At 28.7% G+C, this 56,982-nt stretch carries 52 protein-coding genes; 27 read left to right on the forward strand and 25 right to left on the reverse strand.

Going from position 1 to position 56,982, the window contains the following annotated elements:
- On the reverse strand, positions 1 to 477 hold the full coding sequence (locus EPJ72_RS06870) for a transposase (protein ID WP_147731458.1): 477 nt from the start codon (positions 475 to 477) through the stop codon (positions 1 to 3).
- Between the two features lie 168 nt (positions 478 to 645).
- On the opposite strand from EPJ72_RS06870, the gene lpxC reads away from it, so the two are divergent.
- Genes lpxC through hemW form a run of 3 tightly spaced genes read left to right on the forward strand, consistent with a single transcriptional unit; the run spans position 646 to position 3,924 of the window.
- Positions 646 to 1,926, forward strand: coding sequence for a UDP-3-O-acyl-N-acetylglucosamine deacetylase (lpxC, locus tag EPJ72_RS06875; protein WP_147731459.1), 1,281 nt, complete (start codon positions 646 to 648; stop codon positions 1,924 to 1,926).
- A 16-nt stretch (positions 1,927 to 1,942) separates the two neighbouring features.
- Entirely contained in the window at positions 1,943 to 2,797 is an 855-nt protein-coding gene (locus EPJ72_RS06880) for a sigma-70 family RNA polymerase sigma factor (protein ID WP_147731460.1), read from the forward strand.
- Positions 2,797 to 3,924 carry a radical SAM family heme chaperone HemW gene (gene hemW, locus EPJ72_RS06885; RefSeq protein ID WP_147731461.1) on the forward strand — a complete coding sequence of 376 codons (1,128 nt, stop codon included), beginning with the start codon at positions 2,797 to 2,799 and terminating at the stop codon, positions 3,922 to 3,924. Before EPJ72_RS06880 ends, hemW begins: the two co-directional genes overlap by 1 nt.
- Here hemW and EPJ72_RS06890 read toward each other — a convergent pair.
- The 3 genes from EPJ72_RS06890 to EPJ72_RS06900 form a co-directional block, all read right to left on the reverse strand.
- Positions 3,919 to 4,215 carry a Trp family transcriptional regulator gene (locus EPJ72_RS06890; protein ID WP_147731462.1) on the reverse strand — a complete coding sequence of 99 codons (297 nt, stop codon included), beginning with the start codon at positions 4,213 to 4,215 and terminating at the stop codon, positions 3,919 to 3,921. The genes hemW and EPJ72_RS06890 overlap by 6 nt on opposite strands.
- 121 nt (positions 4,216 to 4,336) lie before the next feature.
- Entirely contained in the window at positions 4,337 to 11,266 is a 6,930-nt protein-coding gene (locus EPJ72_RS06895; protein WP_147731463.1) for a PD40 domain-containing protein, read from the reverse strand.
- A gap of 55 nt (positions 11,267 to 11,321) precedes the next feature.
- Entirely contained in the window at positions 11,322 to 11,654 is a 333-nt protein-coding gene (locus tag EPJ72_RS06900; RefSeq protein WP_147731464.1) for an STAS domain-containing protein, read from the reverse strand.
- Between the two features lie 569 nt (positions 11,655 to 12,223).
- On the opposite strand from EPJ72_RS06900, the gene EPJ72_RS13035 reads away from it, so the two are divergent.
- Positions 12,224 to 12,388, forward strand: coding sequence for a hypothetical protein (locus tag EPJ72_RS13035; RefSeq protein ID WP_158636889.1), 165 nt, complete (start codon positions 12,224 to 12,226; stop codon positions 12,386 to 12,388).
- A gap of 1 nt (position 12,389) precedes the next feature.
- Here EPJ72_RS13035 and EPJ72_RS06905 read toward each other — a convergent pair whose 3' ends face one another.
- Genes EPJ72_RS06905 through EPJ72_RS06915 form a run of 3 tightly spaced genes read right to left on the reverse strand, consistent with a single transcriptional unit; the run spans position 12,390 to position 14,834 of the window.
- A complete protein-coding gene (locus EPJ72_RS06905) occupies positions 12,390 to 13,274 on the reverse strand; it encodes a DUF1848 domain-containing protein (RefSeq protein ID WP_147731465.1) in 885 nt (294 codons plus the stop codon).
- A gap of 5 nt (positions 13,275 to 13,279) precedes the next feature.
- Entirely contained in the window at positions 13,280 to 13,807 is a 528-nt protein-coding gene (locus EPJ72_RS06910; protein ID WP_147731466.1) for an NUDIX hydrolase, read from the reverse strand.
- Positions 13,791 to 14,834 (reverse strand): hypothetical protein, encoded by a 1,044-nt coding sequence (locus tag EPJ72_RS06915; protein WP_147731467.1) that lies wholly within the window; start codon positions 14,832 to 14,834, stop codon positions 13,791 to 13,793. Before EPJ72_RS06915 ends, EPJ72_RS06910 begins: the two co-directional genes overlap by 17 nt.
- A 336-nt stretch (positions 14,835 to 15,170) precedes the next feature.
- On the opposite strand from EPJ72_RS06915, the gene EPJ72_RS13455 reads away from it, so the two are divergent.
- The 6 genes from EPJ72_RS13455 to EPJ72_RS06945 all read left to right on the forward strand — a co-directional run bounded on the left by EPJ72_RS13455 (position 15,171) and on the right by EPJ72_RS06945 (position 20,693).
- A complete protein-coding gene (locus tag EPJ72_RS13455; RefSeq protein ID WP_242004950.1) occupies positions 15,171 to 16,100 on the forward strand; it encodes a hypothetical protein in 930 nt (309 codons plus the stop codon).
- Positions 16,101 to 16,183: 83 nt separating this feature from the next.
- The gene (locus EPJ72_RS06925) at positions 16,184 to 16,768 is read left to right on the forward strand and encodes a hypothetical protein (RefSeq protein WP_147731468.1); all 585 of its coding nucleotides are present in this window, start codon (positions 16,184 to 16,186) and stop codon (positions 16,766 to 16,768) included.
- A 74-nt stretch (positions 16,769 to 16,842) separates the two neighbouring features.
- A complete protein-coding gene (locus EPJ72_RS06930) occupies positions 16,843 to 17,415 on the forward strand; it encodes a hypothetical protein (protein WP_147731469.1) in 573 nt (190 codons plus the stop codon).
- A 114-nt stretch (positions 17,416 to 17,529) separates the two neighbouring features.
- Positions 17,530 to 18,099 (forward strand): hypothetical protein, encoded by a 570-nt coding sequence (locus EPJ72_RS06935; protein ID WP_147731470.1) that lies wholly within the window; start codon positions 17,530 to 17,532, stop codon positions 18,097 to 18,099.
- A gap of 35 nt (positions 18,100 to 18,134) precedes the next feature.
- A complete protein-coding gene (locus tag EPJ72_RS06940; RefSeq protein ID WP_242004951.1) occupies positions 18,135 to 18,698 on the forward strand; it encodes a hypothetical protein in 564 nt (187 codons plus the stop codon).
- A 51-nt stretch (positions 18,699 to 18,749) separates the two neighbouring features.
- Positions 18,750 to 20,693 carry a TonB-dependent receptor plug domain-containing protein gene (locus EPJ72_RS06945; RefSeq protein WP_147731471.1) on the forward strand — a complete coding sequence of 648 codons (1,944 nt, stop codon included), beginning with the start codon at positions 18,750 to 18,752 and terminating at the stop codon, positions 20,691 to 20,693.
- A 550-nt stretch (positions 20,694 to 21,243) separates the two neighbouring features.
- Here EPJ72_RS06945 and EPJ72_RS06950 read toward each other — a convergent pair.
- From EPJ72_RS06950 to EPJ72_RS06985, 8 genes are all read right to left on the reverse strand, one after another.
- Positions 21,244 to 21,897 carry an endonuclease III domain-containing protein gene (locus EPJ72_RS06950; RefSeq protein WP_147731472.1) on the reverse strand — a complete coding sequence of 218 codons (654 nt, stop codon included), beginning with the start codon at positions 21,895 to 21,897 and terminating at the stop codon, positions 21,244 to 21,246.
- Between the two features lie 11 nt (positions 21,898 to 21,908).
- On the reverse strand, positions 21,909 to 22,946 hold the full coding sequence (locus tag EPJ72_RS06955) for a PdaC/SigV domain-containing protein (RefSeq protein ID WP_147731473.1): 1,038 nt from the start codon (positions 22,944 to 22,946) through the stop codon (positions 21,909 to 21,911).
- A 100-nt stretch (positions 22,947 to 23,046) separates the two neighbouring features.
- Positions 23,047 to 23,808 carry a triose-phosphate isomerase gene (tpiA, locus tag EPJ72_RS06960; RefSeq protein WP_147731474.1) on the reverse strand — a complete coding sequence of 254 codons (762 nt, stop codon included), beginning with the start codon at positions 23,806 to 23,808 and terminating at the stop codon, positions 23,047 to 23,049.
- Positions 23,809 to 23,849: 41 nt separating this feature from the next.
- A complete protein-coding gene (locus EPJ72_RS06965) occupies positions 23,850 to 24,407 on the reverse strand; it encodes a hydrolase (protein ID WP_147731475.1) in 558 nt (185 codons plus the stop codon).
- 105 nt (positions 24,408 to 24,512) lie between these two features.
- Positions 24,513 to 25,439 (reverse strand): flagellar filament outer layer protein FlaA, encoded by a 927-nt coding sequence (locus EPJ72_RS06970; RefSeq protein ID WP_147731476.1) that lies wholly within the window; start codon positions 25,437 to 25,439, stop codon positions 24,513 to 24,515.
- 215 nt (positions 25,440 to 25,654) lie between these two features.
- Positions 25,655 to 26,905, reverse strand: coding sequence for a cell division protein FtsA (ftsA, locus tag EPJ72_RS06975; protein WP_147731477.1), 1,251 nt, complete (start codon positions 26,903 to 26,905; stop codon positions 25,655 to 25,657).
- A 115-nt stretch (positions 26,906 to 27,020) separates the two neighbouring features.
- Positions 27,021 to 27,527, reverse strand: coding sequence for a hypothetical protein (locus tag EPJ72_RS06980; RefSeq protein ID WP_147731478.1), 507 nt, complete (start codon positions 27,525 to 27,527; stop codon positions 27,021 to 27,023).
- Between the two features lie 5 nt (positions 27,528 to 27,532).
- The gene (locus EPJ72_RS06985; protein ID WP_147731479.1) at positions 27,533 to 28,186 is read right to left on the reverse strand and encodes a hypothetical protein; all 654 of its coding nucleotides are present in this window, start codon (positions 28,184 to 28,186) and stop codon (positions 27,533 to 27,535) included.
- A 271-nt stretch (positions 28,187 to 28,457) separates the two neighbouring features.
- On the opposite strand from EPJ72_RS06985, the gene EPJ72_RS06990 reads away from it, so the two are divergent.
- The 6 genes from EPJ72_RS06990 (at position 28,458) to EPJ72_RS07015 (ending at position 32,596) form a co-directional block, all read left to right on the forward strand.
- Entirely contained in the window at positions 28,458 to 29,138 is a 681-nt protein-coding gene (locus EPJ72_RS06990) for an ATP/GTP-binding protein (RefSeq protein WP_147731480.1), read from the forward strand.
- Between the two features lie 6 nt (positions 29,139 to 29,144).
- Positions 29,145 to 29,903, forward strand: a complete 759-nt coding sequence (locus EPJ72_RS06995; RefSeq protein WP_147731481.1) for a hypothetical protein — start codon at positions 29,145 to 29,147, stop codon at positions 29,901 to 29,903.
- A complete protein-coding gene (gene waaF, locus EPJ72_RS07000; protein ID WP_147731482.1) occupies positions 29,903 to 30,892 on the forward strand; it encodes a lipopolysaccharide heptosyltransferase II in 990 nt (329 codons plus the stop codon). The genes EPJ72_RS06995 and waaF overlap by 1 nt, the downstream gene beginning before the upstream one ends.
- A complete protein-coding gene (locus EPJ72_RS07005) occupies positions 30,882 to 31,709 on the forward strand; it encodes a glycosyltransferase family 2 protein (protein WP_147731483.1) in 828 nt (275 codons plus the stop codon). Before waaF ends, EPJ72_RS07005 begins: the two co-directional genes overlap by 11 nt.
- Before the next feature lie 67 nt (positions 31,710 to 31,776).
- Entirely contained in the window at positions 31,777 to 32,139 is a 363-nt protein-coding gene (locus EPJ72_RS07010; RefSeq protein WP_147731484.1) for a hypothetical protein, read from the forward strand.
- Entirely contained in the window at positions 32,123 to 32,596 is a 474-nt protein-coding gene (locus EPJ72_RS07015; protein ID WP_147731485.1) for a GNAT family N-acetyltransferase, read from the forward strand. Before EPJ72_RS07010 ends, EPJ72_RS07015 begins: the two co-directional genes overlap by 17 nt.
- A 196-nt stretch (positions 32,597 to 32,792) precedes the next feature.
- Here the strand turns inward: EPJ72_RS07015 and EPJ72_RS07020 are convergent, their stop codons facing one another.
- Positions 32,793 to 33,188, reverse strand: coding sequence for a secondary thiamine-phosphate synthase enzyme YjbQ (locus tag EPJ72_RS07020; RefSeq protein WP_147731486.1), 396 nt, complete (start codon positions 33,186 to 33,188; stop codon positions 32,793 to 32,795).
- Between the two features lie 23 nt (positions 33,189 to 33,211).
- On the reverse strand, positions 33,212 to 33,880 hold the full coding sequence (locus EPJ72_RS07025; protein WP_147731487.1) for a hypothetical protein: 669 nt from the start codon (positions 33,878 to 33,880) through the stop codon (positions 33,212 to 33,214).
- Positions 33,881 to 33,957: 77 nt separating this feature from the next.
- Between EPJ72_RS07025 and cdaA the strand changes: the two genes are divergently transcribed.
- From cdaA to EPJ72_RS07045, 4 genes are read left to right on the forward strand one after another with little or no spacing between them, the layout of a single operon-like run.
- On the forward strand, positions 33,958 to 34,743 hold the full coding sequence (cdaA, locus tag EPJ72_RS07030; RefSeq protein ID WP_147731488.1) for a diadenylate cyclase CdaA: 786 nt from the start codon (positions 33,958 to 33,960) through the stop codon (positions 34,741 to 34,743).
- 1 nt (position 34,744) lies between these two features.
- Positions 34,745 to 35,713 (forward strand): CdaR family protein, encoded by a 969-nt coding sequence (locus EPJ72_RS07035; RefSeq protein WP_147731489.1) that lies wholly within the window; start codon positions 34,745 to 34,747, stop codon positions 35,711 to 35,713.
- Entirely contained in the window at positions 35,698 to 36,075 is a 378-nt protein-coding gene (locus EPJ72_RS07040) for a NusG domain II-containing protein (protein ID WP_147731490.1), read from the forward strand. The genes EPJ72_RS07035 and EPJ72_RS07040 overlap by 16 nt, the downstream gene beginning before the upstream one ends.
- A 32-nt stretch (positions 36,076 to 36,107) precedes the next feature.
- Positions 36,108 to 36,617, forward strand: coding sequence for a Gx transporter family protein (locus tag EPJ72_RS07045; protein WP_147731491.1), 510 nt, complete (start codon positions 36,108 to 36,110; stop codon positions 36,615 to 36,617).
- Between the two features lie 360 nt (positions 36,618 to 36,977).
- On the opposite strand, the gene EPJ72_RS07050 is transcribed toward EPJ72_RS07045, so the two are convergent.
- The gene (locus tag EPJ72_RS07050; protein WP_147731492.1) at positions 36,978 to 37,976 is read right to left on the reverse strand and encodes an aldose epimerase family protein; all 999 of its coding nucleotides are present in this window, start codon (positions 37,974 to 37,976) and stop codon (positions 36,978 to 36,980) included.
- Positions 37,977 to 38,138: 162 nt separating this feature from the next.
- On the opposite strand from EPJ72_RS07050, the gene EPJ72_RS07055 reads away from it, so the two are divergent.
- A complete protein-coding gene (locus EPJ72_RS07055) occupies positions 38,139 to 39,830 on the forward strand; it encodes a DNA adenine methylase (RefSeq protein WP_147731493.1) in 1,692 nt (563 codons plus the stop codon).
- Positions 39,831 to 40,296: 466 nt separating this feature from the next.
- Here EPJ72_RS07055 and EPJ72_RS07060 read toward each other — a convergent pair whose 3' ends face one another.
- Together EPJ72_RS07060 and EPJ72_RS07065 are read right to left on the reverse strand one after the other, a co-directional pair.
- Complete coding sequence (locus EPJ72_RS07060) at positions 40,297 to 40,839, reverse strand: epoxyqueuosine reductase QueH (protein ID WP_147731494.1); 543 nt, start codon at positions 40,837 to 40,839, stop codon at positions 40,297 to 40,299.
- A 60-nt stretch (positions 40,840 to 40,899) separates the two neighbouring features.
- The gene (locus tag EPJ72_RS07065; RefSeq protein ID WP_147731495.1) at positions 40,900 to 42,123 is read right to left on the reverse strand and encodes a DUF6175 family protein; all 1,224 of its coding nucleotides are present in this window, start codon (positions 42,121 to 42,123) and stop codon (positions 40,900 to 40,902) included.
- 245 nt (positions 42,124 to 42,368) lie between these two features.
- Between EPJ72_RS07065 and nhaC the strand changes: the two genes are divergently transcribed.
- The 5 genes from nhaC to EPJ72_RS07090 all read left to right on the forward strand — a co-directional run bounded on the left by nhaC (position 42,369) and on the right by EPJ72_RS07090 (position 49,199).
- Positions 42,369 to 43,784 carry a Na+/H+ antiporter NhaC gene (nhaC, locus tag EPJ72_RS07070; protein ID WP_147731496.1) on the forward strand — a complete coding sequence of 472 codons (1,416 nt, stop codon included), beginning with the start codon at positions 42,369 to 42,371 and terminating at the stop codon, positions 43,782 to 43,784.
- Positions 43,785 to 44,018: 234 nt separating this feature from the next.
- On the forward strand, positions 44,019 to 47,108 hold the full coding sequence (locus EPJ72_RS07075) for a type ISP restriction/modification enzyme (protein WP_147731497.1): 3,090 nt from the start codon (positions 44,019 to 44,021) through the stop codon (positions 47,106 to 47,108).
- 143 nt (positions 47,109 to 47,251) lie between these two features.
- On the forward strand, positions 47,252 to 47,461 hold the full coding sequence (locus EPJ72_RS07080; protein ID WP_147731498.1) for a cation transporter: 210 nt from the start codon (positions 47,252 to 47,254) through the stop codon (positions 47,459 to 47,461).
- A 1-nt stretch (position 47,462) separates the two neighbouring features.
- Positions 47,463 to 48,047 (forward strand): Holliday junction branch migration protein RuvA, encoded by a 585-nt coding sequence (gene ruvA, locus EPJ72_RS07085; protein WP_147731499.1) that lies wholly within the window; start codon positions 47,463 to 47,465, stop codon positions 48,045 to 48,047.
- A gap of 15 nt (positions 48,048 to 48,062) precedes the next feature.
- Entirely contained in the window at positions 48,063 to 49,199 is a 1,137-nt protein-coding gene (locus EPJ72_RS07090) for an MFS transporter (protein ID WP_147731500.1), read from the forward strand.
- On the opposite strand, the gene EPJ72_RS07095 is transcribed toward EPJ72_RS07090, so the two are convergent.
- Both EPJ72_RS07095 and EPJ72_RS07100 read right to left on the reverse strand, forming a co-directional pair.
- Positions 49,196 to 50,461, reverse strand: coding sequence for a 3-deoxy-D-manno-octulosonic acid transferase (locus EPJ72_RS07095; RefSeq protein ID WP_147731501.1), 1,266 nt, complete (start codon positions 50,459 to 50,461; stop codon positions 49,196 to 49,198). The genes EPJ72_RS07090 and EPJ72_RS07095 overlap by 4 nt on opposite strands.
- Positions 50,462 to 50,479: 18 nt before the next feature.
- Entirely contained in the window at positions 50,480 to 50,767 is a 288-nt protein-coding gene (locus EPJ72_RS07100; protein ID WP_242004955.1) for a hypothetical protein, read from the reverse strand.
- A 584-nt stretch (positions 50,768 to 51,351) separates the two neighbouring features.
- Between EPJ72_RS07100 and EPJ72_RS07105 the strand changes: the two genes are divergently transcribed.
- Positions 51,352 to 52,386, forward strand: coding sequence for a deoxyguanosinetriphosphate triphosphohydrolase (locus tag EPJ72_RS07105; RefSeq protein WP_147731503.1), 1,035 nt, complete (start codon positions 51,352 to 51,354; stop codon positions 52,384 to 52,386).
- 258 nt (positions 52,387 to 52,644) lie between these two features.
- Here EPJ72_RS07105 and EPJ72_RS07115 read toward each other — a convergent pair whose 3' ends face one another.
- The 3 genes from EPJ72_RS07115 to fusA all read right to left on the reverse strand — a co-directional run bounded on the left by EPJ72_RS07115 (position 52,645) and on the right by fusA (position 56,038).
- The gene (locus EPJ72_RS07115; RefSeq protein ID WP_147731504.1) at positions 52,645 to 53,046 is read right to left on the reverse strand and encodes a hypothetical protein; all 402 of its coding nucleotides are present in this window, start codon (positions 53,044 to 53,046) and stop codon (positions 52,645 to 52,647) included.
- Between the two features lie 3 nt (positions 53,047 to 53,049).
- Positions 53,050 to 53,868: a PTS sugar transporter subunit IIA gene (locus tag EPJ72_RS07120; protein ID WP_013243643.1), complete on the reverse strand. Its 819-nt coding sequence runs from the start codon at positions 53,866 to 53,868 to the stop codon at positions 53,050 to 53,052.
- A 79-nt stretch (positions 53,869 to 53,947) separates the two neighbouring features.
- Positions 53,948 to 56,038 (reverse strand): elongation factor G, encoded by a 2,091-nt coding sequence (fusA, locus tag EPJ72_RS07125; protein ID WP_147731505.1) that lies wholly within the window; start codon positions 56,036 to 56,038, stop codon positions 53,948 to 53,950.
- Positions 56,039 to 56,982: the final 944 nt, after the last annotated feature.

Here is a 56,982-nt window from a genome sequence, read left to right on the forward strand (position 1 = left end):
CTAAGTAAATTGATAAACTGTTTTTCTGCCTAATTTGATATATTTAGTGTCTATTTGAACTATTTTGCCTTCTTTTTGTATTTTAGAGACAAATTTTCGTTTATCATATCGCTTCTTTTTCTTTTTTGTTTTATATCTCCAAAGATTATTTCTTTTTAGTACATTCTCTATAGCTGTAACACCTATCTTAATGCCTTCACGATTTAAATATGCTTTAATATAATGCTTACCTCGATATTCTTTAGTATAGAGTTTAATAATTAAATTAATAGCTTCTTGATTATTAAAGATATTTGGGGAAGTTTTTGGTCTAGTGCTAAAATTGGCGACAGTTCCAGTGTCTTTATATTTTTTAAGCCAAGCATAAAAAGTAGATTTGGGTATTTCTTCTATCTTTAAAAATCTTTTAATATTTTTAGTTTCTAATGCTTCATCCACTATAAATAATTTAAATTCTGTGCTATAATCTTTTTTCATAGTAGCATCCTTTTTATTTGTTTTATGTTCAAAATATTATAACAAGGATACTGCTTTTTTTATACTAAAAAATGTCCAATATCTCATACTCCTAAACAATTTATGTATATAATATATTGATTTTATGTTATTAATATAATATTATATTTGGAGTAGGAAAATTGAATTATGATGAAAAATAATGTATTAATAATAGATGATGAAGAAGATATTTTAAATGCATGCAAAAATGTATTAGAAGATGAAGGATATGATGTTGATATTGCCAAGAGCTATGATGAGGCTTTAAAAACATTTAATGACAAAAAAGTAGATTTAGTATTTTTAGATGTATGGCTTCCTAATGTAGATGGTTTGGATATATTATCAAATATAAAAAATAAATATCCTAATACTAATGTCATTATGATGAGCGGGCATGCTGGGGTGGAAACTGCGGTAAGGGCTACAAAAATGGGTGCTTATGACTTTTTAGAGAAACCTATCAGCATTAGTAAATTATTATCTTCCTGCGATGAAGTATTTAAAAAAGAAAATGCTCAAACTAATAATAATGCTTCAAACAATATAAATACTCATCATCATAAATCTAATAACAAATATAAAGTAAAGCAAAAAACTATTGCTAAAAGTATAGTAATAAGCGGTTTTGCATTAATGGAAGGAAGAAAAACAGCACTTACTTTAGTGCCTGCAGAAGTAAATACCGGCATAGTTTTTGTGGATATTAATACAAACACTCAAATAAAACTAGACCACACCAACATACTTTCAAAAGATAAATCAGGTGCGGTAAACTCTACAGCATTAGTTGCAGGAAACAGATATATAAAAACAACCGAGCATTTCTTGGCAGCACTTCATATGATGGGCATAACAAATTTAATAGTAAAATGCGACGGAGAAGTTCCTAATGTTGATGGTTCTGCTTTGGTATTTTGCGATGCTTTGAAAGAGGCGGGTTTTGTTGAGCAGGATGATTATATAGAGCCTATAGTGATAGATGAAACTCTCACTTATGGAAATGTGAATGATAATGAAACTTATATAATACTTTCTCCATACAATGGTCTTGAGGTGAGTTTGCGTATAGACTTTGCTGGCAGCATTGGAGTTCAGGAGTATACATACAAGTTTGATAATTTTAAGCAGTTTACTGATGAAGTGGGAAGGGCGAGGTCTTTTAACACTATAGATAATATTGATTATGCTCAAAAGATGGGTATGGCTGGAAGCGGAATGATAGGAAGCCATATACTTCTTTGTGATGGAAAGGTAATTAATACAAAACTTCATTTCGATAATGAGTTTGTAAGACATAAGATTTTGGATATAATAGGAGACTTGTATATATTAGGAAGACCTATAATAGGAAAGGTGCAAGCTAATAAATCTTCACATTCATTTAACCATTCTGTTGTACATGATCTTGCTAAGAGATATTTATAAAGGACAGCTAAAATTAATGCCAAATAGTAGAACAAGGACTAATTTAGAAGAAAATAATAATATATCCTTATATTTTGCAGACGCTAAAAGAGAAAAACTTCTCACAAGGGAAGAGGAAATAGAATTAACTCAAAGGCTAAAAAAAGGCGATTCTCAGGCTAGGGCTAAACTTATAAGAAGCAATTTGAGGTTTGTAATAAGCATTGCTAAGCAGTATAAAAACAGCGGTTTGCTTTTAGAAGATTTAATAGGCGAAGGAAATTTAGGGCTTATAATAGCAACTGATAGGTTTGACCCTGATAAAGGATATCATTTTATTTCTTATGCGGTTTATTGGATTAGGCAGAGCATACTAAGGGCTATTAATGAAAAATCAAGACTTATAAGGCTTCCTTTAAATAAGGCTATGGATTTGGTGGATTTGGAGAGGGCTGTTCATCAATGCTGCTATAAAACTGGTCATATGCCTGATGTTGATGATTTGGCTTCTATATTAAAAAAAGAGCCTAGAGAAATTAGAAATATTATGGCTATGAATAATGAATATGTGTCGCTTGAAAAAGATTTTAATATGGACGGCGTTAAAGACAGATTAGTTGATGTAGTTGAAGATAAAAACAGCAAAACTGTAGAAGACATATTATCTGATAAAGAGCTTACTGAAGAGTTAAAAATCGCTATGGAAGAGCTTTCTGATATAGAAAAAGAGATAATCAATGCAAGATACGGTCTTGACCAAGAGAAAAAGACATTAAAAGAGGTTGGAGAGAAGTATTCATTCACCAAAGAACGCATAAGACAGATAGAAAAAAAGGCTCTTAAAAAAATGCACTCCAAAAGATATAACTCTCTTAAAGATTTCTTAAACTAATGTCAGGTCTTTATATACATATACCCTTTTGCACATACAAATGTAGTTACTGTAATTTTTATTCTGTCGTTAATATGAATAATATAGAAATATATAAAAACTACATAGAAGCACTTATATTAGAATTAAAACTAAGAATAAAAGATTATAATGAAGAAATAAATACAATATACTTTGGAGGAGGCACTCCTTCAGTATTTAACGCTAATTTACTAAAATATTTGCTAGACAACATATTAAATATTCTCAAAAATTATCAAGACATAAAACTAATAAAAGAAATAACAATAGAGTCAAACATTAATGATATAAACAGTGAATATATTAATTTTTTAGAAAGTGTAGAGAATATAAGAATATCCCTAGGCCTTCAAACATTCAATGAAAAATCTTTGTCTATTATAAACAGACGCACAGAATTAGGCGAGATAGTTAATGCCCTAACACTCTTAAACGCATCTGCTATAAATAACATTTCTCTTGACTTTATATCGGGACTTCCCCTAAATGATAAGCTTCAAACAAAAAAAGACATTCTAAAAGCATTAGAAATACTCCCCAAAACAAAACATATATCGCTTTACTATTTGGAGCTTACAAAATCATTAGAAGAGAAATGGAGGGATTATCTGCCAAAAGAAGAGGAAAGTGTAGAATATTACAAAATAGCCTCAGACACATTAAGAGATTTGGGCTTTATAAGATACGAAATATCAAATTATGCTATTAATAATTATGAGTCAATACATAATTCAAACTACTGGAAACTAAAAAATTATTTAGGTCTAGGTGCTTCTGCTGTAGGATACTACAACAGCGAAAGATATGAAAATATAAAAAACATAAAAGACTATATTGAATATATTAAACAAAATAAAAAACCTATTAAAGAAACAGAATATATAGATAAAGAAACACAAAAAAAAGAGTTTATATTTCTTTCTTTGAGAACTGTAAAGGGCATAGATATAAATAATTATAATAATATATTTAAAGAAAATTTTATAGACAAATATTCATCAATTATAAAAGACAATAAAATTTATTTCCTTATAACAGATGAATATTTATCTATAAAAGAAAATTATTTTAATTATGCAGATGAGATTAGTTTATTATTTTTATGATTTGTTTAATGATTCTTGAAACTCTTTATTATTCATTAGGTATTTATCAACTATAACCGCCAAAGCACTATCTTGTTTTTTTAACTCCTTAGCTCCTCTTGTAATGGAACAAAGGCTTGCATTTAAGCTTTTTGCTATTTCATATTGAGGCATCTTCCTCCTGATCAGGGTGACTATCCTAAGCCTTTGCTGAATCATATCTTGCTCGTCCTTGGTAAAAAGCTCTGAAAGCAGGCTTTTAATAAACTTCTCATCGTTTTCTGTTGCTAAAATATGTGCTAATAAGTCCATTGATACTCCTATATATTATTAAATATAATATTACTTTTTATGATATTTATATATAGTTAAGTATAGAACAAATATAATTTTTTGCAAGTGTAATTATGTTTTTATCTTAAAAATATGCTTTTTATTTTGGTATGCCAGGAAGTATGTAGTCAAATAAAGTATAGCTTCCCTTAAATAAAGTATTCATATCTGAAGCATTAATAATATTAGGTCTTACAGCATTATTTTTTATATATCTATAAGAATCTATAACGCCATTATTAAAGTTCATATATAAATACTTCATAGCAGTATAATAATCTCCCGATAAATCTGTGCTGTATGTAAACATTAATTTATTATTATTTCTATCTCTTAAATATCTGAATATATCAGCATTTTTAGCAGGAGATAAGAATATATCTTCTTTATTATAAGGCTTATTGTAGTTGGTGTCTATTCCTATATAGTGAGTAAGAGGCACTTTTCTTTTTCCATTAGCATAACCAACAGCTAAACTCTCTAATGATGTGTAAAAATTAGTTTGAGTATTTAATTTAATATTAGCCCTGCCTATATTAATAACGTCCATAGGCACGTACTTTAACTCTCTTATCTTAATAACATCAGCATTCTTAAAGTCATTAAAATAAGCAAAAGGTATAGTAAATAAATTAGGATAAGAGCCTGTAATATAAACAGTCTTCACCCTTGAAGCATTTTTAGAAACACTAGAAGATAGCATTTGAGATTCTAATGTTCTTAATGCTTTTAGTCTTTCATTGGCATTAGGAGCATTCGTAAATGCGGTTAAACTACTTCTCAATTTGTCAATAGATACAAGGGAAGATTTTTTTACTTCATTATCACCCACAACATAGCTGTAAGAAGTGTATTTATCATCTTCATAAGAATAGAATATAAACATAGTATTAGTGTTTTCATTACTAAATATGTTATATGCATTATAAATATTCTTTCTAAAATCGCTCTCAGGCACTCTTATTTTATTTAGAAGTCCGTATATATAGCTTGGCTTATCTTTATAAAGCGAATAAAACAAATTGGCAAATGATGAAATAGTATTAGCTTCAAATATATACTGATTGCCGTAAATATAATCCATAGTTAAGAATATATTAGCTTCATTTGTAGTTTTATTATCTAATATGGTATTTGCAACTGTGAGTATTTGATTTGTATTTGTCATTAGAGTAAGCAAGTTTGTTACTTTATCTAAAGGAGTTTTAGCATATATCAAATCATAAAGCACTGCTATTTCTAATATTTTATTTTTGTTTGTGCCTTTAGTTCTCTGTGCTATATAATTTACATACCTTACATTATTTTCTACAGTCTCCCCTGACTTTAAGAATCTTGACAATGTACGAGGTGTAAAATATTCATCTACTAAATGATAATTTTCATTTGTGTATAGATACATAAAATGCAAAGCTCTTCTAGCACCTTTAACTGCCCCCTCATCTCCGAGTCTTCTATAAACAGGAAGCATCGCCTTCATAAAATAGTAGGCATTAGAATCGCTTATATTACTGTAGGAGGAAGCAAAATATTTATATCCGTCTTCAGATAGATTGTATGCAGTGTTAGTGTCTTTTGCATTATATCTATCTTCTATAAAATAAGCATAATTGTCCATAACCTCATTAGGAGATTGTGAGTAGCTTATAATATTAGAAATCATGCTAACAGAAGACGTTTTTTTGTATGATGAGAGTAAACGGCTTTTGAAATTATAAGTTTCATTTGAAAGAGTGGTCATGCTATTATCTGGCTTTCCGTATACTGTAAATAAATTGTTGTCATAGCCTTTCATGCTCTCTTCCAAAGAATTAGTTACAAGTCTTTGGAAATAATTAGTATAAAACATTATTCTTGAATATGTATTAGAATTGCCTACCACTAATGCTATATTATTAACTTCTTTTAATACTTCTTTATTTTCATCAAAAGTTTTCTTGTCTGCATAAAGTATGTAGAAATTCTTTTTCATCAAGTTTGATATATCAGAAGCTTTAGTGTCTGTAATATCCACAACCAAAGGCACATAGGAGTTAGTTAATAAATCCTCAAAAGGTATAAATCTAAACTTTCTTACTCTGTTAGCAGAGCGGGTGGTGTTATTAGTATATAGATTAGTGCTTTCTTCATTATTATTATTTTCTACATAATTAACCTGCATCACTCTTACATTATTTGAAGAATAGTTGGCATTAACATTATTTGTAAGAAGAGAATTGCTCGCAGAAGAAGATGATGCTGTCATATCTATGTTTTTTCTGTCGCTTCTATTAACTCTGTAAAAAGAAATTAATCTGTTATCAACATAAGCAACCTTTGGAGGAAGCATATATTCGGTAGAATCATAAAGCTCTCGCACAAATGCGTCATTACTAACCATAACAATAGGACTCTCACCAATATGAGTAACATAATTTTTTGTTTTTATTAAGTCATTAGTTTGATAATAGAAATAAGTCTTTTTATTCTCCCTCACAAATCTATAACCCAAATAGGTATCCCATATTAAAGTTTCATCACTACGCATTGATTTATCTATATCACTAGCCTTCACATCGCAAATTACTATATGTTTTATAGGTGTATTTTCAAAAGTTTTAATAGCCTCTTTTTCATACTCTGTAATTTCTTTTAGAGATGATGCTTCTAGCTTTTTGTCATAATTAGCTGTTACTGCAGACAAATATTTTTGATAAGCATAGAGAGCTTTTTCATATAGTTTATAATAATCTCTAAGATAATAGTTATTCTCTCCGAGTGTATAGAGTCTTTTATCTAAAAAATCCTTACGCATGTCTATTGCATCAAACATAGCAAGTATATTAATGCTCGCATCAGGATAATTGCCTTCCAAAAACTCTATTACTTTATACCTCGCCTCTTCAAGTATAGGGTTATTTTCTTCTGCAAAGGTAATCATAAACACGCTTTCTCTTAATCTCTGCAATATCCTAAACACATACATTACAGGCTCATCAAGACTGTCCGGATAAATATCTCTATACTTCTCACTAAAATCTATTAAAGTAGTAAGTATAGCAATCTCCTCAACTGCAAAAGCATTAACCTTAGCCTTAGAAAAAGCAGATATATATTCCCTCGCCGCCTCTTCAATATTGCCCGCAAGCTCATAGGCCTTAGCCAAATTGTATAGAATAATTATTTCAGTTTTTAAGTCCACAGGGAAGTTTGAGTTTGATGAAAGAATATATTTATATCTGTCTATAGCATTTTTAAGCATATAAAGTCTTTGAACATTAACATCATGCATGCTCATATCCAAAGAGCCGTCATTTTTCTTTCTGTTAAGCATTAAATCATTAGCTTCAGCAGTAAGTTTCAAAGCCATTATATATTGAAAAGCTGCTATATGCGAATATAATAGTAATCTGTCTTTAGAGCTTACGCTGTTATTTGTAGAAAGTTCTTGAAGAGTTTTTACAGTAGTAAATAATTCCATAAAAAAATCTCTTCTCATAGCAGTTAAATCATTTTGAGATAAATATCTTAAATAAAGCGAAGATAAGCTCAAATAGTTTTTAGCATCGTTTTGAGCATTTTCGTATATTAAACTAGGGTTATTGTTTATAGCATTAGAGTTTAGAGTTTTTCTGTATTCTTCTATAGACTTTCTAAAAGAGATAACAGAATTAGAAACAGAGCCTTGCCTATAATATAAATAACCTTCATTGTTGTAGTAGGTAGAAAGCATTAGAGGCTGTATTGATTTTTTAGGCTTATCTTTAATAATATAATTTCTATAAGAAAATAAAGCCTCTCTTGCCTCAGAATATCTACCCATCTTCTCATAAAGCTCTTGATATATAGAATAGAGCATCTGCTGTTTATCGACATTAAGAGGCTCACCAGGTATATATCCTCCAAAAGAAGCAAGCCCTAAGTTTACAACATTAATATTAGCACCATATAAAGTAATACTTACATAATTAGGATTATATGAAGAAGAATCTAAACTGTCTATTTTTGCCTTCACATTATCGCAGTATTTTAAAGCATTATTATAATCTTCAAGTTTTAAGTAGCAAGCAGCTATAAGAAGTTCATTAAGTTCATTTTGCTCTACATTGTTTGTAATTATAGTATTTCTTTCTAATAATGATTCAATAGCTTTAGTGTAGTCTTTTTGTTCAATAGCTGCAACTGAAGTGTAGCCTACTATTTTGTATACTGCTTCACTGTCTCCAAGTCTTTCAAAAATCTCTCTTGCTTTATTATATTCTCTATAAGCTCCATTAATATCATTGTTCATCCACAAAGAATACCCGTAAAAGAAATGATACCAAGCCTTGCTTTTTTCACTTCCAACACTGTTTAATAAAGTTTCTGCTTCTTTATATTCATTAGCCGCATCAGAGTATCTGCCGTTTATTAAGTAAGAGTTTGCAAGCATTATAGATACAACATTAGGTTTAGTTTTTATCTTGCTTTTAGCCATTATAAGGGCGTCAATTATTTCACTTTCCAAATTTGGCGTTTGAAGAGTTAATTGATTGTAGCCTATATATTTATCATTATTTACATTATTGTCTTTATAGCTTGGCACTAATTCCATTATGCTTTTATATGTTTTATCGCTTTGAAGAACCTGCATCTTTAAGGCTTCTGCAAATGTAAGCATTTCAGCCTTTTTTATATAATAATTCTCTTCATCAGGATAAAGGAATATAGCAAAATCCATATAAGAAACTGCTTTATCTACTATAGTATTAAAAGACTTATTCAAATACAAATAAAATCCGTCTTCTCTTTTTTTCTCGCTAAGCACATACCTTTCGCTGTCATATTGTTTAGACATAGCTATGCCGTAATATCTATTAGCCAAATAATAATAAGCGTTAGCAAGCTCTGCATGTGCTGCATGCTCTGAATATCTTGTAGATAAAAGAGTTCTCTCCCTCTCTGCTATGGTCTGTTCAAGTGATTCTATAGTGCTATATGCTCTAAGCCCGCTTTCAATAATTCTCGAAGAAGCATTAGCATCGTTAGGATTATAAACTAAAACCTCTTGATAATTATCATAAGCAATATTATATCTACTTTCATTATAAGCATTGTCTGCTAAAGTTCTATAATAGTTGGCAAGTATTCTTTTGGATTCTTTTGCTTCATAAGTAGGCTCAAAGTTTTTGCCTCCGCTTTTTACAGCATTCACTAATAATTGATAAGCTGCATCATCTTTTTTGTCTAATAATATTTTAGCATTAGCATAATAACCCAAAGCAAGCATTATATCATTTTTTGATTCCATGTACGGCTGAAATAAATTTGTAGCTGCATCATAATTTTTGGCAAGTATAAGTCCGTCTAAATATATAAGCCTGCTTGCTACAGATAATGGTGCATAGGGGTGTGCATTATCTATTATTGTTTGATAAGGAATCTTTGAATCTTTTATAAAATCTTTTGCTATTTCAAGTCTGTCTGCAAATATTAAATCTTTTCTTCTGTAAGGTTTATTATACAAATCCTCATCTGCCGGATATTTATAATTATTATCTTCAAGTGAATGAGAATATAATTTTGATATTAATACATATAAATCTTTGCTGCTGTCATAGTCTATTATACTATTTAGAATTTCTAATGTTGAAGCATTTGTGTTATTTCTATTATATTTTTCATTAGCAGATATATAGCCCGCCCAAGATAAAGCATTTACTATGTTTTCATTGCTTGTGATAATTGATTCATTTGTAGTATAATATGAAGCATTAAGCCAATTATCATTAGTGTCAAAATTTTCATCTATCTTTAAAGCCAAAAATCCGTAAAAAGTATTGGTATATTCCGTTGTTAGAACATTTTTTGAAGTATTATAAATATCTATATTTTTATTTGTATAAGCCTGACACATTACATCGAAATATGCCTTTGATACATTACCCCTATCTTCATCTGAAGGGAAATACTCTGAAAACTTCTTTATTACTTCAACTTTCCTATCATACGGCAAAGCAACAAAGGTATTATACATATCATTGGCATTAGCATCTTTAATGAAATATTCTTTGGTAGAGCCCATAGTTACTATACTAGTGCCTGAAGTACTTAATACATAGCTTCCCACCAAAGCAGATTCATAAGCTACATTGAATGTGCTTAAACTTGTATTTTCTTCTAACACATAATATTGTCCTGTAGACAAAGAATAAGACATTAATCTTCTTTTATCATTATATGTTAAATTACCGTCTTTATCAGTATCGTTTATTATTTCAAAATAAATTATAGTATCATTGTTGTAGAATGACGGATTAAACTTAAAGGTTTTAGTATCAGTTAAAATCATCAAATTGGTTTGAATATCATTTGTGATGTAGGAGTTAGCTTGCAAGTCTATTACTGCTAATTGTGAATAAGGCTCTCCTATTTTTGAAGTAATAAAAGCAATATGCCTATCATTAAAAGAGAATGTAGGAGAAGAGGCTTCTATATCTGCTCTTTTAATTATTTCTTTACCATTTGGCTTAACTGTAAAGAGTTTTTTAATATTATTTTCTCTGTCTGAAACGAATGCTATCATATCGGCATTATGAGAGATTTCTGGGTCTGTATCATAGCCTTTATAATCTGTTATTCTCACTATACTTTGCTCTAAGTTCTCTAAATTATTTTTTGAAGTTCTAATACCAAGATTAACTAACTTGTATAAATAAATATCAGCAAAAGCATCATCTCTGGTAGAAGAAAATACCAAATATTTTGATTTACTGTCCACTGATACAGAAGAGTCTATTCCCGGGCTTCTTGTGAGTCTAAAAGTCTCAAGCGTATAAGAATCTACAGCAAATATATCTGTGTTTCCTGCATTTTCCCTAGAATAATATACCCAAGTTCCTTCCCTATCTATAACTGAATCTAAAACAGGATTACCCTCTCCGGAAGTTAGAGAATATCTTTTATACTCTCTTAGGAAAGATCTGCTGTTAAAAATGGAATCTGCACTCTTTTGACTGGATGCACAGGATAATAAAATAAATAATGGTAATAATAATAACCTTAATTTCATAAACCTTTTATAATAATAATTAAAAAATCATTATTCTTAAAACATTCAAAATATTTTAGAATGAAGCTAAAGCATCATCAACGCTGTCAAAAACTTCAAATAAATCTTCTAAATCTACAGTTTTTAATATTTTCTTTATTACATCAGGTACTGAAGCTAAAACAAGTCTTCCGTTTTTATCTTTTACTTTTCTCATCATATTAATAAATACTCTAATTCCGCTTGAGCTTAAATATTCAACTTTAGAAATCTCTAAAATTAAATTAATATTTCCAGACTCTATAAGAGCATCTAATTCGCTTTCTATAGATACAGATAAATTAACATCTAATTTACCTTCTAATTTTACAACTTTTGCTTTACCTTTATCTTCTATATTTAAACTCATAATATATTATTCTCCTTAAAGACTTATTTTAGAATATTATAACAAACATAATATTAAAGTCAATAATTAAGTAAAATGATAGAGCAGTTAAAATACTCACACCGCACGCACGGTGGAAAGATTTTTAAATATAATAAAAACTGCATTATTAATTTGTTTAGAAACCTTGTTTAGCTTAGCGTGCGTTGTATGATTCTAAATTTAAAAAAATCTTGGGCGGGCGGCTAACATAACAGCGAAAACAAAAAAAAGAAAAAACAATACATAAACAAAAGAAAACAGAAAGCCTAGAGGGCGGGAAAATGTAATTAAATTTTTATGTTTTTTATTATCTGCGGTGACTAGCCCCACACCCCCAGTTCTTTTACGACCAAAGGGAGTCCTTCAGGACGACCGAAGGAAGTGCCTGTGGTATTGGATAAAAGAACCAAAAGAACTGCATTTAATTAAGTATAGCTTTTTATGTATAAACAAAAATATAAACATTATTTTAGCTTTATATATTCCAAAATATAAAGTTAAAAACACTCGCACTTTCGCGAAGCGTATCCGAAGGATATAAGGTTCTTTTGACGAAGTCCGCACCGCGACCGAAGGAAGTGCCTGCGACCGTAGGAAGTCCTTCAGGGCGACCGAAGGAAGTACCTTTAGGTATGGGTGCGAGCTGCGGGAAAAAGAACAACAAAAAATTGACAAACTTAAAAATTTTTAGTATATATTCATTAAAACTATAAATTACTCTTTTAACGAATAGCACTTTCTCTCTGTAACAATATACAAATCGCTTAATTGCTTATACTGCTCCAAAAATACAGAAGAGTTTTTGATGTTATTTTTATTATTCGCATAACAGTAAATACAATCAGATAAGCAAGTGTTGTAAGCCCCTATGTCAATACTTTCAACGCACCCGCAATTAAGCCTTTGATTTTTGTCTTTCTTTGCTTTTATATTATATCCTACTATCTTTGATATAAGACTCTCATCAATGCATTTACTTTTACCAATATTAGGCAAATCCTCACAACAACTTTCTACAGTTATATTATAATGTTTGGCAATATCGCTAATAAAAGAAGCTAACTCAAAAATAGAGTCATCATCTTTTTTAATATTTATATCTTTTATTTTGTTTTCTATCTTTTTGTAAATATCAACAAAACTTATTATGCATTTTTGGGTATAGTTATGAAGCTCTTTTATTAAATATTCAAAATGTTTTTTATGATAATCAAGGCTATATTTATCGCTTAAAATAATAGGGTCATAACGCCACAAAACTTTTTCTTTTCCTATCTTTTCTGAAAGTTTTTTAAACGAATATATTATCTTCTCTTTTCTCTTTGAAATAACATTTTCTATATCTTCGCCGTATGAGTTAATTGTAAATTGAAAATAATATTTATAGTCTTTAATTAAATATAATTTATCAATCATAGGAGAAACATCTTTAGTCCAAAACACTATGCAATCAACCACATCAGCCGACAAATCTATCTTACTTACCTGATGACTATTAAAAGGATTTCTTACTAAACAATACCCCTCTTTTATTCTATCAAAAAACCAATCACAGTAATAACAAGGAATATCCGTTCTTCTGCTTGCACTTATTATCATAATAATTATTGAGTTATTTTAATATATTCTCTTAAAGCTTCTTCTGATGATTTGAAAGCTAATCTCTCAAAATCAATATTCTCTTTTTTTATAAACACCACTTCAGATGCATCATCAGAAGGCTTTACATCCGGCACATAATCTATTTTAGCATAAAAAAACATATCGGTAGTAACATACATCATACCCTCATAAATATACTCATTACTTCCGCTTATAAGAAAATGTATATTATCTATTTTTATGTTAGTCTCTTCAAAAAGCTCCCTTCTAACAGCATCTTCTATTTTTTCATAAGGCTCGCAAAATCCGCCCGGCAAATCAATATAGCCCTTCTTAGGCTCAAACTTTCTTTCAACAAATACAATGCCTTTAGGTGTTTCAACAACCATTCCGCCCGCAGAAGCGGGATTGACAAAATATCTCCTCCCGCACTTTGAACAGTTAAATATTTTCACGCCGTTATATATAAAAGAATCTTTCTCTCCGCAATAGGGACAGTATTTAAATTGATTTTTAATATGCTCTTTCATAACTTCTATTTATGTAAAATAAACTAATATCTCTTACCTTGCTTATAAATATGTCAGACTCTGCCCATATTCCAAAAGGTGCTTTCTTAAAAAATAAATTATCTTTGTTTGATAAGTTTACGCTTTTATGATGATAATTATTAGGGTCAACATTATAATAGTCGTATATATAATAATACTCTATATCCAGCTCTTTCATCTTTTCATCTATCACAGTTTCCATTTCTTCTATTGTGTTGGCAACTATATAATATGTAGAAACAAAAGATACAGTCTTACACTTTCCAAGACAGCGAACAGTAACATTCCACCATTTAGGCTCTTTATCTATTTTCTCATCATCATTAATTATAGCAAAACCAAAACTATGCTTTAAATTGTTAATAATATCATAATAATCAAATATATATTCATAAGTCTCACTATAACTCTCATAAGACACTATAGAAGATAAAGAATAATGCCAGTGAATATCAGAACTAATAAAAACAGGAGTCTCATCTAAAAGATTAAAAGAGTCTAATATTCTATTGATTTTCTTAATATTTTTAAAAGGAGTGTTTATAATTATTTCTTTATCTAAATTAATAAAAATCTCAAAATCATTATACTCATCAATAACCCCAAAGCCAACAAACCCGCATTCCACCCAAAGCTCATTATATTTTTTAAACACCCTTCTAATCTCGCTTAAAGATATATCAGGGTCGCTCATAAGCACATCAAACTCTCTGTTTATATCCTCGCTCTTTCTCTCTATCACCATAGTAGCGTAATATGGGAATAATTTTATTAATTTAAGAAACAAATCTGAAAGTCTATTTGCTGATATAGAAATGCTGTAAGAATACATATCAGCGCTATCCTCAGAAGTTTTTAATTCTATACTTACGCCCTCTTTAGGTTTAGAAAACTCTGTAGGAACTATACCCAAAGGCACATAAAAATCATTTATAATTATTCTTTTTTCTTTAATTTTATTTAATATACTTTTTCTTTTCTTGTTCTTTTGAAAATAGCTAATCACAATAGTCTCTCCATAAAACTAATAGGCATAAAAAATATTTGTGATATAATAATAAAAAAACGGCTCTATGTCAAGCATAATATTAATATTAAAGAAGATAAAAAAACAGTATTCCTTGACATAGATTTTTTTTGCTGTATACTATTTGTGCGATAAGGGAAATGAGGGTGAAAATCCCACGCTGGCCCGCAGCCGTAAAGCTTAGTTATTTTTTACTAACGAAGTCGGAATGCCTTATTGTAATAATAATCGAGTCGAGTGCACTATATTATGGGTTTTATCTAAAAACTTATAAACTTTTTATGTATTCGCTCCTAATTTTAAAGGAGTTTTTTTATGCAAAAACAAATCAAAATTTTTTCAACACTTTTAACTGTATTGGTTTTAGCCGTATCCTGTGCCAACACAAACCCAAACGACCCAATAAATACTGCTTGGAAAGATAATCCTAATCATAATTTATTAAAAAAAAGCTGGTATGATACAGCATCTACAGATTCTACATACAATTATGATGGAACAACATTTTCTTCTTCTTTGAAAGGAACAGTTAGTTATTCTTTTACAGTAGAAGAAATAGTTTGGGGTTCGGACAATACTTCAGGCATAATATACGGAAAATATACTGCTAATACAACTTCCCCAGAATTAGTAGGAAAATATTATGCAGTTTCATTTAAAAGTTTAACCGCTGAAAGTGTTTCTATAGCTGGTGCTTATAAACAAGATGGAGTTTCATCAACTGATACATTAGAAGAGGCAAAAACAACATTTACAGAAGCGAATGGATATTTTAGTCAATATTCAGATTGTAAAGTATATACTGGTGCTACTATCAAAACAGTGTCTTATGGAAATAAATCATATACAGGTGAAATAACTCAGGCAAAAATTGAACAATTATATAAAGAATCAGTAGCTAATAAAACAGTTTATTCTACATCTGCCTATACTACAGTAACAGGCGAGTTTAAAGCAGATGCTAACTATTATGAAACTAAATGGCAAAACGGAGCAAGTGCCAGAACTGTTTTTAAAAGATGTATAATTTATAAATGGAATGGAAAAGATTATATAGCAGGAATATATTGGGATAATAAAACAGGTGTTGGAATGCAAATAAGATATAGACTTATCATAATAGATGAAAAAGGTACTGAGCATGCTTGGTATGGCGGCGGAAGCGATGCTGGTGTAATACCAGATGAAAATACCAGTGATTGGGTTAAATATAATTTTGTTTTCGGATATTTAAAACTTAATTAAAAAAATAGTAAATATATAAAGGAGCGGTTGATAGCCGTTTCTTTATTATTAAATAGTTTTTATTTATATAAAGGAGCATTGTTATGCAAAAGCAAATTAAATTTTTATTAACACTTTTAACTGTATTGATATTAGCAATATCTTGCACTAATCCAAGCGACCCAAATAACGATAGCAACAATAACAACAATAATAACAACAACAACAATAATAATAATGGCATAACTATTGATACTACAAACTGGAAAGATAAGACTAATTATCAATGGTTACAAAAAACTTGGGAAACATCAGCAACATCAGCAAGCTCAAAGGTATTACAATATACAGATAATAAGAATAATGATACTGGTTCTCTTAACTCATATCATACATATCCAGATGTAAATGGTATGAATTATAATATGGTTATAGAATCAATAACTTGGATATCTGACACTGAAGGTATTATGTATGGTAAATTTGGATATATCTCTGATTACAATTTACTTGGAAAATATTATGCGATAGCATTTAAAAATTTAACTGAAAATAGTGTAGATTTTTCTGAAGCTTCATTAAGTAGTAAACAATACACTGAAACTTTAGAAGAAGCACAAACTACTTTCACAGTAGAAAGCGGAGCATTTGCTACTTATAATAGTTATACAGTAAAAACAGTACAATAAAAGAGGATAATATATAAAAAACTTATTCATTTATTAAAATAGCTTTTAATTAATTTAAATAAAGGAGCATTGTTATGCAAAAACAAATCAAAATTTTATTAACACTTTTAACAGTATTAATATTAGCAATATCTTGTGCTAATAACAACCCAAACGACCCAAATAATAACAATAATAACAATAATAATAATCAAACAGTAAAACCTGCTTGGAAACAAAATGTAAATTATTCACTACTTATCAAAGATTGGTATAATGAAAGACAACCAGAACTTAAAGAAGTATATCAAATTAGAGAAAACGGAAATGATAAAGTAGACTTTATTGTACCTGATCCTAGTGGAAATGTTAGCTATTCTATTGTTGTAACAGAAATTGTTTGGAACAGTGATAATAAATCAGGAATTATGTATGGTACATATAGCGTAGCTCCATCTTGGACTTCTGATGCATTAAATAAATGGTATGCTATCTTATTTAGTGATTTAACAGAAAATACTTTGTATATTTCTCAAGCTTATGTAACACCTTCAGCTGACGCTCCTAAAGGTAATTATACTGAAACTCTAGAAAAAGCAAAAGAGGTCTTCACTGAAGCAAATGATGCATTTACTCTTGGAACATATTTAGTACCGCAGACAAAATAAAATTATAACTAAAAAATAAATAACTGTATTGCATATTGTTTATTCAATATGCAATACATAAATTTTATAGATAAAATTTAATTATATGATATAATAAAAATTAAGGTAATTGTTATGAAAAATAAACTCAAATTTCTAACAACTATATTCATAATATTAATAATCTCTATTTCATGTGCTCAAAAGTCAGCAACAGACCCCAGACAAGAAGCAGACAAAGAAAACGTATCAGGCATAGAAATTGGAAATGGATACAAAGGAACTATATATTATGGTAATCAGTCTTTTTCAGGAGAAATAACTCAGACAAAAATTGAAGAACTATGGAAGAACATGGTTGCAAATAAAATCATATATGAAACTTCATCATATACTACAATAACAGGTGAATTTAGAGAAGATGCAAGCTATTATGAAACTAAATGGGAAAGCGGAACAAGTGCCAGAACTGTTTTTAAAAGATGTATGTTATGCAAATATAATGGCAAAAACTATATAGCTGGGGTATATTGGGATAATAAAACAGGCGTTGGAATGCTAATACGATACAGACTTATTATAATAGATGAAGAAGGTGTTGAACAGGCTTGGTATGGCGGCGGAAGTGATGCTAATGTAATACCCGATGAAAAAACTAGCGATTGGGTTAAGTATTGGTGGCCTTTTGGTTATATAAAACTTTAAAATAAATAATTAAATTAAAATAAAGGAGCATTATTATGCAAAAACAAATCAAAATCTTATTAACTCTATTAATGTCTTTAGCTTTAGCAGTATCATGTGCTGACCCAACTACTGATCCAAATAATAAAAATACAGGAACAGGTGATGGCACAACAGGTAATGGCACAGATATAGAAATAAGCACTGGTGTTGGAAATCGCAACTATAGATTTTTAGCAGATAAAAAGATTTTAGATTTAAGCTGGCAAGACCAAAGAAAAAAAGACTATTTCCATAGCAACTGGATGAATATTTTTACAAATCAAACTCTTAAAGCTGCGGGCGAAACAGTAAGTACAAGAACAACAGATAAAGAAGCAACTTATTTTGAAAACAATAGTGCTGTTTTAGGTAAATTTGTATATGCTACAAATATAGAATTTAAAGGTACAAACTATATAGGGGCATTGTATAATAACCCTAACCAAATATCTATGCCATGGATGTTGTTGCATGTAGATGCAGATGGAAAATTGATGATGGCTACTGCTGGGGTAAAGAGCCTCCTACAGAAGAAGATTGGAAGTCTAATGAACATGTTCTTCATAATGCTACTATAGAAAATTTTAAAAAATAATTTAATTAATAAAAAATAAATAGGCTGAGAAATTATGAGATATCTAATTATATTCCTTCTTGCTGTAAATATATTGTATTCGCAAAGCTATTTAATAAGAGAGTTAAAGGGAGGCATTTGGGTTACTTCTCAGGTAGAGATAACAAATAATACTCAAACAAATCAAAATAAGCAATCCTCTCTTCCTAAAAGTCCTATCAAATCAAACAGCCGTATTATAACTTCAGAAGAAATTGATAGAATGGGTTATAAAAATGCTCAGGAAGTTTTAGCAAATCAGCCCGGATTTGTTAATAAGGGCACATATATGGGTAATGAAGTAGTTGATCCTGCTGGAGCTAATGGAGATAATATAAAGATATATGTTAATGGCGTACTTATGAACACTGCTAAGGGAAATGCTGATGCAGGTGTCGACTTAAGAAGGATACCCTCAAACTTAATAGAAAAAATAGAGATAATAGGTAATTCTATTTATATAACAACAAAAACCCCTGCTCAGGATATACTTTTGGTATCATTAGGTTATGGCGCATATAATACTGTAAGACCTTCTATACTATTTTCCAGAAACATTGACGATAATCAAGTGTTTACTTTTACAGCAGATTCTTATTATAGTGACGGAAATTATTATTATGATTTTAGTAATTCATCAGGAAACAGAGTACAAGGAAATTTTAGAGATAATAGACAGTTTATTGCTAATTCATCTGCCAATTATAAATACACATTTAATAATAAAGACTTTATAAATGTATTTGCTAATGTATCATATTCAAGCTCTGCAGCACAATATGAAATTCCGCCTGTTAATAAAACAGATTCTTGGTTTACTTTTACTACTCTTACATCTGCAGTTTCATATAATGGTTTTTCTGATATTTTAGATTATAATATTACATTATCATATTTATTTGATTCATTTGTAGATAGACCATATTTTCAAGATGGTAAATATGTATCAGATTATAAATCACATGCTGCAGCTTTAACTACTTCCCTATCAAGAATGGACGAATTTATACCAAACACCATCACAATGTATAACAAATTAACTCCAGAATATAGATATGACATTCTCACAGAAGATACAAATGCAATAGAAACTAATTTCTATTATTATCCTCAAAGGCATTCAGTTTCATTAAAATATGAAATGCAGCTTTCCTTCGGATATTGGGACAATGCTACTCCTATATTTACATTTCTTCCAAGCATAAAATATGAGTATCAAAATGAAATATTTACAAACCAAAGAAATAAAAATTATTTGGCATATAATGCCGGATTTAATTTAAATTTTTATAAAGGATATGCATTATACTTTGGTTATATGAGTGATTATACAGCTCCTACTTTTAATGATCTTTATTATGGAGTATTTAGCAATCCTCAGCTGCTTCCAGAAAGCTATAATCAATTACTCACCAAATTAACATTAGAACCTGTAACCAATCTAAAAATAGAGGCTTCTTATGCATATACTATCTATACAAATAAAATAATTTGGTTTAGTAATGTACCTGAAAATGTGGATACAGCAACTTCTCATATAGTCAGCTCAAGCATAGGTTATGATATACCTTTTGCTGAGTATCATAAAATAAAAACAAAAATAGGATATTCTTATCAGTTAGCATATATGGGAAAAGATAAACTGCCAAAAATAGGTCTGCCTGAACATGTAGCAACAGCATTATTAGGATATGATTTTATACCTAAAAATGATGTATTAAGTTCATTATCTTTAAATATTTACTATACCTACTCCACTCCAAGGCCTTTATCAGATTACAGACCTATACGTTATTCTCAAGTATTCCATGATTTTAATATATCATTTTATTCTATATGGTTTAATCATTTGATATTCTCTATGCATTTTAAAAATATTTTTAATAAGACCCCAATACTTTCAACATATTCTGTTGCTAAGCCATTTACTTTTGAATTTGAAGTTGGGTATAATTTTTAGTATATGTTTGAAAAATTATATTTTTTGTGTTTTGTTTTATTCAAGTTTTATCGTAACAAAGTTTTTGCCTTCTTGGTACGCTTTGCGAAAGTGCAAGTACTATAGCTTTATATTTTGGAATATATAAAACAATGGCTATATTTTGATATACATAAAAAGCTATAATCTATTAAATGCAGTTCTTTTGGTTCTTTTATACCAATAAAAGAACTGGGGGTGTGGGGGCTAGTCCCCACAAACAAAAAACTTAAATTTTTTTAGTATATATTAAATAACTATAATTTATGTTTTTATTTTTATTCAACTTTTTCCCGCCTTCGCGGTGCGGACTTCGTCAAAGTTGCAAAAAGTGCAAGTAAAAGAATCATAACAAATCATATTAATTGTATTTTATATATAATATAAATAATATATTTAGCTAAAATGCAGTCCTTTTGCTTCTTTGGGTCACCACCGAGTAGGTGTCTAATCGGCAAAAGAAGTGGGGTGCTACCCTACGGGCACGCTTCGCAGGGGGCAAAGCCCTGCAAATAATAAAAATATAAAAATTTTATTTCTTGTTCTTGAAATAGTCGCAATACTGTGAAACCGTACATTCACTGCATAAAGGGCTAATGGGCTTACATAGGTTCTGTCCATAAATAACTAATGTGTCATTATAAACTCGCCAATATTCTTTTGGAAGCTTTTCTCTCAATGCAAACTCTGTTTCTTCCGGTGTCTTTGTGTGAACATAACCAAATCTATTTGATATTCTATGTACATGCGTGTCAACACATATTCCGTCTTTATCAAAAGCCTCTGTAACTACTAAATTAGCAACTTTTCTGCCTACCCCTTTGAGTTTTAAAAGCTCATCTATCTCATCAGGAACTTCCCCATTATAATCATCAATAATCATATGAGAAACTTCAAGTATATTTTTTGCCTTCACATTATAAAAACCTACAGGGTAAATAAGCTTAGCAATCTCTTCTTCTGTAAGCTTTATCATCTCTTTTGCATTTCCTGCCTTTTCAAACAGCCTCATAGAAGCATCTCTTGTTGTAGGGTCTTTTGTTCTAAGAGAAAGCATAGTAGAAATTAATATTTTATAAGCATCTCTGTTTGTAATTATTTTTATTTCTGTTACTACAGGCATAGGCATAGATTTGGTAACTTTTGTAAGTTCTTTCATTATAGGGTGTATATCTTTATCATTCATAAAAAACTCACCTATTCAAATAAATACATAAATACAGAATCTTGTTTTACAAATGGTTTTAATTCAGAATATCTAAACTCTATTTCAATAATACCATGTGCATAATCTGATATCTTATAGGCAGGCCATATAAACTTTATACCCGTTGGAGTAATATCGAATGTATCGCTTAATGTAATACTATTAAAATCAAAGAAATCAGATTCTGACATATTCTGAGTAAGTTTTATACGCATTAAATTAATTAAGTCAATATCAGCAACATCATCTATAAGCTCTGATATGCTTAAACCAATTCTCTTTCCTGTGGATATTAAATATATATTAGGCTGAAAATTATATATGCCATGAGCACCGCCTGCATAAGAATAATTGTATAAAGAAAATGATATTATTTTCTCATCTATAAATGATACCTCAATATTCCTTTGCATATTAAACTTATCATTTTCTGATGCAGTTTCTTTCCAAGTATTATATTGCGATGAAATTAAATTATTGAGCGTTGTTATTATATTTTCTTCATCTATAGATTTAGTATCATCAATGTCTAGAGATATTCTGTTTATTGCTTTTATGTTTTTGTTATTTTCTATAACAACAGCATCTCTGCTCGATTCAAAACTTCCATTATCATCTTTGATATTTAATTTTGCATTTATAAAGCTAATTTTATTTATAGGATAATTATTGTTTATAGAAAAAGAAAAATTGAAAGTATTATTTTTGTCAGCCGAAACCCAATTACCAGTAAAAACCATTTCACTGCTAATTTCACCATCTAAAGAACCTATTATTCTATCATTAATATTCTCATCAAGATGAAAGGTGTTTCCATTAATACCGCCCTTTATATCAGTAATCTGTTTTATAGTATCATAATAATATTTACCTGTAAGATTATTATTATTATCTATATATAAATACATACTTATAGGAGTATTGCCAATATTACCTTTAAGAAAATAAAAATCCTTTTTTGATATATCTATATTTTGACAAAAGAGTAAAGAAGAAAATAACAAAAAAACATAAACAACTTTTTTCATTTATAAACCCATTAAATTGTAATCTAAATATAATAATATAAATGAAAAAATAAAACAAGGGGGACTAATATCCCCCTAACAAATAAAATTATTTAATAATTTACTTAGCTATATAGTTAACTATTCTAGAAAACTTATCAGCAACTAGTGAAGCACCGCCAACCAAAGCACCGTCTATATTAGGCATATTAAGTAAATCATCAGCATTCTTTTCATTAACGCTTCCGCCGTAAAGTATAATCATACCCTCAGCAACACTCTCATTATAAATTGACTTTAATGTATCTCTTATAGTTTTATGCACATCATCAGCATCTTGAGGAGTAGCAGTTTTACCAGTACCAATAGCCCAAACAGGTTCATAAGCTATAACTACCTTTTTAGCCTCAGCTTCACTTAACCCCTTAAAAGCCTCCTTTACTTGACTGCTTACTATATTAGAAGTAATACCCTTTTCTCTCTCTTCTAAATGCTCCCCCACACATAAAACAGGCACTAAATTTTTATCTAAAGCTCTTTTTACTTTTTTGTTTATAAGCTCATCTTTTTCACCGAATATATCACGGCATTCAGAGTGTCCAATTATAACATATTCACATCCTACAGCCAAAAGCATATCAGCAGAAATCTGTCCAGTAAAAGCACCCTTCTCTTCAAAATATAAATTCTGTGCTCCTAATTTTATATTGCTTCCCTTAATAGCATTACAAACATCACTCAAACAAGTAAAAGTAGGTGCTATCATAATATCTCTATCTTTAACATCTTTTACTAAATCCTTTAATTGTTTAACTAACTCTAAAGCCTCTTTATTAGTATTATTCATTTTCCAGTTGCCAGCTATAAGTTTTCTTCTCATAATATATTATTCTCCTTAATTATTATAAAATATTATTAACTTAATTATTTTAATAAATTACTTAAATCTTTAAAATTATGTGCTGTTGAACCTTCTATAAATCCAAAAAGAACCATCTCTGTACTTATAATATTAGCCCCCAATTTTCTCATCTGCTCTAAACCAATTTGCTTATCATTATTAGTTCTAGAACCGCAAGCATCAGCAGCCACATAAACATTATATCCATTTTGAATCAAATGATAAACACTATAATATACGCATACATGTGTCTCAGTTCCAAATACTATAATATTTTTTTTATTTAAACTATTAAACTCCTCAACAAAATCTTCAGTAGCAAAAACACTAAAATTAGTCTTAGAAAATAATTTATGATGTTTAGGAAGTATCACTCTCTCATCAGTAGGTCCTAACCCTTTAGGATACTGCTCAGTAACTAAAACAGGTATATTATATATTTCAGAAGTTTTTAATAATATATTAGATTTTTTTATAACAGTATCTGCATTATCTATAGCTGCTAATAATTTACCCTGCAAATCTATACAAATATATAAAGAATTATTTTTATCTAATATAGGTTCATTCATTAATTTCATAAATAAATCCTTAAAAATATTATACAAACATTAAAAATACAAATAAGGGGAAACAACATAAACATTTGCTTCCCCTTAAAAAACTTTCAAAAACTCGCTTAATTATTATTGAGCAGCAGCAGCATCTTGTTGTTGCTGAGCATCGCCGCCATTAATACGTCTTTGTTCTAATTGTTGTAATTCAAAAGCTTCACGAACTCTAGCATTTTCAATAGCTTGTTTTCTTTCGTTCTCAGTTTTTAATAACTGCCAAGTAGCTTCATCATCTATATCTTCTTCGAAGTCAACAACTACTACATCATATTCCATAGTTATATCTTTAACATAAGTGATGAAATCTCCGCCTTGAGTATCTTTAGTTCTATAGAAACCTAAAGAGTCTAATCTTACAGAAGGAATCATTCTAGGATAAAGAGGTCTTCTTACTAATACTCTGTCGCGAACATTAGCTAAATACTCTCTGTTTTCCCATCTTAATTGTCTCCAACCGCTGAAGTAAAGAGCACCCATAGGATAAGATTTTAATTCACCTAATTCATTTTGTAAGTTTACAAAATAGCTAACTAAATAATTACGTCCATATACCCAAGAACTAATAGATTTAATTTCGCCAACATTTTTTACTATACCTTTACCACCTGTATATTTTGTACCATCAGTTCCGCCGTACATTTCAAGCTGAAAAGCAGGTTTTACTAAAGCATAACTATTCCAAGCTTGTAGAGGGAAATGTACTCTTATACCAAGAACTTTACCAGCTTCCCAAGCTCCGTTATTACCTTTACTATCTACGTTAGTAACATATGAATTCCTGCGATTTTCTGCTAATCTAGCAGATTCATTTAACCATACTACCCAGTTATCATTGTAAAGATTTTGCTGAACAGAAACTACTTCATTTGTATCATCTCCTGCTGGCTGCAAGTTATCAGCATTACCTGTTATAGCAAAATCAATTAAAGTTGAATTTGTTACACCGTAAGCAGATGCAGCAACAAAAATAGAAGCTAATACTGCGAATAACTTTTTCATAATTTATTGCACTCCTTGTACTAATTAATAAGCATAATAATAATATTTTATACACTAAATCACTTAATTTGTCAAGTAGATTTAATAAAAATAATTAAATCTATAAAAATAATATGTAATTTTAGTTGACATAATCTTTAAATTAAAATACAAAATATAACTTATTTATTAAGCATATTTTTTATTATAATTTTATTAAAAATATTTTTTTTATATTATTTAAAAAACTCCATTAATGATTTCTTTATATTAAACTTAAACTTTTTCTTTTCTCCTGTTTTTTTAGCATTAGGTATATTAACTTTTGTAGCCTCATCTAAACTCATCATAAGTATGCCAATAACAGCAGAATAAGCAGGATTATTAGCAATATCTGTAATACCGTAAATATTATTAGGAACTCCTATTCTCGCTGTAATAGGCATAGAACCTTTCACTGTGCTTTGATACGCTTTAGCCAATTCAACCAAACCGGGAAGCAAAGAACCTCCCCCTGTAAAAACCATACCAGCAGATAAAGAATCTATATACTTCATCTTTGATAATTCTTTGCCGCATAAACTAAGTATCTCTTCTACCCTAGCCTGTATAATTTCTGTTAAAAACTTTTTAGGTATAGCCTTAGTTTTTCCGTTTGTAGTAGGAACTTCAACTATTTCTCTGTCGCCTACCATATCTATAAAAGCACAGCCATATTCGCATTTTAATTTTTCTGCTGTAGGAATAGTTACTCTTAAACATTCAGCTATGTCATTAGTGATATGCTGACTTCCTATAGGTATAACAGCAGTATGCCAAACAGAGCCTTCCAAAAATACCATAAGCGATGTAGTAGAATGTCCTATATCAAATACAACCACTCCAAGCTCTTTTTCATCTTCTGTAAGACAAGCCTCAGCACTTCCGCGTACGCTTACTATAAAATCTTTACCGCTGAACTTCATTTTATTTAAAGTTCTTCTTAAGTTTTCGCTCACATATTTAAGCCCAGTAATTAGATGGACTTTAGTTTCTAATCTTGTTCCAGACATCCCTATAGGGTTTTTTATCTCATCTTGTCCGTCTAAAGAATATTCCTGTTCTATTGTTTCTATAATCTCTATATCTGAAGGCAAACGAACATTTTTAGCACTTTCTAATACTCTCTCTATTTCTAATTGAGTTATCTCTTTATCTTTTGTATTAACACCTATAACCCCTTTACTATTCATGCCTTTTATATGGTCGCCGCCTATAGTAGCTATCACATCAGGAGCCTGAAGCCCTGCCATATCTTCTGCTTTGTTGATAGATTTCTCTATAGCATCAGCAGCAGCATCTATATTTACTATAATACCCTTTCTAATGCCGTCACTCTCACTCTCCCCTATTCCTATAATATCAAGTTTATCCTCATTAACCCTTGCTATTACAGTTTTTATTGATGAAGTGCCGATATCTACACCAGCTATTATTGGCTCTTTCAAGGTTAAACTCCTAAATAATATTATGTTAATATTGTCGGTATATTATTATTTTCATTAATATTTTTTTAAATTAACGCTTTTTTATATAGACTAAATAGTTTTATACTGATAAGACTTAATCAATAACCCACTTACTTCCTTCTTGCTCCATAATAAATGTCTGCCTCATATTAGCAGTAGATTTATTTACCCTATCATAAACCGAAGTGCTAACATCTATATAAGCATTCTTGCCTTCAAGCTTTATGCTGTAAACCTTATCTATCTTCGTTTCAAACTCAAAATCTAATGAAGGGCTAGATGCAGCATATTCATCTGCATTTTTTACATTGCGTGTCTTAGATAAAACCTCTTTATAATTAGATGAATAAAAATTATTATAAGCTAACTTCACGCTCTCTTCATCATAAGGTAAAGATAAAAACTCTTCTAAAGATTTTAAAGCGGACGTTTTTAAAGCATCCTCATCATAATTTTTTATCTCAACAGCCTCTTTGTTTTCAACATTGCTTAAAATAATTTCTACTTTCTCGCTGCCACTCCCGCAAGAAACAAATAAACCAAATAAGCCAAATAAACTAAATAAAACAAATAAAAAAATTGTTAAAATATTATTATTCATAAAAATTAAAGCCCTTCCAATATCTCTTTTCTATTGTTTTGAGGAGGTATAGATTCTTTCTCATCTATTCTAGTTTGAGAAGTAGTTGTAATATTATTCATATTGATATATTTAACTATGCTAGGACGCTCTAATATAATTCTGTTGTCCCCATTCTGCCAAGAAACAGTTTCTGCATCCAAAAAAGCTCCTTTGCCGTATTTTGCCGACATAGAAGATAATAATTCTAAAAAATCTACCTGATCAGGCTGAAAATATATAGTAATAGAATATAATGAATCATCTTTAAAAATAAAATATCCGCTCTTATAAAACTTATTCTCTTCTAAAGATAAAAAATCAGCACTCTCTTCTGAAGCTAAATCCACTCCATTAGTGTTAAGCATATATTCTTTAGGAAGCATCATAGTATTATCTTCCAATATAGCTCTAATTGTATCTTCTCTACTAGAGCCTAATCTTATATTTTTAAATCCTGTAATAGGAACATTAATTACTGCAGGTTTTCTTCCTACTATGGCATCATTAGTTATATAACTTTCTTCTGTTGTTGTATTGTCGTTATTATTGTTTTGAGGAGGAGTATAAGCATCATTAGTCGCATATTGACTAAATAAATTGACACAAAACAAAAACATCATTATTAATATATATCTCATAATATTCTACCTACTTTAAACTATAATATAGTATCGACTATATTTTTAATTTAATTATTTTTTTTACATATACTTAAAATATATATTTATAACCTACATATAATATATAAAACTTATAAAATTATTTATTATAAAATTATTTTATTTACAAAAACAATAGTATTATAATAATTACATAAGAATTATGTATACTAAAATTTGAAAATATTCTAAAATATATTATATTATAATATGAAATATTCTATAAAAAAGTTTTTTAATGTAGGTGGTTATGAATATAAAAAATAATAGAGTAACAATAATATGCGGGCATTATGGAGTGGGGAAAACAACATTCTCCATCAATTATGCCATCTATTTAAAAAACAAAACAGACAAACAAATATATATAGCAGACTTGGATGTTGTTAATCCTTATTTTCGCTCAAGAGAACATGCTCAAAACCTAAAAGATAAAAATATAAAAATAATAGGAAGCTACCTGCCTCAATCTGGTTCAGATTTACCTGCTGTGTCTGCTGAAGTTTATTCTATATTTAATAACAAAGATATTATAGGAATAATAGATATGGGAGGAAACTCTGTTGGAAGCTTATCTTTTGCAACTTTTAGAGAGTGCGTTCAAACTGATGAAACTGATATATTTTTTGTTTTAAACGCTAACAGAAAAGAAAACTCCACATTTGAACTTGCTTTAGGTCATCTTATTTCTATAGAAGCAACTCTTGCATTAAATGTTACAGGAATAGTAAACAACACTCATCTTATGAATGATACTACTTTGGAAGATATTATAAAAGGTGAAGAGATAGCAGAAAAAATCTCTAAAGAAAAAAATATAGATGTAGTATGCAGTTGTGTTAATAGTAATTTTATTAAACAAAATATAAAAACAAGATATCAATTATTTAATATAGAATATGATATAAAAAATATAGGGAACGTTGTATAACTTAGTATGGATTATAGTAATAAAAAATTATATGAGTTAGCACCTTTGCTTTCTCCTAGCATATACGAAACTATATTTTATAATCAATACGAAATAAGAGCTGATAAAAATGCTATTATATTAGATGATAAAGTATTTGATGATGTTTATATAGAAGAAAAAATATATAGAAACTTTATATTGTCAAATTCAAATAGACTTGGAAAATCTTTAAACTATTTGGGGCTTAATCAGATGCATGGGGGAATTATTAATAATTTGGAAACAGATGGTAATAATAAACTTATATTGACTCTTATTGATACAGGAGTAGATAAATTAGCTAAAACTTTAATAGAAACAAAAGCTATTAATTTGGATATAAAACCATTTATAGTAAAAATAATATTTGAAAATGTTTACTGCTATTCTAATAATGATATAGATAAAGAAGAGTTTATCATAAAAAATAATGATACTATAATAGAAAAAACATACATACAAGATCAAATAACTTTAATAAATGATAACGAAATAGAAATTGTTATATCTATTCAAGATAAAGAAGAGAAATTAAGTTATTATATAATAAAATCTAAAAATACTTCTATTGTAGATGAAGCAAGAGATACTTGGCTTAGTACTTTTTATGGAAATGATTTTGCTATGCTTTATGATTATTTTATTAATGCTAGAAAAACTAATAAACTTGTTATGAATAGAAATGTATGCATTAGCATTATTGCAAAATATGAAGAGTTTATTTCTCAGCTGGATATATCTTAATGAAGAAAATAAAAAACTTATTAATACATGCTCCAAACTGGCTTGGTGATATAGTAATGTCTTTGCCTGCTATACATTTAATAAAAGAAGAATATAAAGACATAAAAATAACTGTATTAGCAAAGAAATCAATGTTTGGAATACTTACTGTAAGCGGTTTAGTTGACGATGTAATAGAGTTAAAAATATTTCCTTCTTTAAGAAAATATCATTTTGATGCTGCTTTACTTTTCCCTAATTCTTTTGAAAGTGCTTTTAGAATATTTGCTCATGGCATAAAAACACGTATAGGATATAAGGCTAATTATAGAAGTTTTATGCTTACAGAGAGTATTGAAAGAGAGAGTGTTAGGTGGATTCATACTGCTGATTATTATGTTAATTTACTTAAAGCTATTAATATAAATAAGCCTAGACCTATTATAAAACTGAACATAAAAGAAGATGTTTTAAACAATGCCAAAGAATATATTAAAACTATAAACCCACAAAACAAAAAAATATTTGCCTATGGTATAGGGGCTACTAATAGTTTTGGTAAAATCTGGAAAGAAGAATATTTTGCAGAAGTTATAAATTACTTATCAAATAAATATAATGCCATAACTTTATTTATAACTACTCCAAATGAAAAAGAGATATCTGATAAAATAAAATCTATGCTAAATCAAGAACCTATTATAAAATATACTTCATTAGATAATATAGCAGCTATGCTTAGCTTATGTGATGGATTTATAGGAAATGATTCTGGAGCTATGCATGTTGCTTCTATAGTTGGGATACCTACTTTAGCTCTATATTTTGCCACACCCGCCGGTATGAACGCCCCAATAGGTATTAATAGCCATATAATAGAAAAAAAACCAGATAATAAGGCCTGTATCTGCGGCGGCAGAAAATGCTCACTTAACACTTTTGAATGCAGAGAAGTAATAAAACCAGAAGAAGTTATAAATAAATTTGAAGGAATTATTAATGGATTATGATGTTACTCTTTCTATAACTACATACAATGAAGAAAAATATTTGCCCATACTTTTAGATTCCATAAAATCACAAAAGGCTAATTTAAAAATGGATATACTTGTTATAGATGATTCTTCTACAGACAAAACATTAGAAATAGCGAAGTCTTATGATGATGTAAGAATTATACATAATGATAAAAAGTCTGATGTTCAGTATATGAGAAATACAGGACTTAAAGAAGCATTTGGAAAGGTGATAATATTTTTTGATGCTGATGTTGCTATATCTGATAATTTTGTAGAGAATATGGTTCGTCCTATAATAGACGGAAAAACTGATACTACATTATGCAAAACTTATGCGGTATTAGAGGCTTTTTATGATGTGCTTCCCGAAAAGTATTCTCAAAGTTATGTTAATTTTATAAAGCATTGCCCAAGATTTATGATGAAGCGTTTTCCTGTGCAATTTGTTCTTTGGGTTGCAAGATGGTTTAAAATGATGAAAAATAAAAAATGTTTTGTAAGCATTTGGAATGTCCCAAATAGAACACATACTACAGGTATAGCTACAAAAACAGAAATTGCAAGAAAAACAGGCGGCTGGAAAGTGAGAATAGGAGATGGAGATGATGCTCAGTATTCAAATGATATATGCGATGCCAGCTCTAAAGTATTGTGGGTTGGAAAATGCTTGCTGTTTATTTCAAGAAGAAGAGTTTTTCCTACCGATAATGGCTGGATAACAGATATATTATTTAAGCCAATAAAAAAATGGTATAAAAACAAAATTAAAAAGAAAAATGATAATGATTATACAGAAAGTATAAGATAAGAAATAATTGATAAAAACATAATTATATTATATATTATATATAATAAATAATAATAAGGGAGTATAAATGATAACTTTTAAAACTATAGATGATAATGAAATGAAATATATTATGGAAAATAAAGAAGTAAGCGATAATATAAAAAATGTTTCAGAAAAAGTGCTTGCTATATTCACGCAAGATTGGTGCGGAGATTGGAAAGGATTAAAAAGAGAATTAAATACAAATGAACAAAATAAAGATATAGATTTAACTGTGTTTATATGTATATATAATGAAAGCAGCCTCTATGAAGAGTTTATGAATTTCAAAGAAAAAGAATGGAAAAATGAACTTATTCCTTATTTGAGATATTATAAAAACGGTAATTTTATTAAAGACACTAATCATTTGCCGTTTCAAAGAATTGTGAATGTGTTTAATCAATAATAATAATTTTGAAATAAAAAAAGCCAAATTAGAAGATTTAGAAGAGATTAGTAATTTAGCTAAAAGAATATACCTTAAATATAACTCATCATTAGATACAGATGAAGGAATAAATAATATATTAGCTTTTATTAATTATGATAATATATTAATGAGAACATATATTGACGGCTCTCTAATTCTTAAAGCAAAAGACATTAAAAAAAATATTATTATAGGCTTTATAGAAATAAGAAATTATAATCATATATCGCTTTTATTTATTGATGATGAGTATTTTAGACTAGGCGTAGCTAAAAAACTTTTTGAACAAGTTAAAGATATGATGCCAAGCGATAAGTACTCGGTTAACTCTAGCGATTATGCTATAGAGTTCTATAAAAAATTGGGCTTTGTTGCTATTTATGATGATATAAAAATAGAAAACGGCGTTCATTTTCACCCAATGATTTTTTAAAATACCTGATATATGTATATTGACAAATAACTTTTTTTGTATATACTATTACTATAAAAGGCATGCATATGTGAATATTAATAGATTTAATTGGTTCAATTATAAATTTTATAAAAAAGAAATTTTCAAAAATAGGCAAACATTAACCTAAATATTATTGCACAAGGGCTACTCCTCCCATGTGCAATAATACTATTTATTGTTTCATTACCTGCACATACACCTTTCTATTTCTTGCCCCATCAAACTCAAAGAAATATATATCCTGCCAAACACCTAATACTATATCTTTATTTTCTATTATGACTGTCAAACTAGGCGAAACTAAAGACGACAAAACATGTGCCTGTGAATTGCCTTCAGCATGCCTATAATTATCATGCTGAGCAACCACTTTATTGAAAGCATTCTTCATATCAAATAAAACATTACTGTCTGCATTTTCATTAATACCAACCCCCGCAGTAGTATGAGGCGTAAATATAACCGCTATACCAGATTCCGCATTCTCCTCAAAAACACATTTCCTAACCTCTTCAGTGATATCTATAATGTCAAATCTTGAATTAGTTTTTACATTGATAGTATGCATATAATACACTCCTTAATTTTTTATTATATAACAAATCTTAAAGCTAATTGCATTCCCACACTAAGAGTACTTATATTATGATACTGATAATGAGGATTATTAACACGTACAAAAACATCATAAAGAATATAGCTTCCCAAATTAATATTAATATATCTATTAACAGCAAATGAATAATCAAAGGCTAATTTAATAAAAGTAATGGGAGCTGCTTCACTGTAATATAAGCTAGTATTATAAATATTTTTATTATCAACTTTTTCTATATAATTTACTGTAGTAGGCATCTTTACGCCAATTCCAAAACCAATAGAAAAATTATCAATACTAAACTTTGGCAAAACACCAACAAGAATATTTTCAAAATAGTAGGAATAAGTAGTTTTTAAATCTTTAGACCTATAAGAATAACTATCATGACTATATCCAAACTCAGCTAATATGCTCAAAGCCATTCTATCAGATATTAAATACATATATCCAAATTGTAAAGAAGCCCCAATCTCAAAATCCACAAAACTCTTCATGCTTAAAACTGTAGGATTATTAATAAGCTTAGAATCTGAAAAACCAATGCTCATTCCAAAAGGTATATTTAATAATACTTCAAATCTGTTTTTCTGTGCAAATGCATTAAAACTTAAAATAAAAACAAAAATTATTATAAAAAATAGCCTCTTAAAAAAATACATTAAAAAAATACCTCAGTTTTAATATTATAATATTTTTTATTATTTGCAAATATACATATATATGATATAATAAACATATGCTTTATAATATCAATAATTTTATATCAACTTCAAATTGGCGTTATCTCTTTTATAGTCTTGATATAATCTTAGTAGCAATATTATTCTACATTTTTTATATGCTTATGTATAATACAAGAGCATATAGCATAGCCCTTGGTTTTATAATACTTTTTTTCATCACATTAATAGCCAAAATATTCGGACTCACTACCCTCTCATGGTTATTTGACAAATTTTTCCAAGTAGGTCTTATTGCAATAGTGGTGCTTTTTCAGGCAGAAATTAAACATGGTCTAATAATATTAGGCGGAAGAGCGTTATTTAAAAAATCTTTCGGATATGATGAAGATCAAATACAAAAAATTATGAGTGCAACTTTTAATCTGTCCTACAAAGGTTATGGTGCTTTAATAGTATTTCAAAGAAATATATCTCTGCATTCTCTTGTAGACAAAGCAGTAAAAATTAATGCAGACATCTCTATAGAATTATTAGAATCTATATTTTTTAAAAATAACCCCATACATGATGGTGCTGCTATCATAATGGAAAATAGAATAGCTGCAGCAAGTGCATATTTACCCCTCACAGAAACAGAGCCTCAAATAAAAAATAGAAGACTAGGCACTAGGCATAGGGCAGCAATTGGTATATCAGAGCAAACTGATGCTGTTGTGGTAGTTGTTTCAGAAGAAACTCAATGCGTTTCTATTGTTCATGGGGGAATATTAGAATATAATTTAAGCAGAGATGAATTATATAAAAGGCTTGGTGAACTTTTAGAGGTAAAAGTAGATTAAAATGAAAGATATTATAATAAAAAAATTTAAACAAAAAAAATTGTTATCCTATATAACAAACAGATTTTGGATTAAAGCTTTATGTTTAGTAATGTCTTTTATGCTTTTCTTGTATGTAAGATATCAGCAGGAATATAATAAAGAATATACCACAAAATTAAATATAAAAAATCTTCCTGCAAAACTATTAATTGCTAACGACATCAAAGAAACTATAACTATAGGCGTAAAAGGATTTAAAGATAATATATATGAGCTTCCAAGAGATTTTTCTGCTTATATAGATTTAACCAATGCACAAATTGGAAGTAATATGTATAGGGTATATTTAGAAGACGATGCGGATTATTCATCACTTAACATCAGTATAAATCCAAACAAAATACCAGTAGTGTTAGACCAATTAGCATACAAAACTGTTCCTATAGAAGTACAAACAGTAGGAAAAGCATCATTAGGGCTTGAAATTGAAAATATTATAATTAATCCTTCAAACACAATAATATCAGGTCCTAAAACTTTAATATCTCAAATAGATAAATTATATACTAGAACTATAGATCTTGATGATAAATATTTAGATTATAACACTAAACTTAATTTAAATATACCTCCAAATATTAAATCTGATACTTCCAGAGTAGATGCTAGTATAATTTTTAATAAAGATATAGAAATAGTAACATTTGAAAATATAGAATTAAATATAAACAATTTAAATAGCAGATTTAATATAAAATACAGTGAACCTTTAATTGTTAAAAAAATTGTATTAGAAATGAATAAAAACTTAATAGAAAACTTAAAAAAAGAGGATATACTACTTTCATTAAATTTAATAAACATCACAAATGAAGGTATATATTCTAATATTTCAATAGAAGCAAATATTCCAGATTATGCTAAATTATCATATATAGAACCTTCATTTTTCAATATAGAAGTAGAAAAAATATGGACAAATCAATAATAAAAAATATTAGGTTTGGGGATATTATTATTATTTTGATTATAGTAATATCCATTATTTATTATGGAAAAAACTTGATAGAAAACAATAGCAGTAAAATTATAATAGATACTCCTTCAAAATCTTTAAGATATGATTTGAATACAGACAGAGAAATAAAAGCAGAAGGGCTTATTGGAGAGACTACTATTATTATAAAAGACAAAAAAGTAAAATTTGAATATTCTCCATGCAGGGATAAACTTTGCATAAAAGCAGGCGAATTAAAAAATGCCCCTATAATATGCATGCCAAATGGAGTGTTAATAAGATTTGAAAAAAATACTGAAAATGATATAACAATAGATTCTGTTGTACAATAAATGTTATACAATAAATAAAGGTTTTTTAATATATGACACTTTTTGAAGAAATTAAAACACATACTGGCAAAAGAAGAGTTTATGATATAATATTTTTTGCTTTTTTATCTTCATTTATTGCCGCAATAGAAAATATGTTTCCAAGGCCCATACCATATTTTAGGATAGGGTTTTCTTTTATTATTATATTAATGGTTTTAGATTCATTTAATTTGAAAGAACTCCTTCTTATGATAGCAATAAAAAATATATCGGTTGCTATAGTATTTGCATATATTCTTACCCCTCCATTTTATCTTGGAATAACTGGCGGGATTATGTCTGTTATAGTAATGAAGGCAATGAGAAATTTTAAAAACATTTTTTCGCTTTTGGGTGTAAGCATTACCGGAGCATTAGTAAGCAATTTATCACAAGCAATACTTTCTCAATATCTTTTTAATTTGCCGGATATAAAATTTTTAATACTTCCTGTGTTAATAATATCATTAATAACAGGAAGCATAATAGGAATATTCACTATTATTTTTAACAGAGAATAAAAAATATTAGAAGTGTTTCAAAACTTAGAGGGATAATTAATTATAATAAAAATTTTATAGTTTATTAAAAATTTTTTATTTAAAAAATATATATAATGACACTATATGCTTATGTCTATACTTCATAAAAATGCAGTTCTTTTGGTTCTTTTATACCAATAAAAGAACTGGGGTGCTGCACGGTGTGTACTTCGTTAAGGGCAAAGCCCTGCAAATATATTAATTTAAGTGCAAATATTGAAGTTTTCCCTTACATTTAGCTAAAGTGTAAGTTAAGAAAACAATACTATTTTATATGTAATATAAATTATTAAATTAAAAAATATAAATATTTACTAATTTAGTTATAAAACAAATCCATTACAAAGTAGCAAACTTATAAATAGTTCTATGCTTAAACTCTCTATCTGGATAAAGTATTATACTTGGAAAATGATTATAATTTAGTGCTAAAGTAAAATACTGTGTCTCCAAGCAAAAAGCCTCATGTTTGTTTAATACTTGTCCTCTCACCTGTAAATTGTTTAGAGAATTAGCAGTGTAAAACAAAACAGAAGGCATATCTGTAAACACTTCTAAAGATATTAAACTCTCCTCAGAAACAACTTTCACTCTAGATTTTTTTATATCATTATCATCAAATACAAAACAATTATCGCATCCGCCTTTAGCTTTTATTATAGTGTCAATATCTTTCATATTTCTAAAATCATAAGGAGTATTATCAACTTTTAAAATCTCTCCGGAACTATCCCCATTTTCATTTTCAGGTAAATAATAATTAGCATCTATTGATATTTTATGATTGTTAATCTTACCCTTTCCATTCAAATTAAAATAAGAATGATTCATTATGTTTACTGGAGTTGGTTTATCAGTTATTGCTCTATAATCTATTATAACTTCATTATCTTCTGTAAGTGTGTATGTAACAGTTAAATCTAAATTACCAGGGTATCCTTCTTCACCGTCTTTTGATAAATAATGAAACTCTATTTTTTTATCAGCAATTTGTTTTGAAGTAAAAAACACATAAGACATCCCATCTGCTCCGCCATGCGTATGATGAGGTGCCTTGTTTGGATTTAATTTATATTCTTTATCTCCTATTTTAAAACTAGAGTTCAAAGTTTTACCAGCCACCCTTCCAACGGTACCTCCCATATGACCATTTTTTGCCTTGGCACTGTAAAAGCTAACATCATCAGAACCAAAAGCCACTTCAATATTTTCACCTTTTTTGTTTTTGAAAAATATACCCGTTATAGAAGCTCCAACATCTGCTAACTTTAGTTTTAAACCGTTACCATTTTCTAATGTATATAAAAATCCGTTTTCTCCAAACTTTTCTTTTATCATATAAATTTCTCCTAATTAAATATAATCTTACAAAAATTAAACATATAAATTTTAATATTCCAAAACTTATATAGCCTTATTATACATTAATAAAATAAAACTGCAAAAATAGTTATTGATTATTTATATATATTATGTTAATATAATTATGTTAATATAATTATGATAACTAAAGACAGCTACCTAAAAAATAACCTGATAGCCTATATCGGTAATAAAAGAAGACTTCTGCCCTTTATAGAAAATGCATTTCTAAATATTTTGCAAGAAGATAAAAATATAAAAACTGCATTAGATTTGTTTGCTGGAAGCGGAAGCGTGTCAAGACTTTTAAAAACTCTTAATTTAAAAGTATATTCAAATGATTGGGAGTATTATTCATATATATTAAACTACGCACATATATGCATAAACGAAAAAGATGTAAATAATATGTTTAAGCATACAGGAGGCGTTGAAAACACTATTAACATAATAAACAGCATAAAAAATATTGATGATAAAGATAGATACATTTCAAAATATTATGCCCCCTTAGATGACAATAATCCAGATTTAAAAAATGAAAGATTATTCTACACTCAATATAATGCCACAAGAATAGATATAATAAGACACAACATAGAAGAACTTTACAAAAATAAAGCAATAAATAAAAAAGAATATTATTATCTATTAGCTTCTATAATATATGAAGGGGCAACGCATACAAACACATCGGGCGTATTTAAAGCTTTTCACTCTGGTTTTGGAGGAAGAAACAAAGACGCTTTAAAAAGAATACTTTCGCCAATATCATTAAAAGAGCTTTCTTTATATGACGGAATAAAAGGTGAAGTAAGTATGCTTGATGCAAATGAATATGTATTAAAAAATAAAGATAAGCATTTTGATTTGGTGTATTTAGATCCTCCTTATAATCAGCATCAATATGGAAGTAATTATCATTTATTAAACACAATAGCACTATGGGACAAACCTGCAATAAATAGAGAAATATATATAAACGGCAAAAAAACAGATAAAGGCGGTATAAGAAAAGATTGGGTTAAAACAAAATCTGACTACTGCTATAAAAAAACGGCAAAAGATGCATTTAAAAACTTAATAGATAATATAAATGCAAGTCATATAGTATTGAGTTATTCTACAGACGGTATAATAGATTATGATGATTTGATTTCAATATTAGAAAGCAAAGGCAAATTAAAAATAGTAACTTCAGAGTATACAAAATATAGAGGAGCAAAACGCTCTGTAATAAATAAAACCAAAAATGTAGAATATTTATTTATAGTTGACACTAAAAAAAATAATACAAGCAGCAAAAATAATAATATAAAGTACATTGAAAATATAAGATTAAAATTAAATAACCCTGTAGATACCATAAAAGATAATTTGGTATTTGAAAACAAAAAAGAAGGAAATATCATATTAAAATTAGAATATACAACACATATAATAAATCAAGAAGAAATATGCCAAACATTAAAAAATAAATCATTAGAATATATAAAATTGTTTTCAGAGTTTTTAAATAAGCATATAAAAGAAAATAATATAGAAGCTTTAAAAATATATTTATCACACTTAAAAAACGCCATATTAATAAACGACAAAAAACTAATAAAATATTTTTCAAATCATATACTAACAATATATACAAGACTATGCTCAAAGAGGTCTAATGAATATATAGTTGATATCACAAATGAAATATTAAACATCATATCCTACTATAAACTTGATGATATAATATATATAGATAAAATAAAAAAGAGAATAGTTTATAATATATCACATTCAGAGATATCAGAAGAGAATAAAAAGAATATATTAGTAAAATTATAATTATAGTGAAATTTTTAATTTTTGTGTGGACTATCCCCATGCGAAGCGTTGCCGAAGGGCGAAAACTTTGACGAAGTCCACACCGTGTAAGGCGGGAAAAAGTTGAATAAAAATAAGAACATAAATTATAGTTGTTTAATATATACTAAAAAATTTTTATGTTTTTTAGTATTTGCGGGGACTAGCCACCGCACCCCTAGTTCTTTTGCGACCGAAGGAAGTGTCCTTGTGGCGTGGCACAAAGAACAAAAAAGACTATATTTTTAATCTCAAATTTAGGTTTCATAATATATTTAATATATATTACTAAAATATTAGCTATAGTATGTGCGTTTTTTGCAACTTTTTTGAGCGACAAAAAAGTTGATAATATTTTTTCACAAATATAAAAATTGACAAAATATAGTTGTTTAGGTATATATAACACTTAGACAATTATATTTTGCCAATATAGTAAATTACAGTTTTAATTTCTTATGCTAAACTCGCATCCGCAGTAATGCTGTCTATAAAGCCCTGCCTCATTAGCTATTATATTAGTCTTTTTAAATCCGTCTTTTTTCTTAAAATCTATATGCAAATATTCTATATTATCATATTTAGAAGCAATACTGTTTCCTATCATCTCTATAGCCTTGCTGTTTTTATGCGGACTCACACTCATAACAGTAGTAACATATTTTGCATTAATACTATGAGCATATTCAAAAGCCTTAGATATTCTATGCTTAAAACAAATATTGCACCTAGCACCCTTTTCAGGCTCATTCTCAAAACCCTTTATATCATTATACCAATCTTTTATATACGCTTCATTTTCTTCTATATATATGTCTATATTGTTATCTTTAGTAAACTTTATAAACTCATCTCTTCGTCTGTTATACTCTTCTATAGGATAAATATTAGGGTTATAAAAATAAAAAATAGTGTCATAATCTTCAAGTAAAGTTCTAGGATAACACATACAAACAGCACAGCATGTATGAACGACTAATTTCTCTCTCATTTTTTAATTGCACCAATTATTGTTTTATTATTTTTTGGTTCATTATTTTACTTATAATCTTTATCTCTTATTAGCTTTTAAATTAATTGTCTTATCATCGAAACTGTTTATAATTATTTGATAGCCCATATTTTTCGCCTTAGCATTAATATCAACGGCTAAATCTCTGCTGCTTCCAACATACTGCACAACATATCTTGATGAATCTCCGCTTATTCCTCTATTATAAACGCTTTTAAGATTTTCTATATTTTTCTTAAGAGCCTCTTCAAAACCTATAGAATCATTAAAATCAAGCCCTGTAACATATATAGTATATTCCGTACCATTTTGAACTTCATTTTGCCACTTATTTACTATTTGATTAATAAAATCTTCAGAAATAGAATCAGCCGATTTTACTAAAGCAATAGAATGAGCATCTTTTTCGCTTCCGCCTACCCCTCCAGCTTGATGAGTAGCACGAGCTATAGTACTATAATCAGATACATTCACAGCAGTAATGGCAACATCGCTTCTATAACTTTTTAAAGCAGTACCTTGTATAGTGGTAAAATATGCAGCATCAGCCTTGCCAAGTATAGCAATCTGAGCACCTGTGGCTTCTGCTATTTTTTTTACGGTAGAAGATGAATTGTCAGAATAGCTAATATTTTCACTTCTTACAACATTTCTTAAAGAACTAGCACTTACAAATTTAAAACCCTTATCGCTCATATTTTTTTCAAGTTCCACATTAAATGCATCACTTAATTCGCCATTATCATCAGTAACAAGCACAACTATTAAAGGCATATTTTTTCTATCTAACAATATACCCATAGCCTGCAAATTGTCCTGAAGCATATCTACTCCCACAACTGCCTCTATTTTGGCATACCATACAGATGAGCTTTTTGTAATAGAAAGCACTTTATAAGAAGAAATATATCCAGTAGTGTTATCATATATTTTAGAGCTTATGAGTTTATTATTTTCAACCAAAGTAGTACCATTAACTATAGAGCCAACCGCCTGTTCAACAGCATTTCTTTTAGCACTTTCTAAAGCCCTGTCTATAGCATTAGCCTCTCCTCTATTATCAGAAGAAGCAAACCCTTCGGCTACTATCTTTGTAGTTTTACCGCCTTTGAAATCTGGATTCTTCCAATTATTAATAACTCCTATCTCTCCTGTATCCTCTCCTATAAGAACTCCGCTTTGCGTACTCTTTGAAGTGGTTGCACATGATATAAAAAATATCATTAAAAACATTGCTAAAAATAATTTATATAATCTCTTCATAAAACTCATAAACCTAAAAAATATTTTCTAATAAATATATATTATAATCAAAGCCTTATTTTTTCAAGCGATAATATTTTTTAAGATTTAAACATTATAATTATTAAAAAATAAAAAATATACATATCTATAACTCATAAAAAAATTTATTATAAATATTGACATCATAATGAAAATATGTTATATATTGTTGTAACAGTAATTATTACAATATTCAAAGAATATATTTAATTATGGAGCCATTTATGCATACAAAAAAAATAAATACATTCTTCAAACTATTTCCTCTTATTTTTATACTCATCACTGTTTTAATATTCACTGTACAATATGGAGTTCCAATAGAGTTTTTACTTACAATAGGAACATTAATAGCATGCATAATAGCATATTTTGCAGGATATAAATGGAAAGATATGGAAAATGCCTTCATAAAAAAAATTGTTGATACTTGGCTTGGTGTTTTAATATTTATATTAATAGGTATAGTAGTAGGCTCTTGGGTATATTCTGGAACAGTGCCTATGTTAATATATTACGGCATAAAATTTATTCACCCTTCTTTTATACCTGTAATGGCTTTTATTGTAACATCATTTCTTTCTATATTTACTGGTACTTCTTGGGGCTCTGCTTCCACTGCTGGCGTTGCATTCATTGGTATTGCTCAGGCTACAAATACTCCACTTCCATTGGTTGCTGGTGCTGTTATAAGCGGGGCGTATCTTGGCGATAAAAACTCTCCTATATCGGACACTACTGTTTTAGCAGCTCTCGGTGCTGGCACTACCCTACAAAATCACATAAAAACTATGCTTGTAAATACTATTCCTTCTGCAATACTTGCCGCTGTAGTTTTTACAATATTAGGTTTTAATGCCGCTCCAATTAATTCTGATATTCTAAACCTAAAAGAAGCTAGCGAAATATTAACTTCATTAGAAAATATTTATAATTTCAATATATTATTACTCATTCCTCCTATATTTGTGCTTGCTGCAAGTGTAAAAGGTGTTAATCCTGTAATAACAATGTTTATAGGAAGTTTGCTTGCAATAATATTAGGGGCATTTATTCAAAACTTTGGTTTTATTAATTCTATGAAATCTTTTGTAACAGGGTTTAATATATCAATGTCTCCTACCGTTAATCCTGATACTGTGCCTCAAAACCTCCATATCCTATTAAACCGAGGCGGTATGATTAGCACTATGCCTAGTGTATTGTTTTTAATATTAGCACTAACATACGGAGCTATGCTTGAACTTTTGGGTACTTTTCAAACCTTAATAACATTATTAATAAAAATAACCAAAGGAAGAAGAAGCTTAATATTTATAACATGGCTTACAACATTCACTATAAACTCAGCATTAAGCAGTTTACAATTTACTTTCTTAACTTTGGGAAATGTGCTTCAAACAGTATACGATAAATACAACATCAATAGAGGCGTATTATCAAGAACTATGGAAGAAGGAGGAACACTTACTGAGGTTTTACTTCCATGGACAATCACAGGTGTTTATATGACTACTATACTTGGAGTACACACTTTAGAATATATGCCTTATTCGTTTTTTAATTTAATAAGCATATGTATATCATTTATCTATATGCTCACGCTCCCGAAATTCGCTGTGGGTATTAGTAAAATTTAATTCTATTATAGTATTATATACTAAAATTTTACGTTTTGTCAAAATTATGCTTTTATGTTTTTTATTTGTGGTGGCTTTGCCCCCACACCCCCAGTTCTTTTGCTGCCGCAAAGAACCAAAAAGGCTGCATTTTTAGCCCAAACATAGTTGTTTAGATATAAACAATAAAAATAATTGATTTATATCAAATATACTGTAATATAGTTATAAATACATATCGGAGTTTAATGCCTAATGTCTATAGCCTCAATAGAAAATTATTATAAACAAATAGAAGAAGCAAAATTATCTGGAAGCAGTAACGAGCAGAATATAAGAGAGTTTTTTTATGAACTTTTAAAAATTTATGCAGGTGAAAAAGGCTTAAAAATAGAGAGAGAAATAAAAGAATATGCACAAAATAATAAAAAAGTATACCCAGACGGAAGAATAAAAAAAGACAGTATGGTTATAGGCTGGATAGAAAATAAAGATGAAAAAGATGACTTTGAAAAAGAAATAGACAGCAAAATAAAAAAAGGATATCCTCTAGATAATACTATATTTGAAAACTCTAAGACATTAGCATTATATCAAGAAGGCAGAAGAATAGAAACTATTGATATGAAAGACAGTAATGCCCTTCATGAAACTCTTGAAAAATTTGTCAGCTTTGTGCCTAATGCCTACAGAGAATTTTATGATGCATTCAGCAATTTGAAAAAAATACTCCCAGATTTGGCAGATGATTTGAGAGAGTTTTTTAAAAATGAAAGAAAAAATAATAAAGGCTTTAGAGATGATTTAACAGACTTTACAGAAATGTGCGTTAGAAGTATAAATGCAGAAATAACTGAAGAGATAGCAATAGAAATGATAATTCAGCATATGCTTACAAGAGATATATTTGCAATGCTGTTTCATAATCAAAACTTCCATAGAAATAATATTATATCCAATTCAATAGAAAATATTTTAACTCATATAAATAAAAAAAGTGCAGAGATAAGCATAAAAATAAGCTCTTATATGGAATCACTTGTAAAATATATAGCTTTGATGAGTAAGGACGATAAACAGGATATATTAAAAACTTTTTACTCTGACTTTTATAAGGCATTGAATCAAAAAAAAGCAGATATACAGGGAATAGAATATACACCTATAGAAGTAGTAAAATTTATGGTGAGGGCTTCTGATGAACTTCTATATAAACATTTTAATAAAAAACTTCACAGCAAAGATGTTAATATATTAGACCCTTGTTCAGGCACTGGAATATTTATGGCTGATATAATTAACAATATAAATAGTAAAGATTTGGAATATAAATACAAAAATGAATTATTCTCTAATGAAATTGATATAATGCCATATTATATTTCAAACCTTAATATAGAAAATGCATATTTTGAAAAGATGAATAGCTATGAAATATTTGAGAATATGTGTTTTTTGGATACTTTGGAGTTTCAGATAAAAAGCCAAAAGTCGGGCGGACTCTTTGAAATGGAGCAGTTCAGCAGCGAGAATGTGGAGAGGGCTATAAAACAGTATAAGAAAAAAATTAATTTAATAATAGGAAATCCTCCGTATAATGCCAATCAAAAAAGCGAGAATGATAATAATAAAAATAAAATTTATAAAGAGCTTGATAAAAGAATACAATTAACATATATAGCCAACAGCAAAGCCCAAAAAACTAAACAATATGACATGTATAAAAGATTTATAAGATGGGCAAGCGACAGAATAAAAAGCGATGACAACGGCATAATAGCATTTATCACAAATAACGCCTATTTAGATTCAAAGCAAGATGACGGATTTAGAATAAGCGTGCAGAAAGATTTTGATTATATTTATATAGTAGATTTAAAAGGCAACTTAAGAAAAAAAGATAAAAGAGAAGGCGAAAACATTTTTAATATACAAACAGGTGTTGCTATAATGTTTTTGATAAAAGACGCCAAAATAGAAGCAGCAGATAAAAAGGCGGACATTAAATATTATAACATAGGCGGCAGCTTGGGCAGATATGAAAAACTTTTGAATTTGTCTGAAATAAAAAAACTTTCAGAAATAGATTTTGAAGACATAGTACCAACAGATAAAGGACAATGGCTAAACCAAACAGATAACGACTTTTATGAACATATAGCATTGATAGACAAAAACGTGAAAAATCAAAAGGTTGGTAAAGCCATAGAACAAAAAGCAATCTTTAAAATGTTTAGTTTAGGGGCATTAACTGCAAGAGATGACTGGGCTTATGATTTTGATAAAAAACAGCTTGAAAAGAAAATAAAATATTTTTTAAAAGTTTATAATAAAGAAAGAAAAAAATGGGCTGACAGAGAATTGAATGATGCCGATATGAATAATAACTTAGATTATTCTATAAAATGGGTTGGCGATACAAAAGACTATATGATAAAAAATAAGGAAATAGATTTTAACATAGAATATATTAGAAAATGTTTCTATAGACCATTTATAAAAAATTATACTTATTTTGATTATCCTATAATGCAGAGACCTTATCAGAATAAAAAAATATTTCCAAATGAAAATTCTGAAAATATATCTATTATATGGCATAATTGGGAAGGTAAAGACGGTTATGTTTACACATCTAAAAAAATTGTTGATTTTGCTGTAAATGGAGGAGTTGTATCAGTACCTCTCCATGTATACAATACCGAAGAGCCTACACTCAATATCACTGATTATGCTCTAAAAATATTCGAACAAAAATACAAAGAATTAGCTACCCCTGAAAACATTTTTGCTTATTGTCATGCTGTGCTATCATCTCCTACCTACCAACAAAAATACGAAGATAATCTTAAAACAGACTACCCTAGAATACCGCTTTACAGCAATTTTAAAGAGTTCGCTGCTCTCGGAAAAAGGCTCATTGAACTTCAGACTAATTTTGAAAATATAGAACCGTACGGTAATTTACAAATAGAAAGCGATTTAAACTACATTCCTGAAAAGATAGATAACCCTAATAAAAATGATTTCTTCAACTTCCTAAAACTAAATAAAGAAACAGCTGCAATAACACTAGACTCAAAAAACATTATAAAAAATATACCGCCAAAAGCGTTTGAGTATAAAATAGGAAGCAGGTCGGCTTTAGATTGGATATGCGATTATTATAAGCCTAAAAAGTTAAAGCCTGAAAAGAAACTTCATCATAAAACATTAATAGACAATGACCTTACAAATTATGATTGGGTTTCTATTCGTTCATATCTTCTTGACATTATACCGAGAATAGTTGCCATAAGTATAGAGAGCGTTGATATTTTTGAGAGGCTTAAAAAGTTAAAATAATTAAAAACTTTGATTGATAAGGCTAAAACTATTTTGAAATAATTGAATGTCTTTTTATAGAATATTCATTATTGAAAAATACGCCCAATTAGTATATAATTATTTGTTATAATACTAAAACATTTTTTATTAAGGAGATATAAATGAAAAATATTACTATCAAAATTAAAGGAATGGGCTGTCAAAATTGCGTTAAGGCTGTTACTGAAGGGCTTACTGCTTTAGAGGGTATAAGCAAAGTAAATGTAAGTTTAGAAAATGCTTGTGCTGAAGTGGAATATGATGAAAGCAAAGTTACTACAGATAAAATGCTTGAAGTAATTAAAGAATTAGAATACGAGCCTAGTTTATAATATGTTTGCTTTTATAGAAGGTAAAGTTTGCATAGTATCAGAGGGAATCATTGCTCTTTTATGTTCTAATGGAGTGGCTTACGAGATTATAGTATCAAAAAAGTTAAATGTTAACAACGATGATAATATAAGGCTATACACTCAATTAATACATAAAGAAGATTCTATGACGCTTTATGGTTTTAGAACAAGAGAAGAGAAAAAAATGTTTAACACTTTAATGTCTGCCTCTGGTGTTGGGGCAAAACTTGCAATGGAGATTCTCTCTACATATTCAATAGATGAAATAATGCATATACTCTTTAATAAAGATATTAATATGCTTAAAAAAGTTCAGGGAATGGGAGTAAAAAAGGCTGAAAAACTTTTGTTTGAAATTAGAGATAAAATAGAAAAGATAGACATAAATATTTCTTCTTCTAAGATATCATATAATGAAAATGAAAGCGATGTAATAAAGGCTCTTATATCATTAGGCTTTTCAAATAATGAAGCATTAAAAGCATTATCAAATATAGAAAACAAAGAAAATAAAACAACAGAAGATTTAATTAGCTTAGCATTAAGAAACTTAAGCAGCATATAAAAAGGATAATAAAAAATGCCTAATACTCTTTTTATAATAATGATACTATACTGGTTTTCTTTATACACTTACATACCTTTTCAAGTGCCGTATTTATACGCTTTAAATGTAACGCCTTCTATAGTTGGTATAATACTTGGGCTTTACGGTGCTTCACAGATGATACTTAGATTTCCTTTCGGTATAATAAGCGATTATTTTGGCAAGTATAAAATTTTTATAGTACTCGGTTCATTACTATCTGCTATCTCTTGTGTTATAAAAATGGTTTATCCTAGTGCTAATGGTTTTTTGGTTGGCAATATATTAACAGGTGTTGCTGCTTCTACTTGGCTTATGTATATGGTTTTATATTATTCTTATTTCGACAGAAGTAAAGAACATATGGCTGCTAGTAAATGTTTGGTTGCTAATGTTATAGGAATGTTTTTAGGATTTTTATTTGCTGCTATATTTTATGAAAAATTTGGAATGAACCTTATGCTTATTGCTGCTGCTTTCGCTGGTTTTGCGGCAACTATATTGGCATTATTCTTAAAAGAAGAGAAAAGAGAGAAAAAAGGTAATATAAAAGATTTAATATTAGTTATAAAAAACAAAAGATTATTATTTTTCTCAGTGTTAAGCATAATAGAGCAAGGCATACATATGGCAGCATCGGTGTCATTTACTCTAAACAGAATAAAAGAACTTGGAGGAGCATCATACCTTGTTGGAATAGCATCACTCATTAATATGTTTTTTGCAATAGTGAGTGCATATATAGCAAGCACTTCATTTGCAAGCAAGAGAGGCTCTAAATTTTATGTACCATTTTCTTTTGTGCTTTTAGGTTTATATTGTGTATCTGTAATACTCACAAAAAATATATTTGTAATAGTAGCCTCTCAAATACTCTCAGGACTATCAATAGGAATGCTCGCATCATATCTTACAAGCGAGGCTCTTATAGAAATAGACAGAGATAAAAAATCTTCTGCTATGGGTTTTTATCAAACAGCTTATTCAATCGGAATATTTATTTACCCTATCATAACAGGTAAAATAGTGGAAATGTATTCTATAGAGATAGCATATATATTTTTAACTGCCAGTGCTGTAATATGTGCATTTATAGCTTTATTATATTATAGAAAAATAAAAACAAATTAATAAACTATGCCGTTATATTTATCTATAAACTCCATAGTTTTTTTACTAGCACCATTATTTTGTATAAGAAGTTCATAAGAATTATTGGCTAATTTTTCTCTAAGCTCTTTATTTTCGTACGCAAGTTTTATAATTTCTGGAAGATTCTCTTTTTCTTTGCAATTAAAAACACTCTCTTTCATATATTCGTAAATCTCTATAAAGTTATACATATACTTTCCAACTATCACAGCCTTTTTAAAATAAATAGCCTCAAGTATATTATGTCCGCCCATATTGCCAATAAAAGTACCCCCCATTATAACAAGGTCAGAGAGTTTATACCAATTAAGAAGCTCCCCTATTGTGTTTATAATAATACCATCTTCAGAACTTCTATCATAATCAGTGTAAAGAGGCAAATTATATCCCAACTTTGAAGCTGTATTTTTAATATCTTCTCCTCTTTCTATATTTCTTGGCACTATTACAATATATACATCATCTTTTATGCCTATTTTATCTATGGCTTTTAATATAATTTCTTCTTCGTTACTATGAGTACTTCCTGCAACTATCACAAATTTATTTACAGGTATCATACTCTCTAAACTATCTATCTTTTTTTCATCTACACTATAATTAATATCATACTTTAAATTTCCTGTAACAGCTATAAGTTTTTTAGGCATACCTATAGTAATCATATTCTCCTTATCAATATTGCTTTGTGCAAGTATTTTTGCATACATATTAAAATAAGGTTTAAAGAAAAATTGAAAGTTTTTATAACCTTTAAGTTCTTTTTTGCCAATTCTTCCATTGATTAAAAATATAGGTATAAGTCTTTTATGAAGCATATATATCATAGTAGGCCATATCTCAATTTCAGCTATCATCACATATTCAGGAGATATTAAATTGATAAGTTTATTAATCATATGAGGATAATCTAAAGTTAAATAAAAAAGCTCTACTTTGTCGCCATAATTTTTTTTGGCAATATCATATCCACCAACAGTAGTTGTAGATAAATAAACAGTATATCCCCTCTCAATTAAAGTAAACACCATTTCCCTAACAGCAACTATTTCCCCCACACTCACAGCATGAATCCATACAGCATTCTTTTTATTTTCTTTAGGGTAAATAAAACCTAATCTCGATAAAGCACCTTTTCTTATAGGCTTATTAAAAAACATCATAATAGAAAAAGCTATAAAAATAAAAGGATAAGCAATATATCCAAAAAGAAAATATATATAAAGAAGAAATAACTGCATTATAAAACTTTCCAACAATTAGAAAATAATGATTATTAATGTAAATAATATTATTAAAACATATATAGATAAAGAAATTAAAGCCTTTACTATGGCATGCTGCTTTCTAGTACCCCAATCACATCTTGCAGATACAGCTATAAAAGAAATAAAAATGCCTATCTGTATAAGATTTAATAAAATTAACATTACTAAATTAAATCCAGAAGTAATGTTTTTATGTGCCATTATTATAAATGCTACTATAGGAAAAAGCATAAAAATAGAAGCATTAATTATCTTATGTATAACAATATATTTACTCATAGCTAAAATTATAATATATATATGTATTATGTCAAATATTTTATATGGTTGTATTTTTATAGAGATGTTATCAATTTTTTTGCATACATGCACGCTTTAAGAAAGTGAAATATTTTAGTTTTATATCTATGAAATATATATAAAGTAATACCATATGTTTTTGGCTATACTTGATAGAAATGCAGTTGTTTTGGTTCTTTTATACCAATAAAAGAACTGGGGTGCTACCCTACGGGCACGCTTCGCAGGGGGCAAAGCCCTGCAAATATTTCAATTTTAAAAATTCATTTTTGACAAAATATAGTTGTTTAGGTATATAGTAAAAATTTTAAAATCTATAAGAAATTAGTTTTTTATTCAACTTTTTCCCGCCGCAAAAAGTTGCAAAAAGTGCAAACAAAAGAATAATAATATTGATTATATATTTAGCCAAAATGTAGTTATTTTGATTCTTTAGGTCACACCGAAAGGATACTTCCTTTGGTCATAAAAGAATTAGCTCATAACATATCAAGTATTTTATATAATTGTGTTTTTTTTATTATAATGTAATATTAACATAATATATAAAAAGGATATTAATTTTGAGAACAATAAGATTAGATATAGAAACAAGAGAAAAAAGCTTTTTGTCTCCAGCAGCATCATTTTCTTCAAATAGTAAAGGCTGCCAACACCCAAGAGAAGAAGATGATATAAGAACTCTTTATATGCAAGACAGAGATAGAATAATACATAGCGAATATTTTAGAAGATTAAAAGACAAAGCACAAGTAATTATGCTCTCTGTTGGAGATTTTAGAACAAGGCTCACACATACATTAGAAGTAATGCAAATAGCAAGAAGCATAGCAAGAGTATTAAGACTTAATGAAGATTTAACAGAAGCGATAGCATTAGGTCATGATTTAGGGCATTCACCATTTGGACATGCCGGAGAGAGAGCTATATCAAAATATTTCAAAGGATTTCATCATTCTGTGCAATCTTTAAGGGTGGTGGAACATTTAGAAAAAGGTAAAGGATTAAACCTCACATTTGAAGTAAGAGATGGAATATTAAAACATACTAAAGGCAAAACAGGAAAATTACTTACAGATTCGTCAGGACCTTCAACTAATGAGGGTATGATTGTGAGAATTGCTGATACTATAGCTTATGCTAATCATGATGTTGATGATGCTATAAGATACGGACTTTTAGATTATCATGATATACCAAAAGATATAATAAATGTTCTTGGTAAGAGTTACGGCGAGAGGGCTGATACTATGATAATGGGGGTAATTAATGCTAGTATAGAAAAAATGTATATAGATATAGATGCAAAAGTTTTAAATGCTATTAATGATTTAAGGGCTTTTATGTTTAAAAAGGTTTATGAAAGTAAAGAAATATTGGAAGATGTTGATAGTGTAAACAGAATAATATCTACTATATTTGAATATTTATTAAAACATTTAGAAATTATAGAAGAAGATAAATTATTTAAAAAAGCAGATATAGCCTATAGCAGCGATGAAGAATTAGTAAAAGATTATGTAGCACATCTTACAGACTCTGAAGCTATTAAACTTCATAAGTCTATTACCTACGGCAAACTTAATTCTATTTATTAAAAATAGTTATGCTAAATAAATGCTTTTTTTAATTTTTATTATTTGCAGGGCTTTGCCCCGCACCCCACTTCTTTTGTCGCCACAAAGAAGCAAAAAGGCTATTTTTTAGCTAAAATATACTTTTTATTTTATATATAAAATATAACTAGGTAGACTTCAATACTAATTTAGTATTTGCACTTTTTGGTTCTTTTTGCTGCGGGAAAAAGAACAACAAAAAATTGCTAAACTAAAATTTTTTAGTATATAAATCAACAACTATATTACAGAAGTTTTGAACTCGCTAACAAAAATGGAGTCTTGATTGTCTTTTAAAATAACTTTTGAAGTGTATATTGAAGAAGGCAAATAATTACCATTTTTGTCTATATCAGACCATATTGCAGTAGCTTCTTTTTTGTCTGCAGATATAATCATAGTTTTTTCATCTACCAAACTACCCTCTTGAGAATAAATATAAAGCTTAGCTTCTATTATCTCTCCTGTATCAATAGAAACTTTAAAAGTAGTATATGTTTCTTTAGGATTAAAAGGATTAGGATAATTAAAAAACTCTTTAATGTTAGAGCTAGGTTTATTTGCGGAACAAGATATATAAAGAATAGCTAAAGAAGTTATTAAAAATACCTTAGCTATTCTTTTAAAAATATTATTTTTCATTAATTAGTCAGTAGTGAATAATATTCTTCCGCAATGGAAGCACATAATAATCTGATTCTGTCTTCTAACTTCATTAACAGTCATTTTAGGTATAGCTACATTACAAGCACTGCATTTATAATTTTCAATTTTTGCAAGAGCTTCACCTTTATTTTCTTTAATTCTCTTATAGTTTTCTAATACAGCAACATCAATTTTGCTTAAAATAGTATCTTTATATTTTTTGTACTCTTCTAAAACTAAATCTGATTTTTGCTGAGAGTGAGTAGAACTATAAAGTTCATAAGCTTTAATTTGTATTTCAGCTCTTTCAAGTTCTATAAGGAATTTAATTTGTTTTTCTGCTTCGAATTTTTCATCTAACTTTTTGAAAGATTCTAATACAGTTTCTAACTCTTCAAAATTCTTAGTAGCTATTATTTTGTCTAATATTTCTTTTTGGTTAACTAAAAAGAATATCTGAGAAAGATTTAAAAGATAATCTTGAGGGTTTTCAAGATCAGAAAGTATAGCAAATACGAGTTTAACAGGACTCTTTTCATCAGAATCTGAGTCATAGTTTATCTCATTTTTTAGGAAACCTACAAATATGTCAGTTTTACCATAACCCTGAATTCTACCATGCGGAACTGCAACGCCATTACCAATATTAGTTGTGTACTCATCTTCTCTCTTTTTCAAAGCATCAAATATAGAATCAGTAGAAAGTGAAGAAACAGAAGCTATTTTTTCACTTAAAGCTTTGAAAAGAGAATCCTTATCTTTTGATTCTAAGCCTTCAAATACATGTTCTTTTTTTATTTTGTCAATTATTTTGAGCATACAATCTCCTAATTTATTATTAAAATATTATATTATAGTATATAAAAAATATCAACTTATATTTATATACATTTTAACCCTATTCAGCATTTCCAAGTAAAGCCTTACGCTCTTCAATAACCTTATCAGCCAAAGGACCTGTAAGCTCTTGATAATGTGAATGTTCCATCTCAAAAGTACCCCTTCCAGAAGTAGAAGCCTTCATTTCTATAGAATAAGTAAGCATCTCTGAAAGCGGAACTTCTGCCTTAATCATTTGTACAGTGTTTGATGCAGCCTCCATTCCTAATATTTTGCCTCTTTTGCCTGTAAGCTCATTCATTATAGAACCAGTAAACTCTTCAGGCACATAAACTGTAACCTTCATAACAGGTTCAAGCAGCACAGGTGAAGCATTTTTAAAAGCCTCCTTCGCAGCCATAGATGCAGCTATTCTAAATGATAATTCATTAGAATCTACATCATGGTACTTACCATCATAAACTCTAACCTTAACATCTACCATAGGATATCTTCCTAAAGGACCTTGTGATAAAGCATCTTGTATACCCTTTTCTACACCGGGTATATATTGCTTAGGTATAGCACCTCCAAATATATCATTTACAAATTCATAACCGCCATCACGTGGAAGTGGTGAAACTTCTAAATGAACCTCTCCAAATTGTCCGCTTCCGCCTGATTGTTTTTTATGTCTATATTGTGCTTGGGATTGTTTTCTTATTGTTTCTCTATAAGCAACTCTTGGAACACTTTGTTCTATCTCTGCCTTTGTGAGGGCAATAACTCTATCTAATGCCAATTTTACTTGCAAATCTCCCATAGCTTTTATGATAGTTTCTTTTGTTTCGCTGTCAAACTCTACGTGGAATGTTAAGTCTTCTTGGCTAATAGTGTCTAATACTTCTAATGCTTTTACATCATTTTTAAGTATTTTAATTGCTGTAAAGTATATTGGCTGAGGAACTTTAAGAGGTAAGAATTGAAAAGGTGAAGAAGGAACACTTATAGTATCACCTGTTCTACAATCAGAAAGTTTTGCTAATACTCCAATATCGCCTGCTGTGATTGTATCTGCCTCTATTTGTTTTTTTCCTCTTGCTATATATATATGTGAAACTTTTTCTTTTTTGCCTGTTCTAGAATTATATATTTCATCGCCGCTTTTTATACTTCCAGAACGAACCTTAAAGAAAGAAATACGTCCTGCATATTGATCTATTGTTGTTTTAAATACAAAAGCTGCAAATGGATTATTTTCACCTAATATAGACCTTGTAGTAGCTTCATTAGTTAAAAGGTCAGTACCGTCTGTAACAGGTACATAAGAAGGTGAAGGCATATATCTTATTATTGTATCAAGTACAGCACCCATTCCTATATCTCTAATGGATGTACCAAAAAGAATAGGTACTACTTTGTATTGAAGAATAGATTTTGTTAAAGCTTCTATATATTCTTCATCGGTAAACTTACCGCCATCTAAGAACTTCTCAGTTAAGCTGTCATCAACTTCACATACAAGTTCTTTTAATCTATCACGTGTAGCCCTATATTCATCATAATACTCTTCTGGTATCTCTGCCTCTACTATTTTACCTTGTTCATCTCTAAAATAAGCCTTATGATAAATAACGTCTATAATACCCTTAAAATCTTTACCATTACCCATAGGTATTTGTATAGGCACTACAGGAGGCTCATTAAAGTTATTTTCTATCTTCTCTAATAAAACCTTATGGTCAACCATGTCTTTATCAATTTTATTAATAAATACAATTCTTGGTCTTTTGAAATTATTAGCCATCTGCCAATGTTTTTCTGTTTCTATTTGTATGCCAAACTCAGCATCTATTACAACAATGCATGATTCTGCAACTCTTAAAGCTGGGTTAATATCGCCGCTAAAATCACCCGAACCAGGAATATCCAGCAAATTAATCTTATGATCTTTCCACTCTATAAAACTTATAGAAGTACGAATAGACATTTTCTGCTTAATTTCTTCGTCTGTATAATCGCTTACTGTAGTACCTCTTGCCACTTCTCCTTTTTTGTCAATACACTTGGCTCTAAAAAGAAGTGCTTCATTTAAAGAAGTTTTACCACTTCCAACATGCCCTAATAGGGCTACATTACGAATACTTTCTGGGTTATAAATTTTTCCCATAAACATTCCTCCTTATGATGGCGGTTATTTTTATTATTAATGTTTTTACGATTTTCTATTGACTTGTGATTGCTTAGAAGATAAGCAGGTTCATAGAAAGCTAAATACTGCATGTTAACTCAAGTATAGTAAAAAAAATATCAAAAATCAAATTTTATTATATATTTTTATTATTATAAAAAATAGTAAATTAATAAAAGACATAATTAAACAATAGTTTTATTTATATCTACAGTGCAACGCGTGTTTAAAATGTTTTATCAACTTTTTTGTGCCCATACTAAAGCAGACTTCGTCAAAGCTGCAAAAAAGACTAGTTGTAAATGGATTTAGTAATATTTAGAAATTTGTTTTTTATTATTAGCTTAACGCGTGATAAAATAATCTTCGTTAAAATAAAAAAGCCCGCCCTAATAAATATTAAGACAGGCTTTTATGTTAGAATATTATTGATTTATTTAATTTAATGAACTTTATTTCCAAGTATTATTTTTTAATATTAATTTAATTTTCATTCCTGTAGTTGTTATAAATGAAGAGGAACTATCTAAAGCATATCCAGTTTTTAATCCAAATTTAAAAGTTATTTCAAGATTTTTATTAAGTCCTGTAATAGAAGTAGGTATACTATCATAACCTAAAGTTAATCCTTCTAATGTTTTAAAAGATGATGATTTTTCTATCTGATCTTTTAAATTAGACTTGTTTCAAAAGTACTTGACAAATCAATTTATAGTTTCAAAGAAGTAAGAATTATGTTAATATATTCGTAAAAAAGGATTTTATAAAAATGATTGATTGTCAAAGTGTGATTGGTTTAAAAAAACATATTTATTTCTTTTAGAAGAATTAAGAAAAGTATATAAAGGTTTTAATAATGGCAGACCAAGAAAACTTTCTTTGGAAACTATGCTTTTTATCACTTTTATATATTTTAAACAATA

The organism is Brachyspira pilosicoli (assembly GCF_008016535.1).
In the GTDB taxonomy this organism is placed as follows: domain Bacteria; phylum Spirochaetota; class Brachyspiria; order Brachyspirales; family Brachyspiraceae; genus Brachyspira; species Brachyspira pilosicoli_A.

Coding starts and splice junctions, on each gene's coding strand:
- EPJ72_RS06870 (WP_147731458.1), bottom strand. CDS start 477: ATGAAAAAAGATTATAGCACAGAATTTAAATTATTTATAGTGGATGAA.
- lpxC (WP_147731459.1), top strand. CDS start 646: ATGATGAAAAATAATGTATTAATAATAGATGATGAAGAAGATATTTTA.
- EPJ72_RS06880 (WP_147731460.1), top strand. CDS start 1,943: ATGCCAAATAGTAGAACAAGGACTAATTTAGAAGAAAATAATAATATA.
- hemW (WP_147731461.1), top strand. CDS start 2,797: ATGTCAGGTCTTTATATACATATACCCTTTTGCACATACAAATGTAGT.
- EPJ72_RS06890 (WP_147731462.1), bottom strand. CDS start 4,215: ATGGACTTATTAGCACATATTTTAGCAACAGAAAACGATGAGAAGTTT.
- EPJ72_RS06895 (WP_147731463.1), bottom strand. CDS start 11,266: ATGAAATTAAGGTTATTATTATTACCATTATTTATTTTATTATCCTGT.
- EPJ72_RS06900 (WP_147731464.1), bottom strand. CDS start 11,654: ATGAGTTTAAATATAGAAGATAAAGGTAAAGCAAAAGTTGTAAAATTA.
- EPJ72_RS06905 (WP_147731465.1), bottom strand. CDS start 13,274: ATGATAATAAGTGCAAGCAGAAGAACGGATATTCCTTGTTATTACTGT.
- EPJ72_RS06910 (WP_147731466.1), bottom strand. CDS start 13,807: ATGAAAGAGCATATTAAAAATCAATTTAAATACTGTCCCTATTGCGGA.
- EPJ72_RS13455 (WP_242004950.1), top strand. CDS start 15,171: ATGCAAAAACAAATCAAAATTTTTTCAACACTTTTAACTGTATTGGTT.
- EPJ72_RS06925 (WP_147731468.1), top strand. CDS start 16,184: ATGCAAAAGCAAATTAAATTTTTATTAACACTTTTAACTGTATTGATA.
- EPJ72_RS06930 (WP_147731469.1), top strand. CDS start 16,843: ATGCAAAAACAAATCAAAATTTTATTAACACTTTTAACAGTATTAATA.
- EPJ72_RS06935 (WP_147731470.1), top strand. CDS start 17,530: ATGAAAAATAAACTCAAATTTCTAACAACTATATTCATAATATTAATA.
- EPJ72_RS06940 (WP_242004951.1), top strand. CDS start 18,135: ATGCAAAAACAAATCAAAATCTTATTAACTCTATTAATGTCTTTAGCT.
- EPJ72_RS06945 (WP_147731471.1), top strand. CDS start 18,750: ATGAGATATCTAATTATATTCCTTCTTGCTGTAAATATATTGTATTCG.
- EPJ72_RS06950 (WP_147731472.1), bottom strand. CDS start 21,897: ATGAATGATAAAGATATACACCCTATAATGAAAGAACTTACAAAAGTT.
- EPJ72_RS06955 (WP_147731473.1), bottom strand. CDS start 22,946: ATGAAAAAAGTTGTTTATGTTTTTTTGTTATTTTCTTCTTTACTCTTT.
- EPJ72_RS06965 (WP_147731475.1), bottom strand. CDS start 24,407: ATGAAATTAATGAATGAACCTATATTAGATAAAAATAATTCTTTATAT.
- EPJ72_RS06970 (WP_147731476.1), bottom strand. CDS start 25,439: ATGAAAAAGTTATTCGCAGTATTAGCTTCTATTTTTGTTGCTGCATCT.
- EPJ72_RS06980 (WP_147731478.1), bottom strand. CDS start 27,527: ATGAATAATAATATTTTAACAATTTTTTTATTTGTTTTATTTAGTTTA.
- EPJ72_RS06985 (WP_147731479.1), bottom strand. CDS start 28,186: ATGAGATATATATTAATAATGATGTTTTTGTTTTGTGTCAATTTATTT.
- EPJ72_RS06990 (WP_147731480.1), top strand. CDS start 28,458: ATGAATATAAAAAATAATAGAGTAACAATAATATGCGGGCATTATGGA.
- EPJ72_RS06995 (WP_147731481.1), top strand. CDS start 29,145: ATGGATTATAGTAATAAAAAATTATATGAGTTAGCACCTTTGCTTTCT.
- waaF (WP_147731482.1), top strand. CDS start 29,903: ATGAAGAAAATAAAAAACTTATTAATACATGCTCCAAACTGGCTTGGT.
- EPJ72_RS07005 (WP_147731483.1), top strand. CDS start 30,882: ATGGATTATGATGTTACTCTTTCTATAACTACATACAATGAAGAAAAA.
- EPJ72_RS07010 (WP_147731484.1), top strand. CDS start 31,777: ATGATAACTTTTAAAACTATAGATGATAATGAAATGAAATATATTATG.
- EPJ72_RS07015 (WP_147731485.1), top strand. CDS start 32,123: ATGTGTTTAATCAATAATAATAATTTTGAAATAAAAAAAGCCAAATTA.
- EPJ72_RS07020 (WP_147731486.1), bottom strand. CDS start 33,188: ATGCATACTATCAATGTAAAAACTAATTCAAGATTTGACATTATAGAT.
- EPJ72_RS07025 (WP_147731487.1), bottom strand. CDS start 33,880: ATGTATTTTTTTAAGAGGCTATTTTTTATAATAATTTTTGTTTTTATT.
- cdaA (WP_147731488.1), top strand. CDS start 33,958: ATGCTTTATAATATCAATAATTTTATATCAACTTCAAATTGGCGTTAT.
- EPJ72_RS07035 (WP_147731489.1), top strand. CDS start 34,745: ATGAAAGATATTATAATAAAAAAATTTAAACAAAAAAAATTGTTATCC.
- EPJ72_RS07040 (WP_147731490.1), top strand. CDS start 35,698: ATGGACAAATCAATAATAAAAAATATTAGGTTTGGGGATATTATTATT.
- EPJ72_RS07045 (WP_147731491.1), top strand. CDS start 36,108: ATGACACTTTTTGAAGAAATTAAAACACATACTGGCAAAAGAAGAGTT.
- EPJ72_RS07050 (WP_147731492.1), bottom strand. CDS start 37,976: ATGATAAAAGAAAAGTTTGGAGAAAACGGATTTTTATATACATTAGAA.
- EPJ72_RS07055 (WP_147731493.1), top strand. CDS start 38,139: ATGATAACTAAAGACAGCTACCTAAAAAATAACCTGATAGCCTATATC.
- EPJ72_RS07060 (WP_147731494.1), bottom strand. CDS start 40,839: ATGAGAGAGAAATTAGTCGTTCATACATGCTGTGCTGTTTGTATGTGT.
- EPJ72_RS07065 (WP_147731495.1), bottom strand. CDS start 42,123: ATGAAGAGATTATATAAATTATTTTTAGCAATGTTTTTAATGATATTT.
- nhaC (WP_147731496.1), top strand. CDS start 42,369: ATGCATACAAAAAAAATAAATACATTCTTCAAACTATTTCCTCTTATT.
- EPJ72_RS07075 (WP_147731497.1), top strand. CDS start 44,019: ATGTCTATAGCCTCAATAGAAAATTATTATAAACAAATAGAAGAAGCA.
- EPJ72_RS07080 (WP_147731498.1), top strand. CDS start 47,252: ATGAAAAATATTACTATCAAAATTAAAGGAATGGGCTGTCAAAATTGC.
- ruvA (WP_147731499.1), top strand. CDS start 47,463: ATGTTTGCTTTTATAGAAGGTAAAGTTTGCATAGTATCAGAGGGAATC.
- EPJ72_RS07090 (WP_147731500.1), top strand. CDS start 48,063: ATGCCTAATACTCTTTTTATAATAATGATACTATACTGGTTTTCTTTA.
- EPJ72_RS07095 (WP_147731501.1), bottom strand. CDS start 50,461: ATGCAGTTATTTCTTCTTTATATATATTTTCTTTTTGGATATATTGCT.
- EPJ72_RS07100 (WP_242004955.1), bottom strand. CDS start 50,767: ATGAGTAAATATATTGTTATACATAAGATAATTAATGCTTCTATTTTT.
- EPJ72_RS07115 (WP_147731504.1), bottom strand. CDS start 53,046: ATGAAAAATAATATTTTTAAAAGAATAGCTAAGGTATTTTTAATAACT.
- EPJ72_RS07120 (WP_013243643.1), bottom strand. CDS start 53,868: ATGCTCAAAATAATTGACAAAATAAAAAAAGAACATGTATTTGAAGGC.
- fusA (WP_147731505.1), bottom strand. CDS start 56,038: ATGGGAAAAATTTATAACCCAGAAAGTATTCGTAATGTAGCCCTATTA.